Here is a 49,842-nt window from a genome sequence, read left to right on the forward strand (position 1 = left end):
TGTTCCAGCCAGGCATGTTGTTTTTTGCCGCCCTCACTTTTTATTGCAATGGTGAACTTCATGACTTCAAAAAAAATAGACCTGACAGAGGCCGATTTACCCAAAGCCTGCAACTACATAGCCAAACAGTTTGCCGCGCATAGCTGGTGGCCGACAGAACAACCGGGCGAAGCCAAGCGTGAATTTGAGTTAATGAAAGGCAGCGTAACCGCCTTGAATGTCTGGTGCGAGCGATGGCTGGATGAAGGGCAATGCAGAAAAATGGAAAACGAGCTTCGATCGTAGTCGGATGGGTCGGGAGCCCAAAGCAGGCGCTCCCGACATTCCAAACATACTGAGATGGTCCTGAAAACCGACCCACTCGTTACATTTATTGTGTTGCCGGGCAAGGGCAAAATTGCAAGAAGACGGCACGCGGCCTACAAGCGAACCGCCCGCACACAGGTTTACATCTTGAGTACAGTTACTACATTTTTCGACCGGAGTCACCGAATAGGCCGTGGTCTGCGGATTTGGTCGAATAGCATTCAGACAGGTTAAGGTTTTTCTACCCGCCCAATGGGGACTGCTTCCGCAAAGGCGGATGTGGTTATGAATAACGCCTAAAAGAATAATCTGATTTTCTCATTGCGTCCGCCGTAATAGACTTGCCTACAAGAAGGGAAAAGACCAGCTCAGCGTAAAATCGACATCTTTAGCGTTTAAATTTAAAACACCGAAGCGTAACACCGCCCCGGTAATCCGTAACACCGACGTCATAGTTATTCGCACTTTGCGAAACAGGGTGCAATAGATTTTAGCCGTATTGCACCCTACGTATTGCGCCTTAACTGGACAGATTCTATCTCCTTGATAAACCTCCTAAGCGCCTTTCGGGCCTGCAAACCACCAAATTATCAGACCGACAACGGGCAGTAACAAAATTAAAAGCACCCATAAAATTTGCGATCCAGTTGTAGCGCCGCTTTTTACGATGCTAATAATGGCCCAGATGTCCAGCACAAGTACGATAAAACCTAAAAAACCGCCGACTTCAATATCCATATGTCCTCCTAACAGGTTCATGGGTAATAGATAAACTATTCTTCATCAATTTCAGACTCTACGCTTAATACTGGACCTGGTCTGTACGGTAGCGTCCATTGCTCATCTTTCATCATTTTTTAAGCATTCTTTAACTGATAGGTCTATACCAGTAATTAGTGAGCCGTTTTAAAAGGTCTGTATCGGCTTGTGTATTTTCAATAAACGATTAGATTGGATGTCTATTAGACAACTTACTCTTGCTATAGAGTGACAGGACTGGCGACCCAGCGTTACAGTGGAAAAATCGAAGGCGGTTCGCATTTCCAGATAACAGGCTGCTAGAGTCCGCCCATCAGCATGTATTTCATACTCACGAACTCGTCGAGGCCGTGGCGCGAGCCTTCGCGGCTAAAGCCGGATTCCTTCACGCCGCCGAAAGGAACCGTTTCCGTCGAAATCATCCCTTCATTGATGCCGATCATGCCCGACTCCAGCGCCTCGGCGACACGCCACACGCGGCCGATGTCGCGTGCGTAAAAATAGGCGGCCAACCCGAACGGCGTAGCATTGGCGAGCCGGATCACCTCATCTTCCGTCGAAAATCGCACCAGCCCGGCGACAGGGCCGAATGTTTCCTCCTGCATCATCAGCATGTGCGGCGTCACGCCGGTCAGCACCGTCGGCTCATAAAACGTGCCTCCCAGCGACGCCGGTTTTCCGCCCAACACCAGCTTTGCGCCCTGGGCTACAGCGTCCAGCACATGCCGCTCCACTTTCTGAATTGCCTTGGCATTGATGAGCGGGCCTTGCGTCACGTCGCTTTCCAGCCCGTTGCCGAGTTTGAGCTTGCCCACTTCCATCCTGAGTTTGGCGGTAAAGGAATCGAAAATGCCGTTCTGCACAAAAACGCGATTGGCGCACACGCAGGTCTGGCCCATGTTGCGGAATTTGCTGGCCATCAGTCCCTGGGCGGCCTTGTCGAGATCGGCGTCGTCGAACACGATGAAGGGCGCGTTGCCGCCGAGTTCCAGCGCCACTTTCTTGACCGTCCCCGCCGCCTGCCGCATCAACTGCTTGCCGACCTCGGTCGAGCCGGTGAAGGTGATGGCGCGTACCGAAGGATTGGCGGTCAGCTCCTCGCCCACGATAGCAGACCGTGATGTGGTGATGACATTGAGCACGCCCGGCGGCAGGCCTGCCTGCTGCGCCAGTTCAGCCAGCGCGAGCGCCGACAGCGGCGTCTCTCCGGCCGGTTTACAGACGATTGTGCACCCGGCGGCCAGTGCCGGAGCGATTTTTCGCGCAATCATCGCCATCGGGAAATTCCATGGCGTGATCGTGGCGACCACGCCCAACGGCTGCCGGATCACCACGATGCGCGCATCCAGCTTGTGCGACGGGATGGTTTCGCCGTAAAGGCGCTTGGCCTCCTCGGCGAAAAACTCGACGAAGCTTGCGCCATAGGCAATTTCGCCCCGCGCTTCAGTCAACGGCTTGCCTTGTTCCTGCGTCAAAAGCCGCGCCAGCTCTTCGGTATGCTCAGTGATAAGATCGAACCAGCGGCGCAAGATTTTGCTGCGTTCCTTGGGCAACAGCTTGCTCCACACAGGAAAAGCGCGCTGTGCCGCCGCAATGGCCGCGCGTGTCTCGTCGCATCCCATATCAGGAACTTGGCCGATTACCGCGCCGGTGGCAGGATTGGTCACGGACAGTGCAGGCGTCCCCACCCACGCGCCGTCGATGAGGCACTGGTTTTTAAGCAAACTGGCAGAAAAAGTCGGCATGGCATTCTCCTCGCAGCAGGTTGTTTGAGGCGAGTTTACGCTTGTGAAATCAAAAAGAAAGGGGAACGCTCGGTTCAGAAGCACTCTTTAGGTATTAATCGGTAGCGCCAAGCTTTCAGCGATTTCACTTCATCGAAAAAGCCCCAACTATCATGACCGTCCTGGACACCAACGAGGATATAAGTGAATGGTTGGTTTAATGAGATGAAACGCTTTTTCTTACGGAGCCTGTAGTCGTTTCCATAAACTATTTAAGGTTATTGTATAATCCGACTTAGGCAGGCAGTGGGTTTGGCGCCTGAATCGATAACGATGTAAACAAAGGAGACTTAATGTCCACAACAGATAGCCTTTTAACAGCCATTCGAAAAATCGAACCGATTATCCGGCAGTACGCCCCTGATGCAGAACGCGACCGGAAGCTGGCTGCACCCGTAGCCAAAGCGATGCACCAGGCGGGGCTTTACCGCTTATGGCGTCCCAAGGCATTCGGCGGCTTCGAGCTTGATCCGGTCTCCGGTTTCCGCATTATCGAAGCAGTCTCGCGTATCGACAGCGCCGCAGGCTGGAATCTGCAAATCGCCGTCGCCCATGATATGTTCGCGCCCTGGTTTGGCGATCAGGCCGCGCAGGAGATTTTCAATGCCGACGCGATCCCGGTCGGCGCCTTCAACCCCGTGCGCAAAGCCGTTCCGGTCGCAGGCGGTTATCGCATCTCAGGGCGCACGTCTTTCGTGAGCGGCGCGCACCATGCCACGGCGTTTATCGGCTTTGCCCATATTTACGATGGCGACAAGCTGCGCGTGGATACCAACGGCATGCCCGAGACGCGGCTGATCGCGGTTCCCGCGTCCGAGGCCGATATTATCGACAACTGGAACACCATGGGCATGCGCGGCAGCGGCAGCCATGACGTCGACATGCAAGACGTGTTCATCCCCGAGCACTGGGCCGCGCCGTGGGGACCGCTGGAGAATCCGGGCAGCGCCTATCAAGGGCCGCTTTACCGGCTGACGGTCTGGCCGGCGATCGCGGCTTTGGTCGCACCGGCGCTCGGCATCACACGCGCGGCCATCGATGAAGCGTCAGAGCTCATCATCAACAAGACGCCGGCGTACGGCGTGAAAGCGCTCAAGGATAATGCTGTCGTGCAATCGCAGCTCGCGCAGGCCGAAGCCAAGCTCGGCGCCAGCCGTGCGTTTTTCTTTAACGCGTTTGAGGAAGCCTGGCAGGAAGCCGTCGCCGGCAGACCCATCACCGTAGCGTTGAAAGGCCGCATGCAACTGGCGATGACCCATGCCACGCTCGAATGCGCCAAGGCCGTAAGCCTCATCCACGAGATCGCCGGCGCTTCGGGCATTCGCGAGGAGTATGCTTTTGAGCGATACTTCCGCGACATTCACGTCATCACGCAGCACGGTTTTTTGAGCGCGAGCAAGCTGGAGTCGATCGGGCAAATTTTGCTTGGGCTTGATCCCGAGTGGCCGTTTTTCCGGTTCTAAGCGAGAGATGCAGGCCGCATTTTGACACTATCTGAGAAACGGCCAGCTATTATGATAGACATTAGAAATAGTAATTTAATAACTCAAGGGGCACGTATGGAACAGAGCATGAGTGAACTGATGAACCACACGGCCGACATGGGCCAGGCAGAAATGTTTTCCAAGGCATGGTACAACGAATATTTCCGGCGTGCAGCCGAAAGCCCGGCGCATTCGCGCTTTTGCGAGGCCGTTTATGGCAGGGACCTGTGCCAGCACGGCATGATGGACATCGATGAGATGGATTTTCTGGCTTCGCTGCTCAAGTCCGGCGAAAAGGTGCTGGAAGTCGGCTGTTCCAACGGTCACATTACAGAGTACCTCCACCAAAAGGCGGGCTGCAACATCCTGGGCCTTGATTATGCTGATGCCGCCATTGCCCAGGCGCAAGAAAGAACTCGGGACAAAGCTGCCGCATTGAATTTCCAGTGCGCGAACCTGATTCATGACGAGCTGCCCGGCGGCGATTATGACGCCGTCCTGGCCATCGATTCCATTTACTTCATGGGCGATTACAACAAAACGCTGGCCAAGCTCAACGCCAGGCTGCGGCCCGGCGGCCGTATGATCATCGCGGCGTTTCAGGCAAAAGAAGATGGCGATCCGGATACGATCCTGCTGCCTGGCCATACACGCATGGACGAGGCTTTACAATCCTCGCCGTTCAGCTACGTTCAGCATGATTTCACGACTAACATTCGTAACCATTGGCTGAAGAACTATGAATTCTCCCGTAAGTTCCAGTCCGAGTTTGCGGCCGAAGGCAACGCCTTTCTGTGCGAAGCCCGCATGGCCGAGAATGGCTGGTTCAAGGACCATGCCGAGCGCGAGACGCTGGTTCGGTTCATGTACGTTATCGAGCATAATGCGGATTTGATGCAGGGTTAGCAGATTGCTTCATCACAAACGACTTAGCGGGGCGAGTTTATTCAACCCGTCCCAAACGTTAGGTTGAACATCTTAATAAAATACATTCCGATGCTATCGTTATGGCAATATGTGCGGTTACAGCCAAACGTTGCTCCGTGCTTGTCGATTTGGGCCCTTATTAAGCCTGTCCAGAGCATTAATTATCCAGGGGTTTTAGCCCATTTTCCGATTTAAATTGATCGGTACGAGCGTTCCATTTTCAACCGGCGGTAACATCCTGATGGGCTATTTTCACAGTGTGTTATTATTCAGTCCCTTTTTTAAGCAAACGAATTTTTAGTGGTAAGTATGCGTAGTTTATTGACGGTTTTGGTTTTTTCGGCCCTGTTGTTGACTGGATGGTCTACCAGTCAGATAAGTGCTGAGCCAATGCCAAACTATGATCAAAGTGTAGAGCGGATACGTCTAAAGGCAGAGCAGGGAGATGCGGAAGCGCAAAACGATCTTGGCGTGATGTATGCCAATGGCGAAAGCGTCGGGCAAGATGATAAACAGGCCGCGTTTTGGTTCCGAAAAGCGGCCGAACAAGGTTATGCAAAGGCGCAACTCATCCTCGGCTTGATGTATAGCGAAGGCCAGGGCGGATTGGCGAGAGACTACAAACAAGCCGTGTCATTGTTCCGTAAGGCAGCTGAGCAGGGCTTGGCAATGGCGCAATATAATCTCGGTGTAATGTATGCCAGGGGCGAAGGCGTAGAGCAAGATGATGAACAAGCCGTCATTTGGTACCGCAAGGCCGCAGAGCAGGGCGAAGCCATCGCACAAAACAACCTCGGTGCGATGTACGCTAATGGCGAAGGCGTCGGGCAAGATGATAAACAGGCCGCACTTTGGTATCGAAAAGCCGCGGAACAGGGCTTGCCAACGGCGCAGAATAATCTCGGCGCGATGTACATCAGGGGCGAAGGCGTAGTGCAAGATGATAAGCAAGCCGCCGAGTGGTAACGTAAGGCTGCCGAACAAGGCTATGCAGAGGCGCAAAACAATCTCGGCGTGATGGTTGCCAACGGCAAGGGTGTCGCGCAAGATAATAAACAGGCCGCGTTTTGGTTTCTTCAGGCCGCTGACCAAGGCGAAGCAATAGGGCAGTTCAACCTCGGCCAGATGTATTTCAACGGAACAGGCGTGCCGCAGGACTACGCTCAAGCTTATATGTGGACAGAACTCGCCGCTGCTCAAGGACTAGAAAAAGCAGTCGAGGCGCGGGACAGCCTGGTTAAAGTATTAACGCCGTCGCAAACCGAAGAAGGGAAAAAGCTCGTCCGTGAATGGATAGCGACGCACCCGCAAATTACGCAATAATTTTAAATAGCATCAAAACGCAGTTGCCCACTCTCCAGACCTTTTTTATGTTGAGACAAACTTCAAGGGATTTTGTCATATGGTTTCTATTGTGATTCGCTTTGTTGGCTGTGATTTTTGGTGGATCAGGCCTTTGTCAGGAACAGCGCACAAGAGTGATCATGGGCAAGATGCAGTCTAAGAATTGCCCTCGGCAAAAGCGGCGTTCGATCACCGCATTGATATTTGTACTGATTATAAGCTGTGCCGTTGCGCTTCCTGTTTATGCCGCCGAAACTCCGCTAAAAAACGCGTCCCTGATGCCGATGTGGAGTCCGCAAGCCCAGTTTGCCGGATATTATGTAGCTCTCGACAAGGGAATCTATGCCCGGCATGGGATTGACCTTAAAATTCTCAGGGCAGGGCCCGGATGTTCCCCCGCTGAAGCCCTGAAAAAAGGCGATGTCGATTTTGCCATTCTTTGGCTGACGACCGCGCTACAGCATCGCGCGGCGGGTACCGAGCTGGTTAACCTGGCCCAGATTGTCCAGCGTTCGTCGGTCATGCTGATTTCAAAAAAGACAGCCGGCATTAAGACCATTAATGACATGGATGGCAAAAAGGTGGGCTTGTGGGAAGGCGACGTATCGATACCGCCCCGCACGCTTTTTGCCAGGCACGGCATCAAGGTTCGAGTCGTGCGCCAGTCCCAGACCGTGAACCTCTTTCTGCGCGGCGGCATCGATGTCGCATCCGCGATGTGGTTCAACGAGTATCACACGATCCTCAATTCCGGCGTCGATCCAGAAGAATTGAACACCATTTTCCTCAGCGATCAAGGCATGAATTTCCCGGAGGACGGGATTTACACGATGGAAAAAACTGTCCAAAAAGATCCTGCGCTGGCGGCAGCCTTTGTTGACGCATCGCTGGAGGGATGGCGTCATGCCTTTGATCATCCCGACGAGGCGCTGGATATTGTCATCAAATACATGCGCGAAGCCAAATTGCCGGCCAACAGGATGCACCAGAAATGGATGCTGGAACGAATGAGAGACTTGATGATGCCGGTCGATTCGCAAGCAAGGCTCGGCTATCTTATGGAGCAGGATTACAAGGCCGTAGGCCATGCCATGCAAAGCAACGGCCTGATTCGCAGCTATCCCGATTACAGCGCCTTTGCCTGGAGAGCCGATGCTCAGAAAAAATAGCATCGTCGTCAGGCTTGTTCTGGTCATTGCGCTCTTCAGCGCAGTCATCTTTGCCGTAACGCTCGGCTATAACTACTACCGGTCCCGCGTCATTCTGCAAGACGAGCTGGAAAGCAATGCGCGCAACCTTGCCCTGTCGCTGGTCAATAAGGTAGAGACGCAACTGACGGCAGTTACCAAAGTGACGGAAGGCTTAGCCCGCTCACTGGAGACAGGCAGCTATACGGATCAGCAACAGCATGTCTTGCTCAGAAAGACCGTCGAGAGCAATCCGGAAATTTACGGCTCGTTCATCGCCTTTGAGCCTTATGCCTCTAATGCCAAACAGTCCTTGTATGCGCCTTATTATTACCGGGAAAAAGGAAAGATCGCCTTTAGCCGACTGGATGAATCCTATATCGACTACCCTTACCCGTATTGGGATTGGTACCAGATCCCGCGCGAGCTGGGCAAACTCGAATGGAGCGAGCCCTACTTCGATGAAGGTGCCGGCAATATCCTGATATCGACCTGTTCGCTACCCTTTTACAAGGAAAGCAATGGCACGAAACAACTCCAGGGCATTGTCGGTTCAGACATTTCCCTCGAGGCCCTGACGGAACTCATCTCCTCGGTCAAGATACTCAAGACCGGCTATGCAGCGCTGCTTACCCGCAACGGGGTGATACTGGCCCACCCGATGAAAGACGCGATCATGAATGAAACGTTTTTCAGCATAGCGGAAGCGCGTCAGGATTCTTACCTGCGGGAACTGGGCAGAAAAATGATCCGGGGCGAGTCCGGCTTCGTCCACTACCAGAGCCTGGTCGGTTTCACGAGCTGGATGTATTACGCGCCGATTCCTTCGACCGGCTGGACGCTTGCCGTGGTCTTTCCCGAGGCGGAGCTTCTGGAAAACGTCAGGAAATTGAGCATGACCATGGCGGCGATGGGTTTTGGCGGCATATTGCTATTGACCCTGGCGGTCATCGGCATTGCCAGGGCCATCATCAGGCCGCTGCAAATACTGACGGCGGCAACCGATCAGATTGCTTCCGGCAACTTCGATGTGGCATTGCCAACGGTACGCTCGAACGACGAAGTGGGCATTCTTACCCGCGACTTTCAGGCCATGCAGGCGTCGCTCAAGGAATACATCAAGAACCTGACCGAAACCACCGCCGCCAAGGAACGCATCCAGAGCGAGCTCAAGGTTGCGACCAATATTCAGGCCAGCCTGTTGCCGCGCATCTTTCCGCCTTTTCCCGATCATCCCGAGTTTGATATCTACGCATCAATGGTGCCGGCCAAAGAGGTTGGGGGCGACTTTTACGACTTCTTTTTCATTGACGAGAAGAACCTGTGTTTCCTGATTGCTGACGTTTCCGACAAGGGGGTTCCCGCCGCGCTGTACATGATGGTGGCTAAAACCCTGCTGAAAACCGAAGGCCAGCGGCTTGGCGAACCGGACAAGATGCTGAACTCCGTCAATAGGATTCTCGCCTCGGACAATGAAACCTGCATGTTTACAACGGTGTTCTGCGCGATTCTCGATATCACGACCGGCGACGTGCGTTTTGCCAATGCCGGGCACAATCCACCGCTTATCATTGACTCAGCGGGTGTGCGTTACCTTAGCTTGAAGCCGGGATTAATGTTGGGCGCCATGGCTGAAACCGCCTATGCGACTGAACGCTTCACGCTGGAGAAGGAAGGCATCCTCTTTCTTTATACCGATGGCGTGACCGAGGCAAAGAGTCCGGAGGACGAGTTATACGGTGAGGAGCGGTTGCTGAAAGCATTGCAAGCCGCGCCCCAAGAGGGTCTTGCAAACCTGATCCATTACATCAGCTCTGAGGTGACGCATTATGCCAGCGGCGCCCCACAATCAGACGACATCACCATGCTGGCGATAAAAATGACGACGGATAACGCCGGCATGGAACAGGTAGGGAAGGGGACATGAAAAAAACGGCGTTGTTAATGCTGATTATGCTGGCGACAATCGCGGTGATGGCCGGCTGTAGAAAAACTGAAATCGTCATTGCCAACCTTGATGATGCAAAGAATGCCAGAATCGGCGTGATGACCGGCTCAACCGGAGAGGCGCTCACTATCAAAAGATTCCCGAAAGCGCAGGTCAAAAGTTTCGACGATATTATGGATGCCGTCGCCGCGATGAACTCAGGGCAACTGGATGCGATCGTGACCGCATTCCCGGCGGCGCTTCAGGTTTCCAAGAAAAATCAACAATTGGGACTGCTGTCCGAGCCATTAGATTACGAAGACACCGCGATTGCGGTCAAAAAAGGCAATGACGAACTGCTGGCCGCATTGAACCGGATCATCGCCGAGCTGAAAAGCGACGGCACGCTGGAATCGATGAAAAAACGCTGGTTCAAGACGGATTTGAGCCCTTACGAAGAAATGAACATCATTCTTCCCACAGAAGGCACACCGCTAAAAATAGGCGTCAGCGCCACACGCGAGCCGTTCAGTTTCGTCGATCAAAACGGCAGGGTAACCGGGCATGACGGCGAGCTGGCGCGCATTATCGGCGCCAAACTCAACAGGCCGGTCGAATTTTTTAACATGAAATTTATGGCGCTGGTCCCGGCACTGCAATCGGGCAAGGTTGACCTGATCGTCACCGGCATGACGGCAACCGATGAGCGCAAAAAATATGTCGATTTTACGGCACCCTATTACGCCAACGCCCAAGTCATGCTGGTCAGGAAAAACGCTGCGGCAACGCCTACAAGCGCTCCAGTCAGTAGTGATAACGAGGTTGCAAAGCTGGAGGATATCGACGGTAAAAGAGTCGCCGTGTTAGGCGGTTCCGCCGGAGACTTGGCGGCCCGCAAACACTTTCCGAATGCAAGCTTTCAAGTGTTTGTCGCCTCAGCGGATGCCGCCCTTGCGCTCAAGGCGCGCAAAGCGGATGCCTTTGTCTATGACAAAAGCGTGCTGCTTAATCTTGCCGAGAAAAATCCGGAGCTGGTCATTCTGGATCAACCGGTCGACAAGCTTGAAGTGGCCGCCGCGATCAGGAAAGACAATACCGCGTTGCTTGCCGGGATAAACAACGTGCTATCCGAACTGAAACAGGAAGGCATGCTGAAAAAACTGAGAAGCAAATGGATCGATACAAAATATACGACTACGCCGCAGATGCCGCCAATCAACGGCAACCCGAGTAAGGATGTTCTGAGAATGGGGACTTGCGCCACCATCGAGCCTTTTTCATTCCAGGCGGATGGCAAACTGACCGGTTTGGATATCGAGCTGGGCCAGCTGATTGGTCAGCGTCTCGGCAAAAAGATCGAGATTATCGACATGAATTTTGAAGGGCTGATCCCCGCGTTGCAGTCAGGCAAGATCGATTTTGCGCTGTCGAACTTCAATGTCACGGAAGAACGCAAGAAACTGGTACTGTTCTCACTTGCCTATGTTGAAAATGACATTTCAGCGCTGGTGAGACGGCTGCCAGCGCAGGATTCAGCAGCTAAAAAGCAGGACGCAAAGCTTGCCTCCGTCGCAGACTTGAAAGACAAGCGCATCGGCGTGCTGGTCGGCTCCGCCCACGACACCTATGCCACCAAACATTTTCCTGAGGCAACGATCCTGCAATATAAATCCCCTTCCGATGTCGCCCTGGCGGTCAAGACCGGCAAGGTCGATGCCGCGCTGTTCGACGCCGAGCCCTTGCGCGAGATCATGCGTCAGGACGACAGCTTCGGATTATTAGGCGATTCCCTGTTCACCTTTGACGTAGGCGTCGGCTTCAAAAAAGACAATCCTGAACTTAGGGATCAGTTCAACCGATTTTTAGCCGAGATCAAGCAAAACGGCGTTCACAGGGACATGATCCAACGCTGGATGGAACAGGGCGATATGCGCATGCCGGTCATAAAAAACGCCAAAACCCATGGCGTGATTGTTGCCGGGGTCAGCGATGCCGGGCTGCCTTTTACCGCAATCAAAGATAACCGGCTGGTCGGGTTCGATATTGAGCTTTGTGAACGATTCGCGGCGTATTTGGGCAAAGAGGTCAAGTTTGCGAACATGGATTTCGGCAGTTTGATCGCTGCAGTATCTACCGGCAAAGTCGATCTAATTTCCAGCGCCATCTATGTGACGGAAGAGCGGGAAGAACAGATCAATTTCTCCGAGCCTTATTACCAGATGGGCACCAACGTATTTGCCCTCGGGAAGAATTTGGCAGCCCATGATGAGGTAGAGCCAAGCATAGCAATGGAACCGCCTGCTTTCTTCGCCAATGTAGCCGACAGTTTCCGCAGCAACATCATCCAGGAAAACCGCTACCTGCTGATCTGGGACGGGCTGAAAACGACGGTGATTATCTCGATATTCGCGACGCTGCTCGGTACGTTGCTGGGCGCGCTGATCTGTTTTATGCGGATGTCGAGCAGAACGGTGCTAAACCTGCCTGCCAGAATTTATATTAACATTCTTCGCGGCATGCCGGTGCTGGTGCTGTTGATGCTGATTTTCTATGTCGTCTTCGCCTCGATAGACATCAATCCGGTGCTGGTGGCGATTATCGCGTTCGGGATGAATTTTGCCGCCTACGTATCTGAGATTTTCAGGTCCGGCATCGAGGGGATCGGCAGAGGCCAGATCGAGGCCGGCATCGCGATGGGTTTTACCAAGTTCAAGACCTTCGTGTACATCGTGTTGCCGCAGACCGTGCAACGCATTTTGCCGGTCTACAAGGGGGAATTCATCTCCTTGGTCAAGATGACCTCCATCGTCGGCTACATCGCGGTCCAGGATCTGACCAAGGCCAGCGACATCATTCGCAGCCGCACCTTCGACGCGTTCTTTCCGCTGGTCATGGTCGCGATTTTGTACTTTGTGATCGCGTGGATTCTGATGCTGGGACTGGAATATCTTGAACGGATGACCGACCCGAAATACAAACGGCGCAAGGCGGCCAAGTCATGATCAAGATTGAGCATCTGTCAAAAAAATTCGGCGACCTGGTCGTGCTGAAGGACATCAGCACCGAGATAAAAACCGGCGAGGTCGTCACCATCATCGGCCCGTCCGGCACCGGCAAGAGCACTTTGCTGCGCTGCCTGAACCTGCTCGAAGTTCCGAGCGGCGGCTCGATTTACATTAATGGCGAAGACATTCTGGATAAAAAAACCGATGTCGCCAAAATACGCCAGAAGATGAACATGGTGTTTCAGTCGTTCAACCTTTTTTCGCATTTGTCGGTGATGGAAAACCTGACCCTCGGGCCGATCAAGCTGCAAGGGATCAGCGAGCAGGACGCTCAGGCGAAAGCCCTGGAACTGCTGCGCTTGGTCGGACTTGCCGAGAAAGCCGACAGTTACCCGGACGAGCTTTCCGGCGGCCAGCAACAGCGTGTGGCGATTGCCCGCTGCCTGGCTATGGAGCCGGACATCATCCTGTTTGATGAGCCGACTTCGGCGCTGGACCCGACCATGATCAGGGAAGTGCTTTCGGTCATCCGCCGCCTCGCCAGGGAGGGTATGACCATGGCGATAGTCACCCATGAAATGGACTTTGCCCGGGATGTATCCAACCGGGTGTTGTACATGGACGAGGGCTTGATTTACGAAGAAGGGACGCCGGAGCAGATTTTTGAACATCCGCAAAAGGAAAAGACCCGGGCTTTCATCAACCGGATTCTCAGCTACACCCGCCGCATCAGCTCGCCGGATTACGACCTGTATGCCATCAATGCTGAAATAGAGGCTTTTTGCGAAAAGCAAATCCTGCCGAAGAAAACCCGAAACAACTTGCTGCTGCTGGTGGAAGAGTTGCTGCAAATCTATGCGCCGTACCTGGGCCCCATCGTTCTGGATATGACCATCACCTATTCGGAAAAGAACGACCGCCTTGAGCTGATCTGCGAAAGCACCGGGGAGCAGGCCAATCCGATCGAAAGCGAAAGCTTGGACGACGAGCTGGGTTTGATGATCATCAGGAATTTGACCGAAAGCATTGATTACCAGTGGATCAACGGCAAAAACAGATTACAATTCCTCATTAAAAAATAATCTCCGATGAGGAACAACAACCATGGATTTGCACACCAGAACAGAAGGCAACGCCATCGTGGTCACGCTTAGCGGCAGACTGGACGCCGTTACTGCGCCGGAATTTGAAAAAAGCATCCGGGAATTGATCGATAGCGGCAATAGCCGCATCGTGGTCGATTTTGACCAGGTGGACTACATCAGCAGCGCCGGTTTGCGCGGCCTGTTGCTGATGGCCAAGCTGCTGAATGCAAAAGGCGGGCAATCTTGTCTGGCGAACGTCAAGGGCAACGTGCGTTCGGTATTCGATATGTGCGGTTTCTGCTCGGTATTCAAAATCGAAAATTCCGTCGCCGAAGCGCTCGCCGCGATTGCCTGAGTGAATCAAAATTGCAGCTGCTCACACCTCTGTTAATCGCAACGCCAATTCCAAAGCGAGCTTTGGATTCCGGAAAGCGTGACTGCCGGAGTTCAAAGCTTGCTTTGAACTTTATAGGAGCGAGCATCGGGTAGGGGTGACTAGTTACTGAAAGTTTTTACATTGTAACTTGATGATGCAAACGCTTGAGCAAGACAATTAAATTGCCGGTGCCATCGTAATCGGCATGAACCTCATCCATCAGCTTTTTCACGATATGAACCCCAAGTCCGCCGATAGGGCGCTCGCTAACATCCAGGTCGAGGTTGGGCACCGGGGCCTGCATGAAGGGATCGAACCGGGGCGCGTCATCCTTCAGCAGAATTTCCAGCCATTCGTTCGACATGTTTATCTGAACGTGTATGAAACGGCCAGCAGCGCCCTTGAGGCCGTGAACAATGGTATTTGTTATCAACTCATCCAGACACAAGTTGACAGAGAAAGCCAGATCGCGGTCGAGTAGGGCCATATTGACAGCCTCAGCCAATTTTTCGATTTCTTCGAGCCGTGCGGGCACCTGATAATCCAGCAACACCTTCGCATCATGCCCAGCAAGACGGGATTTCTTGAATTGGGCATTTTTAATCTGGGTAGGTTTGCTGGATTCGGCCATATTGATGGGTCCATTAGAATTGGCTGCCTGTTTGAAGACTTCAAGGCGCTCAAGGATCATAAACTAATGGTATCACCAAATTTTATCGACGGCTCATATGATCGGTTTCAAAAATGGGTACTAAATGAATTTGGGTTTGACTGGATGAATTCGACCCTGAGCCAACCTTCGCGCCGTCAAGGGTTCAATGGCTGGTTACGGATAGGAGCGCTCTCTCATCACAACTTTTGACCCGCAACATGTCGGCCATTGCGGCCATTGCTCAGATGAGGTGTGACAGGCGGCAATGTATAGCTAACCCGCCGTCCTCTGGTAATGTGATTGTCGGTTCGTCAATCGTGAGCAATGGAGATTGCTCTCCATCCCCAGTTGCCCTTCTTCTTGTTGAAACTGATCAAAGCCGTGCCGGATATTTTCTGGCTATCCTCGATTTGATGCTCAGCCACTAACGGGGGGGCGATGAATATATCGCTTGTCGTGAAACCCATCCCGTTGGACAGGCGCACTTCCTCGCAGAACTGCTTCATGACGTGTTCGCTCGGCTGTTTTTCCGACGCCCAAGCCTGATGGACCCGGTGTGCAGGGCCGTGTTTTGAGGTGAACCTGGAGAGCCTCAAAGCAATTGAATCCCCTTCGGAGAAGGATTCGGCTAACTCGGAAAGAGGGATGACCCCGTCAATCTCGCGGCCGACGATGAAGTGCAGGACGCTCTTTTCGCGGTTCACGTGATCGACAACGCCGATTGTCTCGGGGAACACATCCCAGCTTGATTCGGACTCCCTGTCGTCGAGAACGAAAATTTTGAAACGCTGGTTGTCGTCGAACTCGCCCTTCACTCTTATCGCGTCGCCCGGAACCAATTTTCTGCGTCCGAGTTTAGACTCCGGGATGCTTGTCTTCGTTGGGATAGAGGATGTTTTGAGGAATATCGTCCGTTTCGGTTTGCCCTCTTTGCCCGGAACAGTGAATTTCTCGCCGATGCAGGCTTCGATCCAAGGCAAATCGCCGAATAGCAGGGCTTCGGCGGCTGGGGAGCGGGATTTGTAGTAATCGCGGTTGGACGAGGCGGCCGGAGTTTCTGTAAACCAGGGCTGTGAGGCGATTTCGGCTGCCGCTTCGGGAAATTTGTGCCCTTCGCTCTGCTTCGAGCGCATGACGGTTTCGATTTCGAGTTTTGCGGCGGAAAAATCGTTGCTTTCCAGCATGTGCTGGGCGACCTTTATCCTGATTTTTCCAGTGAATTTGTCCTCGGCAGGGCAGGAAAGTGCTTTGCAATAGCAGCCTAGGGCGGCTTCCTTGTCTGTCCACAAAACGATGTCCCCCAGCAAGCCCCAAGCCCAGTAGTCGTTCGATTTTGCCTTGGCTACGGCGAGTCCGAAGGCCAAAGCCTCGTCATGCATGTCTAGGGAGAGAAGCACCTTCGCCTTGTCAAGTTTGAGCCAGACATTGTCTGGAAACCGCTCAATTGCCGCACCAATGTGAGGGAGGATATATTCCTGCTCTCGAGCGTCGTCGGATGCGGCGGCTTCCTTGCCAGCCTGCTGGATGACCTTTTCGGCCAAGGATGGGTATTCCCTGTCGTCCTCCGCGTGGTAGCGCTCAAAATCCTCTGGGCGCAGATATTCCAGATTCCACAACCGGGAAAAAACAAGCATATTGAATTTGTCTTCGCCGGCCAGTTTGGAGGCAAGCTGGAGAACGCAGGCATGCAGTAGAGACGGCTTCTCGATGTCCAGTTTGAGATAGTCGTTCAGGCTCCGTTTGACGGCTCCGATGTTGACGTTTTCGGCTGCCATTAACTCCTTGGTGTGCTTGTACAACTCCCAACCAAATCCAGTCTGAGTATCCCTGTCTGGGGGGGCAGCGGCCAGAGCCTTTCTGTATTTAGCAACTGCCTCCGCGTGTCGGCCAGCTTTGCTCAGGTCTTTGGCTTGGCTGATTTCCTTTCCGCCAGGGTTGTACAGAGTTAGGGCGTTGCGTATCCCTTTTGCGAGATACTCGTCCGAAGGGTCGGCTTCGATGCTTTCCAATTGCCTGCGAAAATGGGCCAGATTCTCTAGGTTCTCGTTGTTGGCGTCCCGCTTGATAATATCAATAAGGCACCAGCAGAAGGCTTTTCTGTCCCAATCGTCCGCATTCGGATAGCCCATGAGTTCCAAGGCCATCTGGTATGCCTCGTCGATGGCGCCTTCCCTGCGTTTGGCAAATACCTCATACCTGGTAATCACAGCCGAATACCCTCTGTAAGTAGCCGCCCGATTGTGCCTGCCAGAGGTCCAGGAGAACAAGCGGTTATCACTGGCTGGCACTTGGCGAACTGGTCCCTGCCGTTGTACCAGATGTCGTACACGGCGACCGCGCCGTCCTTGGCGAAGCTGTAGCGCTGGCACCATTGCTGCTCCACGACATTTTCGACCGTGATGCCGCTCGCGCCGCAAAGCACGAGAAGCTTCTCGTGGAAGTCGTTAAGGAACTGCTTGGGGAATGACGCATCCGCGACCGCCGAGCCTCGGCCGGCGAGAAGCGGCCGGCCTTTGAGCGGGGAGAGTAGGTCTGCCAGCTCGGAGCCCAGGCCACCGAGACCGTGAGAAACGACGGCGGAAATCTTGTTCCTGCTCGTATAGGAGATGTTCACGCGGGCCGATTCGGTCCCGCGCCTGAAGTGGTAAGACTCCTGCCACTCGTTGTGGAGCACGTCCTCGATGGTGATGCCCTTACCGTCGATCAGCTTGCGAACCTCAGCAAGCATCGAGAGAAGGATCGTAGCACTCTCGGGTATGTCGAATGTATCTGAATCCAGTGCTGTTGGAGCTTGGGATGACGTCGGACAAGGACAAGGTGCGGGGACTGAGCGAGGGGCTTCCGAAATGTTTGCGGCCCCAAGCATCTCCAAAGCTGCGGTCGCTACTATTTGGATGCCGCTCCACGGTTGCAGGTTCGGCGGGTCGAGCAGATAGAGTTTTTTAGCAGTGCGTGTTATCGCGGTGTAAAGCCAGCGAAAATAGTCGGTCGTAAGTTGACTCTGGTGGCTCTTGCATTTAACGAACACATTGTTCCATTCGCTGCCCTGGGCTTTGTGGCAAGTAACTGCGTAGCCGAACTTGAGTCTCAAGGCGTTAAAATACGGATCGCTTCTCAAAGCATGCTTGAACTCCGCACTTTCCCTTTTTAAGTCGGGGTTCCGTATGCAGAAATCGAGATACAGAGCTTTGTTCTGGTCGGATGAGAGCGACGGCTCTTTGCTGTAGAGCAGATCCTCAATGATTTTGGCTTGGAAAAAGTGAGAAGCGCCATCGAGATCTTTGAAACCGACCACGACATCCCTGAAAATCAGGGAAATGGGTATTTCCTCCGCGGCTTGTGAAGCGGGGTTTTTCCTTTGCAGTTTAACGGTACGCTTCTGGGCGGCCGAGAGCACCTGTCGTATCAAGCCAAAATCGCCGTTCGAGATAAATATCCCGTATGCGTCGCTGTTAGAGACGGCCATCACCTTGTCTCCCGCCGTCACTTCCGAGCAGCCAGGGAAAAAGTGCTCACGAATTCGGCGGTTGTAATCCCCGACATCAGAGTTCGAATGAGCGATTACTATCGACTCTCCGTTTATCTTGTCTCCGCATGATTCAAGGTAGCGAGACATCAGATCCTGGTGCTCGACCTTATGAACGTCGGGATGGCTGAAATCAAAAACCAAGTGGTTGAAAGACTTCGCGCGCAAAGCCTTTCTGAGCGGGACAGCGTTTGCAATTACGCCGCTTTCCGATTTCTGTCGGACAACCTCTGACAACTCGTACCCAATCGAGCGCACGTGATGTTCGCGGTATAGGTAGTCAGCATCCAATGCGGGTGAGAAATTCATTCCGACCGGCGGCAGTTGAGCGTCGTCGCCGATGAAAATCACCTTCTTGCTGTGATCGTTGTGATCCAGGTTTACGAATTTCAGGAAGTCCGCAAGCAGGTATCCCGTTCCGAATCGGAAAAACTCGGCCTCTTGATAGATGTCCGGAATCATGGAGGCTTCATCCACGATATAGACCGTGTCGGCCGAGAGGCTGTTGACCGCAAGTTGGGCGTAGAACTTGTAGGTCTCGGTTCCGTCGGTGTCGTCGTCGCGATACTCGGCGATATCGTCGAACGAGTAGATGGTCTTGTGAATCGTGTATGCGGTTGATTTAGTCTTGCTTGCGATCACCTTGGAAGCCTTGCCTGTCGGTGCGGCGAGAACGTAATTGCGTCCAATAGCGCGGAAATACTCAGTCAGGCCCTTGGTGATGAAAGTTTTGCCTGTGCCAGCGTAGCCTTTGAGGAGAAAAACGCTTTCCGTTCTGCCATCAAGGAACCGTTCGAGTCGGTTGACGAGTTCTGCTTGTCCGTCGGTCAAGTCATATTCCGCGAAAGCGTCATGAATGCTTATCAACCTGCGCGTGTTCGCGGGCTTGAAGTCGATTGTCCTGGAGGCCTTGGTGGAAGCGTTCTTGAAGTTGAGAAGCTTTGCTTCGTCGAGCGTTTGGCTTAGGCCGGCGATCTTGGCTTGCACGGCATTCTCGGAAGCCTCCAAGCGGCTCAGCTCCTCCTTGGCGGCGGCCAGTTGCGATGCAAGCAATTTTGCCCTCTTGTCGGGAGCTGAATCGCCTTCCGACGGCTTGACTGGGGGGATGTAGGGCGGATAGGGTTCGAGAAAATCTTCGCTGTAGGTTTTGCAGAACCACTGCGCGAGAAGGTATGCCTCCTCAATCAGAGGAAGGGACGTCTGCGCGTCCATCGAGCAGCCATGTGCGGCTTTATTGCCGAGTATGCGCAGAGCGTGAAGTTTCTGAAGTACGGATTCGCCAACAGCTTCCTGGAAATAGGGGGATTTGAGTTTTTCGAAAAAGCCGTCGGTAGGCTCGCTTGGCAGTCTCAGTTCTCTGTATAGAATGCCAACCAGTGCTTCCGCGAAGCAGCGAAGCTTTACTGCGACGGTGTGTGGATCAGTGTGCGCGTATTTCTCTGCGAATGCAGCGTGTTGGTGCAACTGGGGCCAGCGGGCCTTCAACGGCTGGAAATTGTTCAAATTCATTTCTTGTTGTTCTGACGGCTCGGCGATGCGGTTGCAGTCCGACAATAATAACTCAACAGCGTCGTTTATGCAGGATATTTAGCCTCTGAACGCCAGTGTTGGCGAGTGTTTCGCAAATTTCTCAGTATTAAATTGCCCTGGTTTTCGTAGTTAAAGATAGGTCTGCTTTGCCTTTCAAATCAGCCGCTTTAACCGGAGAGGCCGCGAGGCTGAAATGGTCGAGAAGCACGTTTCGACGATCTGGCAGCTTTCAACGTGGAGCGGCCTGTTGAATGGCCGCAATCCAAAGCGGCTGACAGTCCGGGTGTGGCCGAACTGAGACGATCAATGTCAGGTTCAATCTAAACGAATGTTTTAAAACTGTCAGACTAATGCGCAACGCCGATAACAGCTGGTCGCAATTGCGGCGAATTGCCTAGAGGCTAATTCCCTCACAGTTTTGCCTTTGCGGAAGGCCGGCGGGTCAACTTATGCCTGCCGGAGTCGACGCCAGTAGCTTGATGAGTTCCTGGGCTGCCGCTGTTGAAGACGCCGGGTTCTGCCCGGTAATCAGGTGGCCATCGGCGATCGCGAAACTCTGCCAGTCGGCGGCCTTTTCGAAGTGGCCGCCTAGACGCTTGAGTTCGTCCTCGACCAGAAACGGCACTATCTCAGCGAGGTGAACGGCCTCTTCTTCTGAGTTTGTAAAGCCTGTGACGCGTTTCCCCTTCACAATCGGTTCGCCGTTAAACATGGCGTGACGCAATACGGCAGGACCATGACAGACCGCCGCGACGGGTTTGCCAGTGCTGTAAAACGTTTCGATCAAGGTCTTCGAAAGGGGATCTTCAGCCAGATCCCACAGCGGACCGTGACCGCCCGGATAAAAGATCGCGTCGTAATCCTGCGCTTTCACGTCGGACAACTTTTTCGTGCCGGCTAGTGCGGCCTGCGTTTTAGGATCGTTCTTAAATCGGCGTGTAAAGTCGGTCTGCCCCTCGGGTGCGTCGCTCTTGGGGTCGAGCGGCGGCTCACCGCCTTTGGGGGACGCGAGCGTAACGTTAGCGCCTGCGTCAATGAACGTGTAGTAAGGAGCGCAGAATTCTTCCAGCCAGAATCCCGTTTTCCTCCCTGTATTTCCAAGCGTGTCATGAGACGTCAGTACCATCAGAATATTCATGGTGTTCCTCCTTTGTTCAATCGATTAGGAAACTATAGCTGCGGTTAAGCCGGAAGCGTGGAGACAGTCTATTGGGCGAAGGTAAGGACGTGCCTACTTATCAGTCGGCGCGATGGGCGGCGTTAACACTTCAATGCGCATAAAAATAGTTTGCGGATAATACAGAATGTAAATCGAATGCCCGCAATCGGCTGCTGAGGGGCATCTATGGTTTAAAAGCGCCATACCATTTTAACCGCTAAAAAAACATAACACTTTAAGTCAAATACACAATTCGTATAAATACTAAAAAATCAGCCGGGTAGGGTCGCATCGCGTACGAGCCGGGTAGGGTACGCATGGCGTACCTTTTTGGTATTTTAATGAGGTAACGGTCTGGAAATGGTACGCCATGCGTACCCTACCCATGGTTCGCTGTGATCTAATCTGCCCCCAATTATTATTGACAGCTTCAGCCAATTTTTCGATTTCTTCCTGATAATCCAGCAACACAAATGAATTTAAGTTTGGCTGGTTGAATTCGACCTCAAGAGAGGATGCTGGGAAATTAAGGGTTTACTGTCAATACTGATCCCATTGATTTCTCGCCTGACTTAAGAACCTTTGACTACAGCGTAATCTGGGTTATCGTTGTGTTGACTATAGACACCTGTCGCTAACGCCAGAGTCGAACAAATATTAGTCCTTTGGCACCCTTGATTTATCAATTGGCGGAATCCTTCATGCTAAGGACACATACCTGCGGCGAACTGCGCCGGTCTCATATCGGCCAGACCGTTACCCTGACAGGCTGGGTCCAGCAAAACCGGGACAGGGGCGGGGTGTTATGGATCGACCTCCGTGACCGTTACGGCATTACCCAACTTGTATTCTACCGAAGCGAAACAGAATCTGCGTTGTTGGAGCAGGCCCGTTCGCTGGGGCGCGAATTCGTAATCCAGGCGTCCGGGGTGGTGGTTGCTCGCGGAAGTCAAAATAGAAAAAATCCAACCGGGGAGATTGAGCTCAAGGTTGACGCTGTCACGGTTTTGAATGCCTCGAAAATCCCGCCTTTCACTATCGAAGATAATACCGACGGCGGTGTCGAGCTTAGAATGAGATACCGCTATCTCGACTTGCGGCGGCCGCAGGCCAGGGAGCGTCTCTTGCTCCGCGACCAATTGGCGCGACAAACCCGCGCCTATTTCCACAGCCAGAATTTTACCGAAGTAGAAACCCCGGTTCTGATCAAGCCGACTCCGGAAGGCGCGCGCGATTTCGTTGTCCCCTCACGGATCAATCCGGGGGAGTTTTACTCGCTTCCCCAGTCGCCGCAGCTTTTCAAGCAACTGCTGATGATTGCGGGTTTCGACCGCTACTTCCAGATCGTGAAATGTTTTCGGGATGAGGACCTGCGCGCCGACCGGCAGCCGGAATTTACGCAACTCGACTGCGAGATGGCTTTTGTCACCCAGGATGACATTCTTTCCACGTTTGAAGGGCTGATCCGGAAGCTTTTTGCGACAGTTAAAGGTGTCGAGCTTCCGGAAATCCCCTGCATGACTTACGCGGATGCCATGCGTCTCTATGGAACGGACAAGCCCGACACCCGCTACGGCATGCAGTTTGTTGAACTGAACGAGGAGGTGAAGGGCAGGGGATTCGGATTATTCGATGAGGCGGAATGGGTGGCCGGGTTTTGCGCTCCCGGCGGTTACGCTGACTATACTCGCAGCCAGCTCGACAAACTTGCGGCATTCCTGAAGAGGCATAAGCTTGGAGCTGATGGGCTGGTGTGGGCTCATTACACTGTAGATGGATTACCGAAATCATCAGTCGACAAGTTTTACGCCGAGGACTCGGTAAAAACCTGGCTGGAAAAATGCGGGGCCAATCCCGGCGATCTATTACTGATCCTGGCCGGACCTGCGGATAAGACTCGGAAAGCCTTGGGCGAATTGAGACTGTTAATCGGCGAGCAGCTGGGATTCAGGGATAAAAATACTTTTTCAGCCCTCTGGGTGGTCGACTTCCCCCTGCTGGAGTGGAGCGAAGAGACCGGCCGTTACCTCGCAATGCACCATCCCTTCACCTTACCTAAACACGAGGATATTGCCATGCTCGACACAGATCCTGGCAAAGTCAGAGCGAATGCTTATGACCTGGTGATAAACGGTACGGAAATCGGTGGCGGTTCCTTACGCATCCATGATCGTCAGACCCAAGAACTGATTTTCAAACGCCTGGGCTTGACGGAAGAGGAGATACAACAGCAGTTTGGCTTCCTGCTGGAAGCTTTCGAATACGGCGCTCCCCCGCACGGCGGCATCGCACTGGGTTTTGACCGGCTATGTTCGCTGTTCGCAGGCTCCGATTCCATCAGGGATGTGATTGCCTTTCCGAAGAATAACTCGGGCCGCGATACCATGACCGATTCACCTTCCACGATCAGCGACGAGCGGCTTGCCGAGCTGGCTATTTCGCTGCTCCCAAAGCGTTGACCGTCGCTGTCTGGAGCTCAGCATGTTGGCGGAGGGCGTCCCTGCATATCGCTTTCTCCGTATCAGGTATTTATATATACTGGCCTGCAATGACTTCATATTCATCTCTCGCCCGTTTTATCCTCGCCACTTGCCTGCTTTTGTTGAATCCCGGCTGCAACGGCTTCTGGAAACAGCCACCGCCCGATACGCTTGCAAACGATGCCATAGGCATGGCACAGCAAGCACCCTTGGAACCGTCGAATTGACCCTGCCAAATTCCGCTCCCGACCAAGCTATGATCCGCGTGGTTCAGGCTTACCCTTTCATGGAAAAGTGAAGACCCCGTAACAGGGCGTAAATTTCGCGCAGTCCGATGGGCGACGATTGGAACAGCAGGTATAAGGGTTCTCTTTGCGCCACGCGGAATTTTTCCCAAAACACGGTCTTGTCGTATTGGTGCATTAGCTTGGTCGAACTCAAGTAGTAAAGCTTACGGGACAGCCATTCCGCGGTGGCGCCGCACCCCTCAATCCGCCCCAGCTTTTCCAGCGGCCCGACCCCCAGGCAGATCGAGCGCACACCCTCTTCGCGTAGTGCCTGCAGGGCCGTGGCCACCATGAGCTCGTTGGTATAGAGCGGCGCAGCAGGCGAGGAAAACACGATGTTGATCAGGTTCGGGCACTCAGTGCATCCCACCCTCAGCATGGAGAGAAAGCCGACCACCTTGCCAGCCTGTTCGGCAATGAACCAGCGCCGCCCCACCCGATCATCAAAAAGCCGGGGCCGACCCAGATACATTTGCAGCCCATGGCGTCCGCGCAGCCACGATGCGCACATCGCCTGTGTCTCTGCTTCAAACTGTGCATCGGGTTCTCCCTTGTACTCGCTCACTTTCACCTCCGCCCGCCGGGCGTGGTTGAGGTGCTGGCGCAAATGGCGACCTTCCGGGCCTGCCTCAGGGTCATTCTGGGGGTCGGCCACCAACAAATCGGCAACCTCCATCGAAACATACCCGCGCTCGTGGGCGTAGGCCTGCATGCCGGCGGTGGCAGTAACATACAAGATGGACCAGCCTTTGTCTGCGCAATAGTCGGCAAAGGCGTCGGCCAATTGGGCTTTATGCGCCGGCGCGCAGACCGGATCGCCCTGTACGACAGCGCACCGGCATACCGGCAAATAGCTGATCAGCCCGTCAATGCCGGGAGCGCGGAAAGTACTGTGCGTGGGATCCAGGGCGGCGTGCGATACGACGCCGCCGTACTGCCGGACCAGGTCTACGACGGTTGAAAGCGGCTTGGTCATAGCTTGAAACTCAATCTCGATAGCGACATGGAAAGAAGCGAAAGTAGCAGAGGTTTAGGGCGCCATGAAACAGAACAGATGTAAAGCGACACCCAATTTTTCCAGTAAACGATTTGAAACTTGTCCATGAGAAATTATTTTGCGTGGATTCTCTGGAAGAGATACGCGCAGGAAATGGCATTTTGGAAGCCGTTTTACCTGATGATCGAACGACATTCATAAAGCCGGAGGAGTTCAAGGGAAGAAACAACTCTGTATGACGCAACCGGATAAAAAACAACTTTGCGTAGAGCTATTTACATTTTTTGCAAAGTAATTGCTATTCGTACGATGGCTTACTCGACTTTAGTCGCCGTTGCTATTTTTTTGGGGCAGGATGACACGGGAACAGGCGGCGCTTATTTCCATGTAGACGGCTTCAGGGTCTTTTTCGTAACGCCTTGAAAAGTGAAACGGCACCAGTTGTTTAACATCAGCAGAGGTTGCGATCTCGCCGCAGGCCCGGGCGGTCAGATGGCCGGTCCTGTGGGCTTGCGCTATATCGGCTTCAAGAAAGGACGCTTCGCAGAACAAGAAGTCGGCCTTGTGTGCCAACGCGGTCAGGGCGGTGCGGTTGGCTGACGTATCGGCAAGGTCGGTTGCATAGACCAATTTTTCTCCGGGCGTGACGGTCAGGAGCAGGGCGGCTAGTTCTCCCGACTCCCGGCTGCTATGGTCGGGCAGCCTGATCAGCGCTTTGCTATCGCCTGCGCCGATAAGCTGCTTTAATTGGTTCAGCCACGGACCGGCAGTTAGATTCAAGGTTTTTAGAGCGGTATTATCGACGTTGAATTTGGCCTTGCTCTCAAAGGCATAGGCCTGCACCGGCGTGTGGTGATCCAGTGTGACCGTGCGGACGCTAAACAGCGGATCGTCGACAATCAGCCCTTCGGTAATCTGAATTTCGGGGAGAGCAACGCAATCCCGGTAACCCGTCTGAATGCGAGCCCTCAGCAGCCGGTCGCCATGTATTTCGGCAATTTCAAAGCGCGGCCCGGTATCGCCGATGCGATCCCACAGAAAGCCGTCGATCATGCCTTTAATATGGCCGATCAAACCCGGCGGGCCGAAAAGTCGGCAGCTTGGAAAATCGCCGACACGGGAGCGCAGCAGCCACAGGAAGCCGCCGATATGATCGATATGGGCATGGCTGATGAAAACATCGCTGACTTGATGGGCTATGCGGGTGGGCAATCTGCCCGAATCGCCCAGGTCGAACAGCAGGCTGCGTTGCTGCTGATGCAGCCGCAGATGCAGCAACGGATCGCCGAGGACGCCATTGATCATCGTCGCGTACAGGCCGCGTAATTTGGCCGCCGGCCTCGGTCCGCCGCTGTAATCAGTCGTCGGGTAGGGCATGGCGTCGGGCGGCGGCAGAAATTGCAAGTTACTTGCTGCAAACGGCGCGGCGCTGCCGAGCAGGCCGTTTTTTTCGCTACGGGCATCGCGCACCAGCAATGTCGAGGTTGTTGCCGCTGCCGCAGGCAGCCGGATGTGGAGTTTCGTGTCTTGCAGGGCGATGATTTCGCCGATGCTGACGGTCTGGTCGGCATCAATAAAGGCGCATTGGCGGCCGGTCCAGGTATCCGGGACATCAATCGGCGGAGGCGAGCCGACCAAGTGAAGATCGGAAAGGCTGATTGTTATCTCATTGCCGGTAGCGAGATAAGATCGCCATTGATGGGTTCGTTTGTGCGCCCGCGTCTTCTGGCCGGGACGGCAAGCTTCCGGATGGGCATGCATCGGCAGGATGCGGACGCCCAACGACAACAGCTCGTTCATTAAGGGCAGCGGTTTTGATTGGCGGTTCAGCACCACTACGGTATCGATGCCCAGCAGTTCGACCATGCCGGTCAGCAATTCCGAGCCTGCAATGCCTCGAGTTACGCCGGGAGCGTCGACCAGTATTAATCCAGGCGGGGCCTTTTGCATTAACCGGTTGACCGCCGACAGCAGCGGCAGCCGGAAGCGGCCTGCATCCAAGGTGCAAAGCGCTTCAAATGCCTGTACTTGCCAGATGGGTTCCCGCCACTGCCCCAGCGATACGGTGCCGGGCAAGCCGAAGCCGGGCGATCCGGGGTCGGCGCTGATACAGGAGCAGGTTAGGGTTTTTTCGGATAATGTTCGAGCAAGTTCGCTAACCAGCGTGGACTTGCCGATGCCGGTCTCGCCATACAATAAAATCTTTTTGCCGCCGCTCAGCAATTGCTCGGCGAGGCTTGACGGACAATAGGGCAATAACGGAAGTGGCGCTGGATGGGGCATGGCGGCTACCTGTGCTGGATCGTTTGCTGCTACCGCAGAAATCTCTTGGGCAGCGGCGCACCACGTAACCCAAGGGTTTGGTCGGTCGTTTTAGGCAGTTGTTAGCTGTTGTTAAAGCTAATATACTCGGGCCGAATAGTCATGATTTTTCTTCAATTTACCGTGATTTTCAGTTAAAGCAATCACTGGATCACGCGGCTGCCCGGCAGGAATGCGTTGATATTCTTTCTGGGGATTTTTCTATCGATAAGTTGTTTTATGGACTCCGAGGTTGGTTATGAAAAAGCTACTCTATCCCATCATTTGTATTTTGATCGTTACCGGCTGTGCGTTTCAAAAGCCGGACTATCTTAAACCTATAAGCGCGGCTGACTTACATCAAGTCATGCAACAGGCCGATATATTCCTTGTGGATGTGCATGTTCCAGAGCAAAAGCATATAAGAGGCACCGACCTTTTTATGCCTTATAACGAAGTCGAGAAACACCAGGGCAAGCTGCCCGAAGATAAAGCTACCCCTATTTACTTGTATTGCGAAGGCGGCCCAATGGGGAATGCTGCGGCAAGGACTCTTTATGACTTGGGTTACCGTAACTTATACAATCTTGAGGGCGGAGCGAAGGCATGGAAAAAGGCTGGATTTGATTTTGAATGAGTTCGATGTCATCTAAAAAATTTAATCTCAATTAAACCTTGCAGGCAGATAACGGCTGCGGAACGGAATCACTAGGGTTTGCTTGATGAGGTGTCTAAAAGGTTTCCCATGCAAAATGCTTAAGTGTAAAATCCGCCTATTTTTCTTTGGAGCAACAGCCAAATGGGTAGAGCCTATCAAAATCGTAAAGTTTCCATGGCCAAGACGTCTGATGCCAAGGCAAAAGTCTACAGCAAATACGGTCGTGAAATATATGTGTGCGCCAAGTCGGGAGGCATGGATCCGTCTGGAAATTTGGCATTGCGGGGGCTGATCGAGCGAGCCAAGAAAGACCAGGTGCCCACCCACGTTATTGAAAAAGCGATCGACAAGGCCAAAGGCGGCGGCGGCGAAGATTTCGCCCCGGCCCGCTATGAAGGCTTCGGTCCCGGCGGCTGCATGGTGATTGTCGACTGCCTGACCGACAACCCTAACCGAACTTTTGGCGACGTGCGCCAGTGCTTCACCAAGACAAAATGCAAAATCGGCACTCAAGGCGTGGTCAGCCACATGTTCGACCATGCCGCTATCCTGGCGTTTAAAAATGATGACGAAGATGCTGTTCTTGAAGCGTTACTCAATGCCGATGTGGATGTGTCCGATATTGAAAACGAAGACGGAGAAATCACCGTGTTCACGCCTCAAGCCGACTACTTTAAGGCCAAGCAAGCTTTGACGGATTCGTTAGGCGAGATTGATTTTGATGTCGATGAAATTCAATTTGTGCCCAGAGGCGCTACCGCTATCAGCGGCGATGATGTGCCGATGTTTGAAAAGTTTTTGGACTTGTTGAACGATCTGGACGATGTGCAAAACGTTTATCATGATGCCGAGTATTAAGGCACTGCCATTAAGTTAAACGGATTAGACAAAATAGTTGCTGATGTGGAGGCGATTTTAGTCGCCGATTAAGCAATAGCTTGTTGTTTGACTGGGCGGCTGAAGTCGCCCCCACAATCATGACCATGTCATTAACTTAGGAGCGCGCACAAAATAACTTGAGCAAGTTGCCAATGGCGGGAGTGCAGGCTTCGCCTGCCAGCGCAAGCGCCAAAAGTAGGTGCTTGAGGCAAAGCTTGCGCTCCCGCTGAAAATTTACCCCACGAGTTATGCAAATTGTTTCATGAGCTATTGCTGGTGACGGAATTTTGACGCCTCACGCCCCGCAGCCGCAATAATCAGGTATAATCTGACCGTTGCATTCTCTTCCGGTCAAATCATGAAAAAAATCCTACTTTCGCTTCTGGCTGTCTTCCTGATCGTTGAAGAATGGCTTTGGGATTTATTGACCGCATTCGGACGCTCATTATTCCACTGGCTGGATCTGGACCGGTTTGAGCAATGGCTCCGCCAAGCCAATCCGACCTTGGCGCTGGTAGCGTTTACTATCCCCTTGCTGATTGTTACCCCGATCAATCTGCTCGCCTTCGGCCTGATCGCTAAGGGATTGATAGTGCAGGGCATCCTAATGGAAGTGCTGGCAAAACTGCTCGGCACTTTGCTGGTAGCCAGGGTGTTTGCGCTGACCAAGCCGCAGCTATTAACCTTTGCCTTCCTGATGACGGTTTACACCACCATTACCCGCTGGCTGAACTGGGCGCATCTTAAAGTCGCAGAAACTTCTGTTTACCGCTGGATGAAGCAACTTAGAGCCTGAAAATCCACGGTTCTGCAAAACTTTTCATGCCGTTATTTTGAAAACAAAATCACCTAAATTAACCTACCGAGTAAGCTGGCTGGCTGCCTTGTTTGCGTCTGGGGCCGGTTATCGAACGCTTTCTTTGGCTAACGATGGCATTGTCCTGGCGGGACGGGAATCAGCCCCGGACAGGATTTCATATTTGGCGATCAATCCTGATGTGACGGTAGAGCAGGGCTATTTCTGGAATGTCCTGGTTATTCCTCTGGAAAACGGAGACATACTGCGATTCCGGGGCTTAAATAAGAAGAAATCGGGGCCATTGCAAAAGGCGCTTAACCACCAATGCCGCAGCAATATTAAAGTCTTCTTTCAACGCATAACGCCTGATTTACAGCAAGCCTGTCAACAGGCCCGCATATTGTTTTCGGGACAGCGTTACATTCGTCACGCAGCGGCGCAGCAATGGTTTGCAAATCACCAGCATCTGGCGAAAGGGATAGAGCGCCGGGATATCCATGATTTTTTACCTCCTGAAGCGCGGCAACATCTAAAAACCATCCAGCCGCTGTTAACGCAAGGTTACGGCTACATCGCCAAACGCAATAAAGCCTATGTACGGCAGCAATTGGCGGCTTTTCAGTCGTTTTTTGACCAAGTCGAAAGCAACCCGCTGACGGCCAACCAGCGTGCGGCATGCGTTATTGATGAGCAGTACAATTTAGTGCTGGCCGGTGCCGGTACCGGCAAGACCAGCACCATGATCGGCCGCGCCGGTTACTTGATAAAAGCGGGGATTGCCCAACCGGAAAACATCCTAATGCTGGCGTTTGCCCGCAAGGCGGCAGAGGAGATGGATCAGCGTATCCAGAGCCAATTGGGAATCACGAATCTGACCGCAAAAACCTTTCACGGCCTTGGCAAACACATCATTACTCAGGTCGAAGGCGTGGTGCCGGCCATCAATAAAATGGCCGAAGACGAACGTCTTCGGATTCATTTTGTCGATGAACAAATCCAGCGCCTATTGCAGGATGAGCAGTATAAATCGCGTTTGGTCACTTACTTCTTGCGCTTCAGCCAGCCCTATAAAAGCGCCTTCAACTTCAAAACCCTGGGCGAATACAACAACTACATCCTGGAAAACGACATCCGCACGCTACAGGGCGAGTTGGTGAAAAGCTATGAAGAATGCGAGATTGCCAATTTCCTGTTCCGTCAGGGCATCAACTATGAATATGAAGCCAATTATCAGGTAAATACGGCGGGGCCTGATTATCGCGCTTATCAGCCGGACTTTTATTTGCCTGAATATGGCATTTACATTGAACATTTTGCCGTCAATGAAAACAGCCAAACGCCTCCGTTTATCGATCAGCAAAGTTATCTGGACGGCATGGCCTGGAAGCGGGCGTTGCATCAAACCCATCGAACCCGCTTAATCGAGACCTATAGCTATTTGAAACACCAGGGTATTTTAACGAAGTCGCTGGAAGAGAAGCTGCTTCAGGCCGGCGTTAAGTTTAAGCCCTTGCCCAACAATGAACTGCTGGCAAAACTGAATCAATTTGGGCGGGTTTCGGAATTCAGCCAATTGTTGGCGCAAGTGCTGGCGTTGTTTAAAGCGGCCTGCCTGAATTTAAAAAGCCTGGTTTCGCTTGCCAGACAGCATGAAGATCATGAACGCATGCAGGCCGCCGCGTTTTTGTTCGAGCCGGTTTATGAGGTGTATCAACAGCACTTGCGCGATACCGCGACCATCGATTTTGAAGACATGATCGGCAGGGCGATTGGGTATGTCGAAGATGGGCGTTACCAATCGCCTTACCGCCATCTCTTGGTCGATGAATTCCAGGATATTTCCGCCAGCCGGGCCAGGCTGGTCAAAGCGCTATTAGCGCAACATCCGGATAATAGCCTGTTTTGCGTGGGCGATGACTGGCAGTCGATCTATCGTTTTACCGGCAGCGATGTCAGCCTGACCAAAGAATTTGAGCAATATTTTGGCTATACGGCCACCAGCGTGTTGGATAAGACCTTTCGGTTTAATAACAAAATCGGCGCTGTCGCCTCGCGCTTTGTGATGCAGAATCCTACGCAAATCGCCAAAAAAATCCAAAGCCATCATATCGTCGAACAAGCGGCGGTCTCATTGATCAAGACTTCTCAGGATCAGGTCGGATTGAATGCCGCGTTATCGGCCATTAACCGCAAAACCGATGCGAGTGCCGGCGTGCTGATTTTGGCGCGGTTCAATTTCAAAAAACCGGAACTGTCCGCCTTGGCGCGGCAGTACCCGAAATTAAAACTGCAATTTATGAGCGTGCATGCGTCAAAAGGCAAAGAAGCCGATTACGTTATCGTGCTGGGCCTTGAAAAGGGCAAACAGGGTTTTCCGTCAGAAAAAGCGCTACATCCGTTACTGGAGTTGTTGTTGCCTAAAGCGGAAGACTTTGCGCATGCCGAAGAGCGGCGCTTGTTTTATGTCGCCTTGACCCGGGCCAGACGGCATGTGTACTTGATCAGCGATGGCAATAAAGCCTCGGATTTTGTCAGGGAGCTGATCGATAGCCAGTATGAAATTCTCTGCGACGAAGTTAGTGGTGAAAAATTCCAGGATAAGTTGGCCGACGTTGTTTGCAGCGAATGTCAAACCGGCTACCTGGTGCCTAGGGATAGCCAATTCGGCAGCTTTTTGGGATGCAGCCAATACCCGTTATGTAACCATACCCAGCCAGTCTGCCAATGGTGCGGCAGCGGCTTAAAAGAGAAGGGCCGGTTTCGGGTTTGCGAGAACAAACGCTGCGATTATGTTGAGCCGATTTGTCCCCGGTGCAACGGCAAGATGAGTTTAAGAAACGGCCCTTCCGGACAGTTCTGGGGCTGTTCAAATTACCGAAAAGGCGCCGGGTTCTCGTGTTCCTATACCGAGAAATTTATAGACGTAAAAAGCCGTCTGAAAACCGTTTGATTTGGACCGCGCTTAATGCGCCTGTTTAGAAGCTATGATTTTTGTTAAGAAATCCAGTAAATCACTGGAGGTTGTATGTTGAATTCTACATTGCCGCGCTTGGCGTTTGTTGACCTGGAAACCACAGGGACTAAAGCCACGGTGGACCGCATCACCGAGATCGGCGTCGTGCTGGTCGATGAGAACGGCGTGCGCGAGTGGAGCCAATTGGTTCATCCGCAAACCCGTATCCCCGCATTTATCGAACAATTAACCGGCATCACCAACGACATGGTAACCGATGCCCCGCGTTTTGAAACTGTTGCCAAAGAACTGGCAGAGCTGTTACACGGCTACCTGTTTATTGCCCACAATGCCCGTTTCGATTACAGCTTTCTGAAGAACGAATTCAAGCGCTCAGGGCTGGCGTTTCAGCCCGACGTATTGTGCACTGTCAAATTGTCCAGAGCGCTGTTTCCTGCTTACTCGCATCATAATCTTGATAGCCTGATTGAACGCCATGGCTTGATTGCTAATGGCCGACACAGGGCTTTGGCCGATGCTCAGTTGATTCATCAGTTTTGGCAAAAAATCCATGCGATGCATGATGCCGAGGCCATTGCCGCTACCGTGAAAAAGCTGGTCGGACGCTCCAGCCTGCCGTCGAATATCGACCGCAGCCTGATCGATGATTTGCCCGATGCGCCCGGCGTGTACCTGTTCTACGGCGAAAATGACTTGCCGCTGTATATCGGCAAAAGCATCAATATCCGGCAGCGGGTTTTATCACATTTTTCGGCCGATCATGGTCATGGCAAGGAATTGAGCCTGTCGCAGCAGCTGCGCCGCATCGACTGGATAGAAACGGCGGGTGAATTGGGCGCGCTGCTGACGGAAGCCAAACTGATCAAGACCCTGCAACCGATACACAACCGGCGTCTGCGGCGGCACAATGCGTTGTGCACATGGCAGTTGCAACAACAGGGCGAGCATCTGCGACCGGTACTGATATGGGCGGACGACCTTGATTTTGGCGCGCAGGATAACCTGCACGGTCTTTACCACAGCCAGCGCGACGCCCAAAAAGCGTTGCGCAGTATCGCCGATCAAAACCAGTTGTGTTTAAGCGTGCTCGGCATTGAAAAGACAGCAAAAGGGCGGCCTTGTTTTGCCCAGCAGTTAAAAAAATGCAAAGGCGTCTGCATCGGTCAGGAAAAGCCGCTCGAACATGCCGCGCGGCTGATGATGGCGATGCACAAGCTTAAACTGGCGACTTGGCGCTATCCCGGCGCAGTGGGGCTTCAGGAAGGCGAGGAGATCCATGTGATCGATCACTGGTGTTATCTGGGTACTGCGAAAAACGAAGCGGAAATACACGACTTGTTAAGTTCAAGCCGTCCGGCATTTGATCGCGACACTTACCTGATTCTCAGCAAAGCCCTGAAGAAACCTGTGCGCTTGATACCTGTTGCAAGGTGATATTCAGCATGGCAGGGCGGCGCGTACTGTGAAATGGTGTGAAAGATTGACGGGGTTGGAATGGGTTAGCATCTGCCGAATGGTCCTAAGATTTGCATGTCATCGCCAGCAAGATAGCTTTGTTTACAGGGCTTAAACCAAGCAAGCTTCAACTCAATAACCTGCTAAAATAATCCCCTTTTTCAAGGGCGGTGAATAGTGGTCAAACCGGAACTGATGCGAGCGCTGGATAACAAACAGCCGGAATTTAAGGCAAAGAATGCAGCTTTGGCGCTGAATGGCGCTCTTTGGCAAATGCCTCAATGCAGAATATGGGCTTGCCATAAGAGAACGGATTAACTCGAACCCCTGTCAATCCAAATTTTTATAACACGAGCGACGATGTGTCGTTAACAAAACGTCCAGACCGCCGCTCGATCTAACAACACTAATGGAACCTAGTAATAATATGTTTTTAAAAGAATTCTATGAAATTCATGACGGCAATATCAGGATTACCGCCGAGCACGCCAGCATGTTCGCCAAGGAAGTGGCGCATGATTTCAACCCGCTGCACGATGTCGATGCCAAACGTTTTTGCGTACCGGGCGATTTACTGTTTTCCCTGATATTGGAAAAATACGGCCTTAGCCAGAATATGCACTTTATTTTTTCCGGCATGGTCGGGGATGGCGTCCTGTTGAGTTTTCCCGACACCGATTCCGAGCGCGTAGAGGTCACTGACAATCAGGGTAAAACCTATTTGCAGGTCGAGCGCTCCGGCGGCCTTAGCCGGGATTCAGCGTTGATCGAAAGCTTTGCTCGCGACTATGTCGCTTTCTCCGGGCAAAATTTTCCCTATGTGCTGGTACCGTTATTAGCCAAGGAAAATGTTATGTTCAATCTCAACAGGCCGCTGGTGATTTACGAAAGCATGACCCTGTCATTTGATCATCTTGATTTTAAGCAAGCGTCCGTGCAAATGCTGGAGCCGGAGATGAAAGTCGATGGCAAGCGCGCTTCGGCTTTTTTGCATTTCCAGGTCAAGTCTGGCGAAGAGGTGGTTGGTAAAGGTTTTAAAAAACTGGCGATCAGTGTAATGAGTGGTTATGAAGCTGAGCCGATGCAGGCCTTTGTCGATGACTATCTGGCCAGGAAAAACGGCTATCTGGATAATTTGGCGGTGGCAAATTGATTTTCATGCATGATTCCAAGTAATAGGGTGGGGCTGGCGGACTGTTTTTGAGGCAATAGGGACTATTGCTTTTTGTTACGAAGAGTTAATAAAAGAAATGGTTATCGTCTGAGGTAAACTGAAGTGATTCAATTCTGGATGTTAGCAATCCGCCCAAAGCGGTCATTAGCCATAGATACAGATTTTACCTGCCAAGACAGCGCTCCAATCTCATGTTTTTCATTAAGACTAGATTAAAACTCAAAAAATAATCAATATTATTCAGTTGCTTGTGAAAAGATAGGGGTAAATACTTATTAACATATACCTAATTACGTAATAATCTCTGGCTCAGGCATGATAAAGCTAACCCTAGGATAAGCTAGATAAGAAGGATGCGAATTATGACTCAGGAAAGTCGAACTGAATAGCTCGGCTATTTGATTAAAATCCAGGAAAAAATGAGGTGGTTTATATGAATATGCGACAAAGATTATTAGCTGGCGCAACGGTTATGTTACTAACGACGAGCCCTGTTTGGGCTGGTGGAGGAAACGGTAACCAAGGCAAGGGAAATGATTGCCAAGGAAATAGTTGTGGCGGAAACTTTAAAGCCCCTGAAATTGATGCAGCGTCAGGAACGAGCGCGATAGCCCTGTTAACAGGCGTTTTATTGCTAGTGGGTGAAAGATCTCGGTCTAGACGTTCTTCTTAAATCGGACAAATAGGCTAGCTTGGGCGTTGAAGGCTATTTTTTACATCAGCCAAAACAGCAACCTGAATCCACGCCAGAGACAAATCAAACCGCCCTTTCGGGCGGTTTTTTTATGGTTTTTGAACACTAGACATACGAACTGCCTAATGTTTTGCTCGACTGTTCATTTAAAAATTATCTTGTTTTAAAACAATTTTGACTGCCTGCAATGGGTCGCGAAAGCCTGTGTTCGGTCAAAAGCCAACTGCCGTTGTTGTAAATTGGTGACCTGTCTACTATGTAAAGCTGCCATTATTTATGGCGCTGAAGAAGATGGCCTTATGGCTTGTCATTTTTAGCAGCCAAATAAGCAAAGTGCAAAGACACTTGCTCTCCTGAATCGCTTTAGTCGTTAAATTGCGGAACTACGGGTAATTTAATCTATTTTTAATGTGCTTTTCATGTTGAATTAATCTGTGCCCGGTAGGATTGAGGCAACAAAAGGAGCTAACTATGAAAAGAAGTAATTTATCAACAATATTGGTGCTTTCTGCATTAACCACCGGATGCGCATCGATGAGTGGCTGGCGTCCGATTGTCGATCCCCGCATGGACCAACATCCGGAATCCGTTCAGCGCGACATGGTCGAGTGTAAGGCACTGGCGGATCAAGCATCGGATATCACCAAAGAAGTCGGTATGGGCGCAGGCGTGGGTGCCATTACCGGTGCAGCTGGCGGCGCTGCTGTTGGCGCTATAGCGGGTAGTGCTGCAACAGGTGCCGCGGGCGGTGCTATTTTGGCTATCCCCGCTGGATTGTGGAAAGGCTATGAAGCCAACGAAGACTTTAAACGGTCATTCAAAACCTGTATGCGCCAGCGCGGCCATACACTGGTCAACTAAAGGCAACCTTGAAAATCGCATGTTGGGCGGAGTAGACGTTTCTGAAAAAAACCGAAATTTCTGTGAATCCGGCGCTGATAGTTAAAGCTGCGCAGAAGTAGGCCGGAATAAGCCTGTCCGCGCATTAAGCGCAGGATAGGTGTTTCCGGCATTCCGATTGCCGGAAAAGCTTCCGCTCCTGCTCACGCCCCTTGCCCACATCCCTATGGGCAACGACCACCCTGGCTGACGCCGGGTGGCCTTACTTGTGCCCTGTGGGTATTCCGTCCTACGAGTTTTATATTGAATTAACGGGATTAAGTACTGGGATATAAATTTTCAGCTAAGGTTCAAAGCCGGAGTGCAGGCTTCGCCTGCTTTGCAAGCGAAGCTTGCACTCCAAAATACCGAAGAACTTTTGCTCGGTTACTTACGTTCTCTATGGCCTCCGTGTCCTCCGTGGTAAATAATACTTTCACAATCTCAAGCGCGTCTTACAACAAGACCCGCTCAACACCGCCGTTTGACGCCTGTTTGATATAGGTTTTCATCCAGTCTTTGCCTAACACATGCCGGGCAATTTCCACAACGATGTAATCCACTTCCAGCTGGTCAACATCACCCTTGTAGCGTTGCAGGCCCTGTACGCAAGATGGGCAGGACGTCAGCATTTTAATCGGTCCGTCGAAGCCGTCAGCGCGAAGCTTGGCTTCGTCATCCTGCAACTCGGCCGCTTTACGGAAGCGAACCTGCGTTGAAATATCCGGACGCGCAACCGCTAAAGTCCCCGATTCGCCGCAGCAACGCTCCGACTTGTTCACCGCCGTACCGATCAGACCGTTGACGGTCTTCATCGCGTCCTGTTGTTTCATTGGGCTGTGACAAGGGTCGTGATACAGATAACGGCTGCCGTTAACACCATCGAGTTTTACGCCTTTCTCAAGCAGATATTCGTGAATATCGATGATGCGGCAACCGGGGAAAATCTTTTCGAACTCGTAATCCAGCAATTGATCCAGACAGGTGCCGCAGCTAACCACGACGGTTTTGATGTCCAGATAATTCAAGGTATTGGCGACCCGGTGAAACAGCACACGATTATCGGTGGTGATTTTTTGCGCCTTATCGTATTGGCCGGCTGCGCGTTGCGGGTAGCCGCAGCACAAATAGCCCGGCGGCAATACCGTCTGCACGCCGATTTCGTATAGCATGGCCTGTGTCGCAAGTCCTACCTGCGAAAATAAACGTTCGGAACCGCAACCCGGAAAATAAAATACCGCTTCGGAATCGGCGCGGGTTTTGTTTTGATCGCGAATAATGGGCACGATCTGGTCACTCTCGATACCCAGCAGCGCTCTCGCCGTTTTGGCGGGCACGTCCTTAGGCATTTTCCGGTTCGTGAAATGAATAACATATTCACGTACCGCCGGTTGGCCTGTCGATGACGGCGGATGCGCAAGCTGCTGTTTACCCCAAGGCTTAAGCAAATAGTAACCTAGCCGTTGCGCTTTATAAGACCACTCGATCAGCAACTTGCGCATGACTTTAATGCTGCCGGGGCGACTGGTGGATAGAAACGCGATCGCAGCTGTTTTCACCGGGTTAAAGCTTTGCTTGCCCATCTTGCGTAGCAGATTGCGCATGTGCATCGATACGTCGCCAAAATCAATATCGACCGGACACGGGTTGTAGCACTTGTGACACACGGTGCAATGGTCGGCTACATCCTCAAATTCTTTCCAATGGGTGATGGAAATGCCGCGCCGGGTTTGCTCTTCGTAAAGAAACGCTTCAATCAGCAATGAGGTCGCCAGGATTTTATTGCGCGGCGAGTACAACAGGTTGGCTCGCGGCACATGCGTAGAACATACGGGCTTGCATTTGCCGCAACGCAGGCAATCTTTGACGGAATCCGAGATTGCGCCGATATCGCTTTGTTGCATAATCAGCGATTCAAAGCCCATCAGGCTGAACGAGGTGGTGTAAGCCGCGCTAAGGTCAGCGCCCGGCATCAATTTGCCCCGGTTGAAATGGCCTTCCGGGTCGATACGCTGTTTGTAGGCATGAAAATCTGCGAGTTCTTCCTCGCTTAGAAACTCGTATTTGGTAATGCCGATGCCATGTTCGCCGGAGATTACCCCGCCCAAAGCGCGGGCCAGCACCATGATCCGCGCCACGGCCTCATTAGCTTCCTGTAGCATTTCGTAATTGTCGGAGTTGACCGGCAAATTGGTATGCACATTGCCGTCTCCGGCGTGCATATGCAAGGCGACAAACACACGGCCGCGCAAGACTTCCTTGTGCACAGCCTCGATCCTTTCGATGACCGGGCGGAAATTGTCGCCTTCAAAAATCTCTTTTAGCCCCGGCAGCAATTCCTGCTTCCAGGACACGCGTAGCGAGCGGTCTTGTAAACGGTGGAACAAAGTGGGGTGCTCCGCTCGATTAGTTAGCTCGCCGACACTAATGCCGCGTCCGGAGAACGCGGCTTCCGCCTGTTGCAACGGTAAATCCAGGTTGTCATAAAGCCACTGCCAGCGTTCACGCACAGAGGTAACGGCTGCTAATGCCAAGTTACGACGGTCGCCAAACAGTTCGGTTTTGTCAACGCCGTCCTCATAAGTCCTGAGCGGCAAGCCGCCTTCCAGAACACGAGTCAAGGCATCGCAAAGCCTCAGTTTGTTGCGCAGCGATAATTGAATATTGATGCGCTCGATACCGTCGCAATAATCGCCCATGCGCGGCAGCGGAATCACGACGTCTTCATTGATTTTGAAAGCATTGGTATGCTTGGCGATAGCGGCAGTACGCGCACGATCCAGCCAGAAAGTCTTGCGGGTTTCCGGGCTGACGGCGATAAAACCTTCGGCATCGCGCGCATTGCACAAACGCACCACTTCCGAGGCGGCCAGCGCGACTTGTTTTTCATCATCACCGACAATATCGCCAATCAGCACCATTTTTGGCCGGCCTCGGTGCTTGGCTTTGCTCGCATAGCCCACCGCTTTGACATAACGCTCGTCCAGATGCTCAAGACCTGCCAGCATCACCCGCGCCTCGCCGTTTTTAGGCAAAGCGGCCAGATAATCGCGGATTTCAAGAATGGCCGGAACCGCTTCACGGACCTGACCGTAAAATTCAAGGCAGAAAGTGCGCGTATGCGGCGGCATTTTGTGCAAAATCCAGCGTGCCGAGGTGATAATGCCGTCACAGCCTTCTTTTTGTATGCCCGGCAAACCGCCGAGAAACTTGTCGGTTACATCCTTGCCCAGTTCGCCTTTACGAAAATGCGAGCCCGGAATGACCAGTTGCTCTTCCGAAAGCAGCTGCTTTTTAGTGGCGTCGAAACGCTTCAGTATAAAAGTGACCTGTTCCTGGTCATGAATTTTGCCCAGGTTGTGATTGAAGCGTTCAACTTCCAGCCAGTTGCCGTCGGGAGTCACCATCGTCCAGGACGCCAGATTGTCCAGCGCCGTTCCCCACAACACGGCTTTTTTGCCGCCTGCGTTCATTGCCACATTGCCGCCCACGCAAGACGCATCCGCTGAGGTAGGATCGCACGCAAACACCAGCCCGGCATGTTCCGCCGTATCCATGACGCGTCGCGTTACGACACCGGCTCCGGTATGAATCGTCGCGTAAGTCTGTGCCACACCCGGAAGCATGGATTCAGGTTCCACCCTACCTATTGCAATCAGCTTTTCGGTATTAATCACTGCGGAATAAGGCGTCAGCGGCACCGCGCCGCCGGTATAACCGGTGCCGCCGCCGCGAGGAATAATCGTTAATCCCAGCTTGATGCAGTCGCGCACCAGAAAGCCGACTTCCTCCTCAGTACACGGATACAGCACCACAAACGGATACTCGACCCGCCAGTCGGTGGCATCGGTCACATGCGACACACGCGCAAAGCCGTCGAAGCCGATATTGTCTTTGCGCGTATGCTTGGATAACAAGGCCAGGGCTTTACGGCGCATTTCCCGCGTGCGCTCGAAATGGGCTTCAAAGGCATTTACCGCCTGATGAGCGGCTTCGAGCAGCAATGCCACCCGGCCGGCCCGAAGCGCATCTTCGCGTTCAAGCTCGGCATGGCGTTTTTCCATCTGCCGAAGACGATGGCGCAATGCTTCCAGCAATGCTTTGCGGCGTTTACGGTTATCGAGCAAATCGTCTTCAAGGTAAGGATTGCGCTGGACAGCCCAAATATCGCCCAGGACTTCATAGAGCATTCTTGCCGAGCGGCCGGTTATCCGCTCGTCATGCAAGGATTCCAGAATCTGCCAGCTCTCTTCACCCAGCAAACGGATGACGATTTCACGGTCGGAAAAAGACGTGTAGTTATAGGGAATTTCGCGTAGCCGTATCGGCGATGATGCTTCGGAAAGCAAAGGGGAGAATTTTGAATCCACTGATATTTCGAATAACGAAGTGGTTGAGAAAGCTCATTGTAGCACTTGCGCATAGGGGCGAAAATACCAAAAGCTGTGTGGGTTTGGTTATAGGAGTGCAGGCTTCGCCTCAAGCTCGGTAGGGTACGCATCGCGTACCGTTTCCAACATTTTTTGCTGGATCAAATCCTAAAAAGGTACGCGATGCGTACCCTACGGTACTAAAAAATCAGCATGAGGCTTTAGGGCTATGAGCGTTGTTTTTTAACGCCGGAATAAAGTCTACAATCCAATAATATTAACCAGTAACAAAGCGACACGATATGTCTGAAATTAAATATGCGATTGAAGCGCGCGCTTACGACATTGTTGGCCTGGCGGCTCATGATTTTTGGGTGTTAAGAGATGAAAAAGGAAACGTTTTAGGGCAATTGCATGGACTGGCAACGGATACTAAAAACAAGATAAAGCCGATTGGTACGATTGGCGATAAGCTGAAATTTTATCACTTTGGTTCCCGGGCCATTTTATTGGGCTTAAACCCGGCTTGCAATTTGAACTTCATAAAGGCCGGACAAAAATCAAAGCTGGTTTTTTCTGGAAGCCAGGATGAGGTATTGAGCCGATGGGATCATGCGGTTAAAGCCCTCCCTTATCTGAATAGCCTTAACGTGCCTTACACCCCTTTAGGAATTGTTGGCGTAGCCCATATCAACAGCAACACGGCCTATACATTATTGGGCAAGCTCATGGGCATACCCTTGCATAATTTTTCAGGTTGCTGGCAGCCGGGATGCAAAAACACCGATAAAATCCTGAGTTCTTCGCAACTGGAATCGATGAAGTATCCTCAAGACCTACCTGGTATTTATAGCGCTTAATGGCTCGTTAGCATCCATGAAGCGGTAAGCAGCATGGCAGATTACCATACGGTGAAATACCCGATAAAAGTCGCTGTTGCGGCTTATGGATTGCCCATTAAAACGTTGAATAAGTCCATGAGACAGCCTACAAACCCTGTGGATTCGGTTCGCTGGCAAAAGAATAAAACGCTTACCATGAATGCGAGTATCGATAATAACAGTAAGGTAACAGGCGTTTTTAAATCTTCCCGCTCTGCGGGAAATAGTTCGGCTGCCCCCATTCTTATTCTGGAAATGTCAGGCATTTCGTAAACCATCTCCCAGCTTTTTTCTTCCTTTTTTTGGATAATGGGCGGAGGGGCTTGTTCTGTTTCTGCTTTCTTCTGCGCAGCTTTATCTACTGTTTCAGGGACAGGCTTATCGGCTATTGGCGGTGGTTCACGGTTTTTAGTTTCCCTTTCTTTTTCCCGCTCTATTTCCTTTTCTCGTTCTCTTTCTTGGGTATTTAACAAGCAAATGTAATGAAAAACGTCTGTTGTCAATCTCATTCTCTGCGTTGCTTCATAGACGTCCCTGGCGTCAACAGCGGGTTTTTCCCGTTCACAAGCAACGCTGAATGACTTGTCGCACAGTGAGTTGATGGTACGCGGTGTCCCGCCTGTACTGAATGCGATGGACAGCGCTTCCCATCCGGTATCTGAAATGAGGTCGGGGGTGCCGCCAGCCACCTGAAGGCGATGCGTGACATATTTGATCATGGTATCGACATTCATCTTTCCCAGAACTTCGAGTGCAGCGATGCGCTGTTTAAAAGGTTCCATATCGAGACTGTTTATTTTGTCCATCAATTCTTCCTGGCCGAGGAGCAGCAACTGGATAAGCTTGATTGACCCTTCTTCAAGATTGTTCAGTAAGCGGATGCCGTTGATAACATCGTCTGACATCAGATGCGACTCATCCAGGATAACCAGGCATTTCTTTCCTTCAGCATTGATCTTTAAAAGGGCATTTCTGATGTCCCGCATAACAAAGGTCTTTTCAGGCGATGACGGCTGTAGTCCGAGTTCCTGGGCGAGAAACAGATAGAGGTCGGCGCTGTTTGCAGGCGGTTCGCCCATCCATATTAATTTGATGCTTTCAGAAAAATCGAATTTGATCATCTGGCTGAGGGTAGTCTTGCCGGAGCCGATCGGCCCGATCACAACGATTAACCCCCGGTTGTTCTGCAAAGCCCCGTATATCTGTTTACGAATATGGGCACGGCTCCCATAATCGTAAAAAAACAGCGGGTCCGGTACATTCTCGAACGGGAGTAAGTTAAGGTTAAAGTGCTCTGTGTACATATGCATTAATTTCCTTGTCCAGGCATAAGCTTGACCTCGACCCTGCGGTTTTTTGCTCTGCCTGCTTCAGTATCGTTGGAGTCTATCGGGTGGGTGTCGCCATAGCCGATTGCTGATATCCGGTCAGGCGATATACCGCGAGAGACCAATATATTCGCGATGGCTCTTGCCCTGCGCAATGATAGGTCTTTATTGTCAACGTGCAGCTTGCCGGTCGGTATATTATCGGTGTGGCCTTCTATAATGACGCGGCTGCCTTGCGATGCCGATATTTCCTCGACAAAATTATCAATCGTAGATAAGGCAATGTCGTTTATCGCTGATTTCCCGGAACGAAACGTTTCGCCGCCAAACACCGCCAGGGTCCGTGGACTGTTATCAGGCTCTGGGGGGTTAATGCTTTTAAGGGCGACGTCTTTGGTTTTGAGTTGCCCCTCAAGCTGGGCAATTGTCGCCTGTAGTTTTGCAACAATGGCCCTGTTGGCAGCCTGTTCCTCCATCAATTTCTTGATGGCATAGTCTGTTCCAGGAGACACGTTTTTTTCGAAAGTTATTTCTTTTTCAGGCGTTACGTCTTTTGGGGGGGGCTGATAAGAAATTTTGTGAACCGGAAGCTCCAGTGCCTTAAAGGTGATAATTGCCGATAAGGTAAAAAATATAATGGACAGTCCAAAAATAATGAAACGCATAATTAAAGTACTCGATTTAAGATGAGGCCGAGGCGCAATGCATAACTGCGCACCGATTAAGTGCCGTTATTCCGTTATTTTTTCTATGGCGGGAATAATAAGCACATGAAAAAATCATGAGCCACTACTCGTAAGCCGTAAATCAGGTGGTGTGGCCTCATCAGTCAATCTGTGTTGTTCATTGGCAATATCCCCAGCGATATAACTTGGCTTCAGGCGCGTCGAAGTGATTCCGGCTTTATGAGATATTGAAACCATTGTGTTTTATATCGCGTTCAAGGTTAGTGGATTCCTTGCATAGCAAATCCAATAGTGGAAATGACAGGGCTATACATAGGTTACATTGCGTAAGTTTCAGGCTCCTCCAAAATAACTTTTTACGATTGCCGACAGGCATATTTCTGGCTTAGGTCGGTTCGGTGGCGTCATGTTTCTTAATGAAACGTTATAAGACATGAGTCAATAAAACAATCAGTGCTAACACCTAATCACACGGGATGGGATATTTAACAAAACAGGAATATTGAAAACTTAGGGATGTGTCTAGCTGCTAACAAAGACTCATATCGTGGGCGTTACCCCGATCCGGATGACACAGTGAACAAACTGACTTGAACAATGCTTCTGGCGATGGGTTTACCGTTAACGCCCTGGTACGCGATGCGTACCCGACGGTACTTGTTTTAATTTGAAATTTTTGCATTAAGCCAGCTCAAAGCCATGCGGATTGAATGTTATCCATATCTGTTTATAATGCATCAAACTTTGATATTTCTTATAAGCAGTTTCCGGATTTTTTATCTTTTCAACATCGGCTTTTCCGGTCGAATTAAGTCACAGATACCTTAAACAGCAAGCTTAAAGCAGTGTTGTTAAATTTTTTGGGGAAACCCGGCAGGTATCCAGACTGTTTGGGAGCTGCCGGGGTTGTGTGATCGCGTTTTTGATTCGGGAACAAAATTCAATGAAACTTGATTACCACCTGGCGGACTCCTACCTATGATGACCCTGCGCTCGATTTTCATATTCACTATGCTGGCTTTTACGGCGTTATCGCCTTGTAACGCAGCCATGCCTACTACGCACATTTCCGTGATTGTGTCCCTGGTCGATAACCTCACGCAAGGCATTGAGCCGGTTCCTGCGAAAATCGGCAATGGCGACGATCCGCGCAATAATCTCTATTGGGGGGCGCTTTACGGCGTTAAAACCTTTCTGAGCAAGGCCGACGGCTGGCGTAACTTGGGCTGCGAACAGAATATCAACGACACTATCCTGGAGCGCTGCCATTTCGCCTGGAAAGACAAACTGACTGTTACCGCCGATGCTTATCGCGGCAGCCGGATTGACCGGGCGATGCTTGACTTTATGCAACAGGCAGCGACTCCGCCCGATGCGGCAGCGCGTGAAATGGTGGTATTCATCGGCCATGACGGCTTGATGGACGAACAAAACCAGCCGATCATCAGTCGCTTTCCAAAACATGCCGGGCACGACAAACAAGCGGTTGTGCTCGCCTGCATGAGCGATGAGTATTTCTCGGAGTATTTGCAGGCAGCAGGTTCAAAACCGGTGGTCACCACGTTTAGCTTCATGGCGCCGGAAGCCTATGTATTGGAAGCCGTTGCGCGCGGTTTTGCAAACCAGGCGGGTGAAGCTGAAATGCGCAATTCCGCCGGCGCCGCTTACGCCAAATACCAGCATATCTCGGCCAAAGCGGGAAGGTCGGTTTTTGGCGCCAATACTCGAGCCAAGCCTATCAGCTTGAGCTTGCAATAGGCTGGAGTTTATCTGTAAGTTCTGCGTCAATTCGTTTGGGCTTTAAGTGTGGACCGGTAGGGCGTAAAGTAAGGGCATCGCTACGGATGATGCCGTAGGACATTTAGGATATTAAGAATGTACTTTTCGGAATGTCCTGATTCCGACTTTTTTGTTAATGGAACTTTACTGTGAAGAATATCGTGAACATCCGTTTTATGGTTTTTATGCTGCTGTGGATTTGTGCGGCTGATGTTTACAGTGATGCAAGCCATTTAAGGTCGTGCAGATCCATTTATAACAAATTGAGCGACCTGCCGGTGCAGCAGCCTCCAAGTCGGGTGCTGCTGGTGCCTTTACTGAGCCGGGAGCCGCATTCGACCGAAAGCCCAAGGTGGTCTGAACAACCGGCCCGCATGCTGGAAGCTTTTTACCGTAAGCACTTTAATGCAGACGTTCAGCAACTGCGGGATATCTGGAACTGGACGGATTATTACCGGGAGATCGAGCGCATACAGCGGCAGTTCCCCCCTTTCGACCGGGTTATTTTTATCAGTCACGGCGGCTTTGACGGCCCGGTGCTCGAAAATGCCGTGTTTTGGCAAGACTTTAAAGTAAAGGGAGGCAAAGGCTCATTGCTTCAGTATTCTGAATCGCAACCGGGACTCAAGCATCTGCTGTCCATCACTTATGATACCGAAAAAAATCGCACCTTCACTGATTACATGTCCGCGCGCTGGAAAGAACTGGCACACCTGAAATCGACTGATATCTGGGACCGGCTTAAGGGAGTGGAAAAACAGTTACAGCCGCTGGATTATGCCTGTTTCCAAAACTACTGCTCAGCGGATCGGCTGGCCACAAGCCCGGAGGACCAGCGCGGATACCGGCTCGAACTCTGCGAACGCATTTGCCGCGAACCGCTGTTCGAGCAAAAGACATCGGTTGACATATCCCCCGAGCGGTTCTTTCATTTTACAAAATCCCTGAGTTCGCTGGCATCGTCAGACGGCCTGATTTTTTTCGGCGCCTGCAACCCCGGCAGCGCGGCTCCGGTAAAAGTGACGGAGAAGGATGAAACCGAGTTGTTGATCAATTCAAATCTCGCCGGCGGCCCACACAAGACCTACGTGCATCTGGTCAGCACAGTAACCGGCCGCGTTACCGCAGGCCCAATAGGGGACAGCAGTGCAGAGGATATTGTAAACCGGGTTATTATGTTTGAGAGCGGTCGTCCTCAGTACAATTTATGTATTGTTGAGCCGGCTGCGAGGTGATTATTCGGCTGTGCTGTAGGTTGGGCTGACGTAAGTGGTAGGGTACGCATCGCGTACCGTTTTCAAGGTTCTCCGCTGGATTAAGTCTTAAAAAGGTACGCGGTGCGTACCCTACGGTACTGCATTCCCATTTATGCCCCAGAGGGTACGCAGCGCGTGGGAACGAGAAAAACCTATAAATTACAAACACCTGAATCCTCATGGTGGGGGCAAAAGAAAATTAATGTTTTCTGAAGAAACTACTGCGCTGCCAATGCCAATTGCTGCTGTTAGTAGATAGACCGCCCAACGAAACCTCAACCATAATCCAACTGATACTAAAAAAGAGATTATTAAGATCAGAAATAACTCAACCCAAGATTGGGTTTGCGCTAAATATATAACCCACCGAGCAGTGACATAAATTACAGTTATTGCGCCTGCGGTGCTTAATAAAAGCCAATACATATCATCATTGCCTAACGTAAAAGTAAAGGGCGCGCCGCTTTTGGAGCATCTCGCTTGAGCGCAGGATTAGATTCGTTTACCGTCACAATTCACTGCATACTTTTCGATAATTATGTGTTCTGGCAATGCACCACCAGACCTCTCGAGAAGAGTTACTTCCTTTTCGTGAGGATTTACTGGATCGTCGAATTCATAGCAAATTACGTTTGCGATAATAGCCAGCAACGTTTCGTCGATAACGTATACGTAACCCTCTTCCATATAGTCAGATGTAGCAAAACGTATTGCTATCTGTTCTGATCGTGAAGTTGAAATTCCGCTTCCGCCATATAGTCCAGAATCTATTTGATGAGCCCTGGCGGTATTGGATTCGCAAGGCCCGTGTTTGAATGTTCCATCAAACTTCCACTTTCCATCTGCCAAGGGAATAACTTCTACTATGTTTCCCATTGGCAATAGGTGGTCATCATTCTTTTGGTCAGTTATTTTATTAACACCTCGATATAGCATGATCAGCCTCGGATAAGAACCTAACGTAGAGCTAGTGCTTATTGTGGCCGGGGCCAAGCGGTTTTGTCACTGTGCGAATTTGGTAAGACGCATGACACGCGACGCATTTGCTCATGGAGTCGCTCAATTGACGTAGTGTGATTTTAGAGTCTTTTTTTGATTCCGCGTCCGAAGCGATTTGATCAAAATCCTGATGCAAGGACATGCCCAACCCCATGAATTCTTTAGGCAACACGCCCTTGAGGTGATCCTCGGCTTTATGCGCCATTCTCATACCCAAGGGACGGGCGTGTTGGGCAACCGCTGCCATGTCATTTTTGGAAAGTGCGGCCAAGATGTTTTGCGTGCCGGATAACAAAGCCCGCATTTCCTCAAGCACATGACCGCGTTGAGCCTCGGAAAGTTTGAGGGTTTGGCGATCGTCGTGGTCGCCTGCAAACGCAGCGGTTGCTAGCAGCGAGCAGGCAATGATTGCTACTGATTTTTTCAATTGAAGCTCCTTGGTTGAAAGTTAAGTGGTCTAACATAAAGTAGACACCTAAACAAGCGTATATCAAATTCCAATCACAGGCGTAAAACGTAACTCCTGCAATCCGTTAGACAAGATACTATAACGATTGAATTATTGGTAGCGGCCCCGTTTCGGCATTCCGAAAATATCAGTAAGTCATACAGGCAGCATTCAGCAGCCCAGCCGCGAGCGAGAACCCGGCCAGTACAATCGCAGGCCCCAGTTCGTCGTCGGCGATGCGGCGGCACAGGTCGGCAAAGGCAAACCGCATCCCTACGAACACCAGCACTTGCACAAACAGCGCCACGCCGGCCCAGATCAGCATGTCGATAAACGATACACTATTGGAAATGGCGCCGGCCAAAGCCAGCACGAAACCCAGCAGCGCAGCGCTGAAAGCCAGCGCCGGTGCGGTTTTGCCTTCACGGATCAGCTTGAATTCGGCATAGGGCGTAATCCAGAGGTAACTGAGCGCAAACAGGCCGGTCAGGATAACGGCCGCAGCAAAATGCAGGAAAAAGCCGTTGGCGCCGGCCAGAATGTCGGTCGGGTTCATAGATTCCATAATCAATCCTCGGTAAAAAAATGCGGTATGAAGCGGCTGTTGTTGCCGGTGATTTCGGTTTGGTCTTCGCGGATGCCGATGCCGGCCGGTTGATCGGCAATCATCCAGGAGCCGATGACCGGGAAATTGCCGGAGAAATTCGGCAGCGGCGCGTGGCGTTGATAGACGTAGCCTTCGCCGCCGTAACTGCCGTCGGTTTCGATGCTGTGGCAGCCGCGGCGTATCTCGATGTTGGCGCCTTCGCGGGAATACAACGGCTTGCGCACATAATCACCAAGCAGCGGCTTGTCTCCAAAGCTGGCCGGCAGCAAATTGGGATGGCCCTCGAACAACTCCCACAAAACTGGCAGGATGCCCTTGTTGCTGAGCAGCAGTTTCCACGGTGGTTCCAGGAGATTCAGATTCGCTTGCGGCAAATAGCGGCCGAACTCGTCCTGCAGCATCCATTCCCACGGATAAAGCTTGAACAGCGCCTTGATAACCTTGTTGTTCAGATCGACAAAGCGGCGCTGGGACTCGTTCCAGCCGATTTGCCCGATGCCCAGCCGTTGCGTATGCAAGCCAGCTTGCATGGCGGTGTCGCGCAAGTATTCGACATTGCCCGAATCCTCGTCGCTTTCTTCAACACAGGCAAAATGCAGGCTCGGCTGAGATTGGCGGTAACGCTGCCAGAACGCGATCAGTTTTTCATGGATGGAATTGAACTGATCCATTTCCGGGAAGCGATCTTCCAGCCAGAACCATTGCACGACGCCGGCTTCCAGCAGCGCGGTCGGCGTATCGGCATTGTATTCGAGCAGTTTAGGCGGTCCGCTGCCGTCCCAGGCCAGGTCGAAACGGCCGTACAGGCTGGGTTCCCGTCGTTCCCAAGACTCGACAATATACGGTATCGACCAATCCGG

37 protein-coding genes and 1 pseudogene are annotated in these 49,842 nt (G+C 51.9%); 23 read left to right on the forward strand and 15 right to left on the reverse strand.

Annotation, left to right across the window (positions count from 1 at the left end):
- Positions 1 to 60: 60 nt before the first annotated feature.
- Positions 61 to 285 (forward strand): hypothetical protein, encoded by a 225-nt coding sequence (locus M0R47_RS06250; RefSeq protein WP_292551902.1) that lies wholly within the window; start codon positions 61 to 63, stop codon positions 283 to 285.
- 576 nt (positions 286 to 861) lie between these two features.
- Here the strand turns inward: M0R47_RS06250 and M0R47_RS06255 are convergent.
- A complete protein-coding gene (locus M0R47_RS06255) occupies positions 862 to 1,044 on the reverse strand; it encodes a PLDc N-terminal domain-containing protein (protein WP_292551905.1) in 183 nt (60 codons plus the stop codon).
- A 320-nt stretch (positions 1,045 to 1,364) separates the two neighbouring features.
- Positions 1,365 to 2,810, reverse strand: a complete 1,446-nt coding sequence (locus M0R47_RS06260; RefSeq protein WP_292551908.1) for an NAD-dependent succinate-semialdehyde dehydrogenase — start codon at positions 2,808 to 2,810, stop codon at positions 1,365 to 1,367.
- Between the two features lie 332 nt (positions 2,811 to 3,142).
- On the opposite strand from M0R47_RS06260, the gene M0R47_RS06265 reads away from it, so the two are divergent.
- The 10 genes and pseudogenes from M0R47_RS06265 (at position 3,143) to M0R47_RS06310 (ending at position 14,163) form a co-directional block, all read left to right on the forward strand.
- On the forward strand, positions 3,143 to 4,312 hold the full coding sequence (locus M0R47_RS06265; protein ID WP_292551911.1) for an acyl-CoA dehydrogenase family protein: 1,170 nt from the start codon (positions 3,143 to 3,145) through the stop codon (positions 4,310 to 4,312).
- Between the two features lie 108 nt (positions 4,313 to 4,420).
- Positions 4,421 to 5,239 carry a class I SAM-dependent methyltransferase gene (locus M0R47_RS06270; protein ID WP_292551914.1) on the forward strand — a complete coding sequence of 273 codons (819 nt, stop codon included), beginning with the start codon at positions 4,421 to 4,423 and terminating at the stop codon, positions 5,237 to 5,239.
- A gap of 411 nt (positions 5,240 to 5,650) precedes the next feature.
- The gene (locus tag M0R47_RS06275) at positions 5,651 to 6,226 is read left to right on the forward strand and encodes a tetratricopeptide repeat protein (protein WP_292551917.1); all 576 of its coding nucleotides are present in this window, start codon (positions 5,651 to 5,653) and stop codon (positions 6,224 to 6,226) included.
- Between the two features lie 36 nt (positions 6,227 to 6,262).
- Positions 6,263 to 6,343, forward strand: a pseudogene (locus tag M0R47_RS06280) (SEL1-like repeat protein); the annotation flags it as partial.
- An 18-nt stretch (positions 6,344 to 6,361) separates the two neighbouring features.
- Positions 6,362 to 6,583 (forward strand): SEL1-like repeat protein, encoded by a 222-nt coding sequence (locus tag M0R47_RS06285; protein ID WP_292551998.1) that lies wholly within the window; start codon positions 6,362 to 6,364, stop codon positions 6,581 to 6,583.
- A gap of 161 nt (positions 6,584 to 6,744) precedes the next feature.
- The gene (locus M0R47_RS06290; RefSeq protein ID WP_292551919.1) at positions 6,745 to 7,773 is read left to right on the forward strand and encodes an ABC transporter substrate-binding protein; all 1,029 of its coding nucleotides are present in this window, start codon (positions 6,745 to 6,747) and stop codon (positions 7,771 to 7,773) included.
- Complete coding sequence (locus M0R47_RS06295; protein ID WP_292551922.1) at positions 7,757 to 9,718, forward strand: SpoIIE family protein phosphatase; 1,962 nt, start codon at positions 7,757 to 7,759, stop codon at positions 9,716 to 9,718. Before M0R47_RS06290 ends, M0R47_RS06295 begins: the two co-directional genes overlap by 17 nt.
- On the forward strand, positions 9,715 to 12,720 hold the full coding sequence (locus M0R47_RS06300; RefSeq protein ID WP_292551925.1) for an ABC transporter substrate-binding protein/permease: 3,006 nt from the start codon (positions 9,715 to 9,717) through the stop codon (positions 12,718 to 12,720). Before M0R47_RS06295 ends, M0R47_RS06300 begins: the two co-directional genes overlap by 4 nt.
- Complete coding sequence (locus M0R47_RS06305) at positions 12,717 to 13,805, forward strand: amino acid ABC transporter ATP-binding protein (RefSeq protein WP_292551929.1); 1,089 nt, start codon at positions 12,717 to 12,719, stop codon at positions 13,803 to 13,805. Before M0R47_RS06300 ends, M0R47_RS06305 begins: the two co-directional genes overlap by 4 nt.
- A 22-nt stretch (positions 13,806 to 13,827) precedes the next feature.
- A complete protein-coding gene (locus tag M0R47_RS06310; RefSeq protein WP_292551931.1) occupies positions 13,828 to 14,163 on the forward strand; it encodes an STAS domain-containing protein in 336 nt (111 codons plus the stop codon).
- Between the two features lie 157 nt (positions 14,164 to 14,320).
- Here the strand turns inward: M0R47_RS06310 and M0R47_RS06315 are convergent, their stop codons facing one another.
- From M0R47_RS06315 to M0R47_RS06330, 4 genes are all read right to left on the reverse strand, one after another.
- On the reverse strand, positions 14,321 to 14,815 hold the full coding sequence (locus tag M0R47_RS06315) for an ATP-binding protein (RefSeq protein ID WP_292551933.1): 495 nt from the start codon (positions 14,813 to 14,815) through the stop codon (positions 14,321 to 14,323).
- A 332-nt stretch (positions 14,816 to 15,147) separates the two neighbouring features.
- Entirely contained in the window at positions 15,148 to 16,980 is a 1,833-nt protein-coding gene (locus M0R47_RS06320) for a hypothetical protein (RefSeq protein WP_292551936.1), read from the reverse strand.
- 59 nt (positions 16,981 to 17,039) lie between these two features.
- Positions 17,040 to 19,916, reverse strand: a complete 2,877-nt coding sequence (locus M0R47_RS06325) for an AAA family ATPase (protein WP_292551938.1) — start codon at positions 19,914 to 19,916, stop codon at positions 17,040 to 17,042.
- 418 nt (positions 19,917 to 20,334) lie between these two features.
- Positions 20,335 to 21,030, reverse strand: coding sequence for a type 1 glutamine amidotransferase domain-containing protein (locus tag M0R47_RS06330; protein WP_292551940.1), 696 nt, complete (start codon positions 21,028 to 21,030; stop codon positions 20,335 to 20,337).
- Positions 21,031 to 21,752: 722 nt separating this feature from the next.
- Here M0R47_RS06330 and aspS point away from each other — a divergent pair.
- Positions 21,753 to 23,510, forward strand: coding sequence for an aspartate--tRNA ligase (gene aspS / locus M0R47_RS06335; RefSeq protein WP_292551942.1), 1,758 nt, complete (start codon positions 21,753 to 21,755; stop codon positions 23,508 to 23,510).
- 297 nt (positions 23,511 to 23,807) lie between these two features.
- Here the strand turns inward: aspS and M0R47_RS06340 are convergent, their stop codons facing one another.
- Both M0R47_RS06340 and M0R47_RS06345 read right to left on the reverse strand, forming a co-directional pair.
- Positions 23,808 to 24,794 (reverse strand): DUF2156 domain-containing protein, encoded by a 987-nt coding sequence (locus tag M0R47_RS06340; RefSeq protein ID WP_292551945.1) that lies wholly within the window; start codon positions 24,792 to 24,794, stop codon positions 23,808 to 23,810.
- A gap of 345 nt (positions 24,795 to 25,139) precedes the next feature.
- Positions 25,140 to 27,098: a Clp1/GlmU family protein gene (locus tag M0R47_RS06345; protein WP_292551947.1), complete on the reverse strand. Its 1,959-nt coding sequence runs from the start codon at positions 27,096 to 27,098 to the stop codon at positions 25,140 to 25,142.
- Between the two features lie 277 nt (positions 27,099 to 27,375).
- Between M0R47_RS06345 and M0R47_RS06350 the strand changes: the two genes are divergently transcribed.
- The 8 genes from M0R47_RS06350 to M0R47_RS06380 all read left to right on the forward strand — a co-directional run bounded on the left by M0R47_RS06350 (position 27,376) and on the right by M0R47_RS06380 (position 36,610).
- A complete protein-coding gene (locus tag M0R47_RS06350; protein ID WP_292551950.1) occupies positions 27,376 to 27,753 on the forward strand; it encodes a rhodanese-like domain-containing protein in 378 nt (125 codons plus the stop codon).
- A gap of 162 nt (positions 27,754 to 27,915) precedes the next feature.
- Positions 27,916 to 28,632 carry a YebC/PmpR family DNA-binding transcriptional regulator gene (locus M0R47_RS06355; RefSeq protein WP_292551953.1) on the forward strand — a complete coding sequence of 239 codons (717 nt, stop codon included), beginning with the start codon at positions 27,916 to 27,918 and terminating at the stop codon, positions 28,630 to 28,632.
- A 379-nt stretch (positions 28,633 to 29,011) separates the two neighbouring features.
- On the forward strand, positions 29,012 to 29,449 hold the full coding sequence (locus M0R47_RS06360) for a hypothetical protein (RefSeq protein ID WP_292551955.1): 438 nt from the start codon (positions 29,012 to 29,014) through the stop codon (positions 29,447 to 29,449).
- Between the two features lie 37 nt (positions 29,450 to 29,486).
- Positions 29,487 to 32,402 carry a UvrD-helicase domain-containing protein gene (locus M0R47_RS06365; RefSeq protein ID WP_292551959.1) on the forward strand — a complete coding sequence of 972 codons (2,916 nt, stop codon included), beginning with the start codon at positions 29,487 to 29,489 and terminating at the stop codon, positions 32,400 to 32,402.
- 75 nt (positions 32,403 to 32,477) lie between these two features.
- The gene (locus M0R47_RS06370; RefSeq protein WP_292551962.1) at positions 32,478 to 33,860 is read left to right on the forward strand and encodes a 3'-5' exonuclease family protein; all 1,383 of its coding nucleotides are present in this window, start codon (positions 32,478 to 32,480) and stop codon (positions 33,858 to 33,860) included.
- Positions 33,861 to 34,308: 448 nt separating this feature from the next.
- The gene (locus M0R47_RS06375; protein WP_292551965.1) at positions 34,309 to 35,034 is read left to right on the forward strand and encodes a DUF3581 domain-containing protein; all 726 of its coding nucleotides are present in this window, start codon (positions 34,309 to 34,311) and stop codon (positions 35,032 to 35,034) included.
- 493 nt (positions 35,035 to 35,527) lie between these two features.
- Positions 35,528 to 35,728, forward strand: a complete 201-nt coding sequence (locus tag M0R47_RS21885; protein WP_366513172.1) for a VPEID-CTERM sorting domain-containing protein — start codon at positions 35,528 to 35,530, stop codon at positions 35,726 to 35,728.
- A 492-nt stretch (positions 35,729 to 36,220) separates the two neighbouring features.
- On the forward strand, positions 36,221 to 36,610 hold the full coding sequence (locus M0R47_RS06380) for a glycine zipper family protein (RefSeq protein WP_292551967.1): 390 nt from the start codon (positions 36,221 to 36,223) through the stop codon (positions 36,608 to 36,610).
- A gap of 473 nt (positions 36,611 to 37,083) precedes the next feature.
- Here M0R47_RS06380 and M0R47_RS06385 read toward each other — a convergent pair whose 3' ends face one another.
- On the reverse strand, positions 37,084 to 40,998 hold the full coding sequence (locus M0R47_RS06385) for a DUF3683 domain-containing protein (protein ID WP_292551970.1): 3,915 nt from the start codon (positions 40,996 to 40,998) through the stop codon (positions 37,084 to 37,086).
- Positions 40,999 to 41,300: 302 nt separating this feature from the next.
- On the opposite strand from M0R47_RS06385, the gene M0R47_RS06390 reads away from it, so the two are divergent.
- On the forward strand, positions 41,301 to 41,858 hold the full coding sequence (locus M0R47_RS06390) for a hypothetical protein (RefSeq protein ID WP_292551973.1): 558 nt from the start codon (positions 41,301 to 41,303) through the stop codon (positions 41,856 to 41,858).
- A gap of 83 nt (positions 41,859 to 41,941) precedes the next feature.
- Here the strand turns inward: M0R47_RS06390 and M0R47_RS06395 are convergent, their stop codons facing one another.
- Together M0R47_RS06395 and M0R47_RS06400 are read right to left on the reverse strand one after the other, a co-directional pair.
- Entirely contained in the window at positions 41,942 to 43,189 is a 1,248-nt protein-coding gene (locus tag M0R47_RS06395; RefSeq protein WP_292551976.1) for an AAA family ATPase, read from the reverse strand.
- Entirely contained in the window at positions 43,189 to 43,872 is a 684-nt protein-coding gene (locus M0R47_RS06400) for an OmpA family protein (protein ID WP_292551980.1), read from the reverse strand. Before M0R47_RS06400 ends, M0R47_RS06395 begins: the two co-directional genes overlap by 1 nt.
- 999 nt (positions 43,873 to 44,871) lie before the next feature.
- Between M0R47_RS06400 and M0R47_RS06405 the strand changes: the two genes are divergently transcribed.
- Complete coding sequence (locus tag M0R47_RS06405; protein WP_292551983.1) at positions 44,872 to 45,651, forward strand: hypothetical protein; 780 nt, start codon at positions 44,872 to 44,874, stop codon at positions 45,649 to 45,651.
- Positions 45,652 to 45,821: 170 nt separating this feature from the next.
- Positions 45,822 to 46,907: a hypothetical protein gene (locus M0R47_RS06410; protein WP_292551985.1), complete on the forward strand. Its 1,086-nt coding sequence runs from the start codon at positions 45,822 to 45,824 to the stop codon at positions 46,905 to 46,907.
- A 513-nt stretch (positions 46,908 to 47,420) separates the two neighbouring features.
- On the opposite strand, the gene M0R47_RS06415 is transcribed toward M0R47_RS06410, so the two are convergent.
- The 4 genes from M0R47_RS06415 to M0R47_RS06430 all read right to left on the reverse strand — a co-directional run.
- On the reverse strand, positions 47,421 to 47,864 hold the full coding sequence (locus M0R47_RS06415; RefSeq protein WP_292551987.1) for a hypothetical protein: 444 nt from the start codon (positions 47,862 to 47,864) through the stop codon (positions 47,421 to 47,423).
- Between the two features lie 31 nt (positions 47,865 to 47,895).
- Positions 47,896 to 48,354, reverse strand: a complete 459-nt coding sequence (locus M0R47_RS06420) for a hypothetical protein (RefSeq protein WP_292551990.1) — start codon at positions 48,352 to 48,354, stop codon at positions 47,896 to 47,898.
- A 169-nt stretch (positions 48,355 to 48,523) separates the two neighbouring features.
- The gene (locus M0R47_RS06425; protein ID WP_292551992.1) at positions 48,524 to 48,940 is read right to left on the reverse strand and encodes a DUF350 domain-containing protein; all 417 of its coding nucleotides are present in this window, start codon (positions 48,938 to 48,940) and stop codon (positions 48,524 to 48,526) included.
- 2 nt (positions 48,941 to 48,942) lie between these two features.
- The coding region (locus M0R47_RS06430) for a glutathionylspermidine synthase family protein (RefSeq protein ID WP_292551995.1) at positions 48,943 to 49,842 on the reverse strand (900 nt) is incomplete at its 5' end.

The sequence above is a fragment of the Methylobacter sp. genome (assembly GCF_023227905.1).
In the GTDB taxonomy this organism is placed as follows: Bacteria; Pseudomonadota; Gammaproteobacteria; order Methylococcales; family Methylomonadaceae; genus Methylobacter_A.

Excerpts from the sequence above, each read along its gene's own strand:
- M0R47_RS06250 (WP_292551902.1), top strand. The coding sequence starts at position 61 with ATGACTTCAAAAAAAATAGACCTGACAGAGGCCGATTTACCCAAAGCC.
- M0R47_RS06255 (WP_292551905.1), bottom strand. The coding sequence starts at position 1,044 with ATGGATATTGAAGTCGGCGGTTTTTTAGGTTTTATCGTACTTGTGCTG.
- M0R47_RS06260 (WP_292551908.1), bottom strand. The coding sequence starts at position 2,810 with ATGCCGACTTTTTCTGCCAGTTTGCTTAAAAACCAGTGCCTCATCGAC.
- M0R47_RS06265 (WP_292551911.1), top strand. The coding sequence starts at position 3,143 with ATGTCCACAACAGATAGCCTTTTAACAGCCATTCGAAAAATCGAACCG.
- M0R47_RS06270 (WP_292551914.1), top strand. The coding sequence starts at position 4,421 with ATGAGTGAACTGATGAACCACACGGCCGACATGGGCCAGGCAGAAATG.
- M0R47_RS06275 (WP_292551917.1), top strand. The coding sequence starts at position 5,651 with ATGCCAAACTATGATCAAAGTGTAGAGCGGATACGTCTAAAGGCAGAG.
- M0R47_RS06290 (WP_292551919.1), top strand. The coding sequence starts at position 6,745 with ATGGGCAAGATGCAGTCTAAGAATTGCCCTCGGCAAAAGCGGCGTTCG.
- M0R47_RS06295 (WP_292551922.1), top strand. The coding sequence starts at position 7,757 with ATGCTCAGAAAAAATAGCATCGTCGTCAGGCTTGTTCTGGTCATTGCG.
- M0R47_RS06300 (WP_292551925.1), top strand. The coding sequence starts at position 9,715 with ATGAAAAAAACGGCGTTGTTAATGCTGATTATGCTGGCGACAATCGCG.
- M0R47_RS06305 (WP_292551929.1), top strand. The coding sequence starts at position 12,717 with ATGATCAAGATTGAGCATCTGTCAAAAAAATTCGGCGACCTGGTCGTG.
- M0R47_RS06310 (WP_292551931.1), top strand. The coding sequence starts at position 13,828 with ATGGATTTGCACACCAGAACAGAAGGCAACGCCATCGTGGTCACGCTT.
- M0R47_RS06315 (WP_292551933.1), bottom strand. The coding sequence starts at position 14,815 with ATGGCCGAATCCAGCAAACCTACCCAGATTAAAAATGCCCAATTCAAG.
- M0R47_RS06320 (WP_292551936.1), bottom strand. The coding sequence starts at position 16,980 with ATGGCCTTGGAACTCATGGGCTATCCGAATGCGGACGATTGGGACAGA.
- M0R47_RS06330 (WP_292551940.1), bottom strand. The coding sequence starts at position 21,030 with ATGAATATTCTGATGGTACTGACGTCTCATGACACGCTTGGAAATACA.
- aspS (WP_292551942.1), top strand. The coding sequence starts at position 21,753 with ATGCTAAGGACACATACCTGCGGCGAACTGCGCCGGTCTCATATCGGC.
- M0R47_RS06340 (WP_292551945.1), bottom strand. The coding sequence starts at position 24,794 with ATGACCAAGCCGCTTTCAACCGTCGTAGACCTGGTCCGGCAGTACGGC.
- M0R47_RS06345 (WP_292551947.1), bottom strand. The coding sequence starts at position 27,098 with ATGCCCCATCCAGCGCCACTTCCGTTATTGCCCTATTGTCCGTCAAGC.
- M0R47_RS06350 (WP_292551950.1), top strand. The coding sequence starts at position 27,376 with ATGAAAAAGCTACTCTATCCCATCATTTGTATTTTGATCGTTACCGGC.
- M0R47_RS06355 (WP_292551953.1), top strand. The coding sequence starts at position 27,916 with ATGGGTAGAGCCTATCAAAATCGTAAAGTTTCCATGGCCAAGACGTCT.
- M0R47_RS06360 (WP_292551955.1), top strand. The coding sequence starts at position 29,012 with ATGAAAAAAATCCTACTTTCGCTTCTGGCTGTCTTCCTGATCGTTGAA.
- M0R47_RS06370 (WP_292551962.1), top strand. The coding sequence starts at position 32,478 with ATGTTGAATTCTACATTGCCGCGCTTGGCGTTTGTTGACCTGGAAACC.
- M0R47_RS06375 (WP_292551965.1), top strand. The coding sequence starts at position 34,309 with ATGTTTTTAAAAGAATTCTATGAAATTCATGACGGCAATATCAGGATT.
- M0R47_RS21885 (WP_366513172.1), top strand. The coding sequence starts at position 35,528 with ATGTTACTAACGACGAGCCCTGTTTGGGCTGGTGGAGGAAACGGTAAC.
- M0R47_RS06380 (WP_292551967.1), top strand. The coding sequence starts at position 36,221 with ATGAAAAGAAGTAATTTATCAACAATATTGGTGCTTTCTGCATTAACC.
- M0R47_RS06390 (WP_292551973.1), top strand. The coding sequence starts at position 41,301 with ATGTCTGAAATTAAATATGCGATTGAAGCGCGCGCTTACGACATTGTT.
- M0R47_RS06395 (WP_292551976.1), bottom strand. The coding sequence starts at position 43,189 with ATGCATATGTACACAGAGCACTTTAACCTTAACTTACTCCCGTTCGAG.
- M0R47_RS06400 (WP_292551980.1), bottom strand. The coding sequence starts at position 43,872 with ATGCGTTTCATTATTTTTGGACTGTCCATTATATTTTTTACCTTATCG.
- M0R47_RS06405 (WP_292551983.1), top strand. The coding sequence starts at position 44,872 with ATGATGACCCTGCGCTCGATTTTCATATTCACTATGCTGGCTTTTACG.
- M0R47_RS06415 (WP_292551987.1), bottom strand. The coding sequence starts at position 47,864 with ATGCTATATCGAGGTGTTAATAAAATAACTGACCAAAAGAATGATGAC.
- M0R47_RS06425 (WP_292551992.1), bottom strand. The coding sequence starts at position 48,940 with ATGGAATCTATGAACCCGACCGACATTCTGGCCGGCGCCAACGGCTTT.